Source organism: Halalkalicoccus paucihalophilus (genome assembly GCF_001593955.1).
GTDB lineage: Archaea > Halobacteriota > Halobacteria > Halobacteriales > Halalkalicoccaceae > Halalkalicoccus > Halalkalicoccus paucihalophilus.
On record NZ_LTAZ01000001.1, the window covers coordinates 163841 to 217594 of the forward strand.

62 protein-coding genes and 1 pseudogene (2 of these 63 only partly in view) are annotated in these 53754 nt (G+C 65.5%); 36 read left to right on the plus strand and 27 right to left on the minus strand.

Features of this window, described 5'->3' with window-relative positions:
* The 3 genes from smc to HAPAU_RS00865 form a co-directional block, all read left to right on the plus strand.
* Positions 1 to 3426: the 3' portion of a chromosome segregation protein SMC gene (gene smc, locus HAPAU_RS00855; RefSeq protein ID WP_066378341.1), read on the plus strand. The gene continues 156 nt to the left of window position 1, outside the view; the window shows 3426 of its 3582 coding nt (coding positions 157–3582); the start codon falls outside the window, past its left edge; the stop codon is at positions 3424 to 3426.
* Positions 3419 to 4231 (plus strand): segregation and condensation protein A, encoded by an 813-nt coding sequence (locus tag HAPAU_RS00860; RefSeq protein WP_066378343.1) that lies wholly within the window; start codon positions 3419 to 3421, stop codon positions 4229 to 4231. The genes smc and HAPAU_RS00860 overlap by 8 nt, the downstream gene beginning before the upstream one ends.
* Positions 4232 to 4489: 258 nt before the next feature.
* On the plus strand, positions 4490 to 4978 hold the full coding sequence (locus HAPAU_RS00865) for a DoxX family protein (RefSeq protein WP_066378345.1): 489 nt from the start codon (positions 4490 to 4492) through the stop codon (positions 4976 to 4978).
* Between the two features lie 45 nt (positions 4979 to 5023).
* Here the strand turns inward: HAPAU_RS00865 and mtnP are convergent, their stop codons facing one another.
* The gene (mtnP, locus tag HAPAU_RS00870; protein WP_066378353.1) at positions 5024 to 5878 is read right to left on the minus strand and encodes an S-methyl-5'-thioadenosine phosphorylase; all 855 of its coding nucleotides are present in this window, start codon (positions 5876 to 5878) and stop codon (positions 5024 to 5026) included.
* 74 nt (positions 5879 to 5952) lie between these two features.
* Positions 5953 to 6327, minus strand: coding sequence for a hypothetical protein (locus tag HAPAU_RS00875; protein ID WP_066378356.1), 375 nt, complete (start codon positions 6325 to 6327; stop codon positions 5953 to 5955).
* 174 nt (positions 6328 to 6501) lie between these two features.
* Here HAPAU_RS00875 and HAPAU_RS00880 point away from each other — a divergent pair, with 174 nt between their 5' ends.
* Both HAPAU_RS00880 and HAPAU_RS00885 read left to right on the plus strand, forming a co-directional pair.
* A complete protein-coding gene (locus HAPAU_RS00880; protein WP_066378357.1) occupies positions 6502 to 6939 on the plus strand; it encodes a nucleoside deaminase in 438 nt (145 codons plus the stop codon).
* Between the two features lie 57 nt (positions 6940 to 6996).
* On the plus strand, positions 6997 to 8421 hold the full coding sequence (locus tag HAPAU_RS00885; RefSeq protein WP_066378359.1) for an MATE family efflux transporter: 1425 nt from the start codon (positions 6997 to 6999) through the stop codon (positions 8419 to 8421).
* A 2-nt stretch (positions 8422 to 8423) separates the two neighbouring features.
* On the opposite strand, the gene HAPAU_RS00890 is transcribed toward HAPAU_RS00885, so the two are convergent.
* Complete coding sequence (locus HAPAU_RS00890; protein ID WP_066378366.1) at positions 8424 to 9122, minus strand: phosphoribosyltransferase; 699 nt, start codon at positions 9120 to 9122, stop codon at positions 8424 to 8426.
* 113 nt (positions 9123 to 9235) lie between these two features.
* On the opposite strand from HAPAU_RS00890, the gene HAPAU_RS00895 reads away from it, so the two are divergent.
* The 11 genes and pseudogenes from HAPAU_RS00895 to HAPAU_RS00945 all read left to right on the plus strand — a co-directional run bounded on the left by HAPAU_RS00895 (position 9236) and on the right by HAPAU_RS00945 (position 21325).
* Positions 9236 to 10255 (plus strand): DUF7544 domain-containing protein, encoded by a 1020-nt coding sequence (locus tag HAPAU_RS00895; protein WP_066378368.1) that lies wholly within the window; start codon positions 9236 to 9238, stop codon positions 10253 to 10255.
* Positions 10256 to 10277: 22 nt separating this feature from the next.
* The gene (locus tag HAPAU_RS00900; protein ID WP_066378371.1) at positions 10278 to 11180 is read left to right on the plus strand and encodes a PhzF family phenazine biosynthesis protein; all 903 of its coding nucleotides are present in this window, start codon (positions 10278 to 10280) and stop codon (positions 11178 to 11180) included.
* A 94-nt stretch (positions 11181 to 11274) separates the two neighbouring features.
* A complete protein-coding gene (gene ppsA, locus HAPAU_RS00905; protein ID WP_066378381.1) occupies positions 11275 to 13590 on the plus strand; it encodes a phosphoenolpyruvate synthase in 2316 nt (771 codons plus the stop codon).
* A 103-nt stretch (positions 13591 to 13693) separates the two neighbouring features.
* A pseudogene (locus HAPAU_RS00910) lies at positions 13694 to 13971 on the plus strand (tyrosine decarboxylase MfnA); the annotation flags it as partial.
* 136 nt (positions 13972 to 14107) lie between these two features.
* On the plus strand, positions 14108 to 14494 hold the full coding sequence (locus HAPAU_RS00915; protein ID WP_066378386.1) for a universal stress protein: 387 nt from the start codon (positions 14108 to 14110) through the stop codon (positions 14492 to 14494).
* A gap of 219 nt (positions 14495 to 14713) precedes the next feature.
* Entirely contained in the window at positions 14714 to 16789 is a 2076-nt protein-coding gene (gene metG / locus HAPAU_RS00920; protein WP_066378388.1) for a methionine--tRNA ligase, read from the plus strand.
* A gap of 59 nt (positions 16790 to 16848) precedes the next feature.
* On the plus strand, positions 16849 to 18633 hold the full coding sequence (gene pyk / locus HAPAU_RS00925; RefSeq protein ID WP_066378389.1) for a pyruvate kinase: 1785 nt from the start codon (positions 16849 to 16851) through the stop codon (positions 18631 to 18633).
* Between the two features lie 2 nt (positions 18634 to 18635).
* Complete coding sequence (locus HAPAU_RS00930; protein WP_066378392.1) at positions 18636 to 18815, plus strand: DUF7312 domain-containing protein; 180 nt, start codon at positions 18636 to 18638, stop codon at positions 18813 to 18815.
* Between the two features lie 38 nt (positions 18816 to 18853).
* On the plus strand, positions 18854 to 19426 hold the full coding sequence (locus HAPAU_RS00935) for an NfeD family protein (protein ID WP_066378394.1): 573 nt from the start codon (positions 18854 to 18856) through the stop codon (positions 19424 to 19426).
* Between the two features lie 58 nt (positions 19427 to 19484).
* Complete coding sequence (locus HAPAU_RS00940; protein WP_066378396.1) at positions 19485 to 20654, plus strand: SPFH domain-containing protein; 1170 nt, start codon at positions 19485 to 19487, stop codon at positions 20652 to 20654.
* 59 nt (positions 20655 to 20713) lie between these two features.
* Positions 20714 to 21325: a winged helix-turn-helix transcriptional regulator gene (locus tag HAPAU_RS00945; RefSeq protein WP_066378399.1), complete on the plus strand. Its 612-nt coding sequence runs from the start codon at positions 20714 to 20716 to the stop codon at positions 21323 to 21325.
* A 51-nt stretch (positions 21326 to 21376) separates the two neighbouring features.
* On the opposite strand, the gene HAPAU_RS00950 is transcribed toward HAPAU_RS00945, so the two are convergent.
* Positions 21377 to 21613 carry a DUF7123 family protein gene (locus tag HAPAU_RS00950; protein ID WP_066378402.1) on the minus strand — a complete coding sequence of 79 codons (237 nt, stop codon included), beginning with the start codon at positions 21611 to 21613 and terminating at the stop codon, positions 21377 to 21379.
* 127 nt (positions 21614 to 21740) lie between these two features.
* Positions 21741 to 22412, minus strand: coding sequence for a DUF84 family protein (locus tag HAPAU_RS22130; RefSeq protein WP_066378409.1), 672 nt, complete (start codon positions 22410 to 22412; stop codon positions 21741 to 21743).
* Positions 22413 to 22640: 228 nt separating this feature from the next.
* Here HAPAU_RS22130 and HAPAU_RS00960 point away from each other — a divergent pair, with 228 nt between their 5' ends.
* The 3 genes from HAPAU_RS00960 (at position 22641) to HAPAU_RS00970 (ending at position 25085) form a co-directional block, all read left to right on the plus strand.
* Positions 22641 to 23603: a transcription initiation factor IIB gene (locus HAPAU_RS00960; protein WP_066378411.1), complete on the plus strand. Its 963-nt coding sequence runs from the start codon at positions 22641 to 22643 to the stop codon at positions 23601 to 23603.
* 83 nt (positions 23604 to 23686) lie between these two features.
* Complete coding sequence (locus tag HAPAU_RS00965; protein ID WP_066378414.1) at positions 23687 to 24361, plus strand: type I 3-dehydroquinate dehydratase; 675 nt, start codon at positions 23687 to 23689, stop codon at positions 24359 to 24361.
* A gap of 31 nt (positions 24362 to 24392) precedes the next feature.
* The gene (locus HAPAU_RS00970) at positions 24393 to 25085 is read left to right on the plus strand and encodes a carbonic anhydrase (RefSeq protein ID WP_066378416.1); all 693 of its coding nucleotides are present in this window, start codon (positions 24393 to 24395) and stop codon (positions 25083 to 25085) included.
* Between the two features lie 28 nt (positions 25086 to 25113).
* On the opposite strand, the gene HAPAU_RS00975 is transcribed toward HAPAU_RS00970, so the two are convergent.
* From HAPAU_RS00975 to HAPAU_RS00985, 4 genes are all read right to left on the minus strand, one after another.
* Entirely contained in the window at positions 25114 to 25860 is a 747-nt protein-coding gene (locus tag HAPAU_RS00975; protein WP_066378419.1) for a CehA/McbA family metallohydrolase, read from the minus strand.
* Between the two features lie 172 nt (positions 25861 to 26032).
* The gene (corA, locus tag HAPAU_RS00980) at positions 26033 to 26983 is read right to left on the minus strand and encodes a magnesium/cobalt transporter CorA (protein WP_066378422.1); all 951 of its coding nucleotides are present in this window, start codon (positions 26981 to 26983) and stop codon (positions 26033 to 26035) included.
* Positions 26980 to 27135: a hypothetical protein gene (locus HAPAU_RS21470; RefSeq protein ID WP_169802600.1), complete on the minus strand. Its 156-nt coding sequence runs from the start codon at positions 27133 to 27135 to the stop codon at positions 26980 to 26982. Before HAPAU_RS21470 ends, corA begins: the two co-directional genes overlap by 4 nt.
* A 32-nt stretch (positions 27136 to 27167) precedes the next feature.
* Positions 27168 to 27725, minus strand: coding sequence for a hypothetical protein (locus HAPAU_RS00985; protein ID WP_066378424.1), 558 nt, complete (start codon positions 27723 to 27725; stop codon positions 27168 to 27170).
* 89 nt (positions 27726 to 27814) lie between these two features.
* Here HAPAU_RS00985 and HAPAU_RS00990 point away from each other — a divergent pair, with 89 nt between their 5' ends.
* Positions 27815 to 28546: a glycosyltransferase family 2 protein gene (locus HAPAU_RS00990; protein ID WP_066378426.1), complete on the plus strand. Its 732-nt coding sequence runs from the start codon at positions 27815 to 27817 to the stop codon at positions 28544 to 28546.
* Here the strand turns inward: HAPAU_RS00990 and HAPAU_RS00995 are convergent.
* Positions 28543 to 29037 carry a deoxyuridine 5'-triphosphate nucleotidohydrolase gene (locus tag HAPAU_RS00995; protein WP_066378428.1) on the minus strand — a complete coding sequence of 165 codons (495 nt, stop codon included), beginning with the start codon at positions 29035 to 29037 and terminating at the stop codon, positions 28543 to 28545. The two genes, HAPAU_RS00990 and HAPAU_RS00995, sit on opposite strands and share 4 nt — an antisense overlap.
* 145 nt (positions 29038 to 29182) lie before the next feature.
* Between HAPAU_RS00995 and HAPAU_RS01000 the strand changes: the two genes are divergently transcribed.
* The 6 genes from HAPAU_RS01000 (at position 29183) to HAPAU_RS01025 (ending at position 33542) form a co-directional block, all read left to right on the plus strand.
* A complete protein-coding gene (locus HAPAU_RS01000; RefSeq protein WP_066378429.1) occupies positions 29183 to 31162 on the plus strand; it encodes an aconitate hydratase in 1980 nt (659 codons plus the stop codon).
* A 66-nt stretch (positions 31163 to 31228) separates the two neighbouring features.
* Entirely contained in the window at positions 31229 to 31684 is a 456-nt protein-coding gene (gene rimI / locus HAPAU_RS01005) for a ribosomal protein S18-alanine N-acetyltransferase (protein WP_066378432.1), read from the plus strand.
* Positions 31685 to 31715: 31 nt separating this feature from the next.
* Complete coding sequence (locus HAPAU_RS01010) at positions 31716 to 32078, plus strand: DUF5810 domain-containing protein (RefSeq protein WP_066378434.1); 363 nt, start codon at positions 31716 to 31718, stop codon at positions 32076 to 32078.
* Between the two features lie 25 nt (positions 32079 to 32103).
* A complete protein-coding gene (locus HAPAU_RS01015) occupies positions 32104 to 32514 on the plus strand; it encodes a DUF5809 family protein (RefSeq protein ID WP_066379365.1) in 411 nt (136 codons plus the stop codon).
* An 87-nt stretch (positions 32515 to 32601) separates the two neighbouring features.
* Positions 32602 to 33147 (plus strand): NUDIX hydrolase, encoded by a 546-nt coding sequence (locus tag HAPAU_RS01020; protein ID WP_066378436.1) that lies wholly within the window; start codon positions 32602 to 32604, stop codon positions 33145 to 33147.
* A gap of 32 nt (positions 33148 to 33179) precedes the next feature.
* On the plus strand, positions 33180 to 33542 hold the full coding sequence (locus HAPAU_RS01025; RefSeq protein WP_066378438.1) for a rhodanese-like domain-containing protein: 363 nt from the start codon (positions 33180 to 33182) through the stop codon (positions 33540 to 33542).
* 43 nt (positions 33543 to 33585) lie between these two features.
* Here HAPAU_RS01025 and yciH read toward each other — a convergent pair whose 3' ends face one another.
* Positions 33586 to 33879, minus strand: a complete 294-nt coding sequence (gene yciH, locus HAPAU_RS01030; RefSeq protein WP_008415996.1) for a stress response translation initiation inhibitor YciH — start codon at positions 33877 to 33879, stop codon at positions 33586 to 33588.
* 200 nt (positions 33880 to 34079) lie between these two features.
* On the opposite strand from yciH, the gene HAPAU_RS01035 reads away from it, so the two are divergent.
* Positions 34080 to 34289 carry a hypothetical protein gene (locus tag HAPAU_RS01035; protein ID WP_066378440.1) on the plus strand — a complete coding sequence of 70 codons (210 nt, stop codon included), beginning with the start codon at positions 34080 to 34082 and terminating at the stop codon, positions 34287 to 34289.
* Here HAPAU_RS01035 and HAPAU_RS01040 read toward each other — a convergent pair.
* The 3 genes from HAPAU_RS01040 to HAPAU_RS01050 all read right to left on the minus strand — a co-directional run bounded on the left by HAPAU_RS01040 (position 34240) and on the right by HAPAU_RS01050 (position 37348).
* Positions 34240 to 35241 (minus strand): 5,10-methylenetetrahydromethanopterin reductase, encoded by a 1002-nt coding sequence (locus HAPAU_RS01040; RefSeq protein WP_066378442.1) that lies wholly within the window; start codon positions 35239 to 35241, stop codon positions 34240 to 34242. The two genes, HAPAU_RS01035 and HAPAU_RS01040, sit on opposite strands and share 50 nt — an antisense overlap.
* Positions 35234 to 35980, minus strand: a complete 747-nt coding sequence (locus HAPAU_RS01045; RefSeq protein ID WP_066378444.1) for a coenzyme F420-0:L-glutamate ligase — start codon at positions 35978 to 35980, stop codon at positions 35234 to 35236. Before HAPAU_RS01045 ends, HAPAU_RS01040 begins: the two co-directional genes overlap by 8 nt.
* Before the next feature lie 84 nt (positions 35981 to 36064).
* Positions 36065 to 37348 (minus strand): polysaccharide deacetylase family protein, encoded by a 1284-nt coding sequence (locus HAPAU_RS01050; protein ID WP_066378446.1) that lies wholly within the window; start codon positions 37346 to 37348, stop codon positions 36065 to 36067.
* Between the two features lie 110 nt (positions 37349 to 37458).
* On the opposite strand from HAPAU_RS01050, the gene HAPAU_RS01055 reads away from it, so the two are divergent.
* Together HAPAU_RS01055 and ddh are read left to right on the plus strand one after the other, a co-directional pair.
* Positions 37459 to 38670, plus strand: coding sequence for an initiation factor 2B-like protein (locus HAPAU_RS01055; RefSeq protein WP_066378452.1), 1212 nt, complete (start codon positions 37459 to 37461; stop codon positions 38668 to 38670).
* Between the two features lie 116 nt (positions 38671 to 38786).
* On the plus strand, positions 38787 to 39710 hold the full coding sequence (ddh, locus tag HAPAU_RS01060) for a D-2-hydroxyacid dehydrogenase (RefSeq protein WP_066378454.1): 924 nt from the start codon (positions 38787 to 38789) through the stop codon (positions 39708 to 39710).
* Positions 39711 to 39726: 16 nt separating this feature from the next.
* Here the strand turns inward: ddh and HAPAU_RS01065 are convergent, their stop codons facing one another.
* Both HAPAU_RS01065 and engB read right to left on the minus strand, forming a co-directional pair.
* Positions 39727 to 40032, minus strand: coding sequence for a hypothetical protein (locus HAPAU_RS01065; RefSeq protein WP_066378455.1), 306 nt, complete (start codon positions 40030 to 40032; stop codon positions 39727 to 39729).
* A gap of 55 nt (positions 40033 to 40087) precedes the next feature.
* Entirely contained in the window at positions 40088 to 40705 is a 618-nt protein-coding gene (engB, locus tag HAPAU_RS01070; RefSeq protein WP_066378456.1) for a GTP-binding protein EngB, read from the minus strand.
* A 101-nt stretch (positions 40706 to 40806) separates the two neighbouring features.
* Between engB and HAPAU_RS01075 the strand changes: the two genes are divergently transcribed.
* The 3 genes from HAPAU_RS01075 (at position 40807) to HAPAU_RS01085 (ending at position 44308) form a co-directional block, all read left to right on the plus strand.
* The gene (locus tag HAPAU_RS01075; protein WP_066378457.1) at positions 40807 to 42132 is read left to right on the plus strand and encodes a TIGR00341 family protein; all 1326 of its coding nucleotides are present in this window, start codon (positions 40807 to 40809) and stop codon (positions 42130 to 42132) included.
* Positions 42133 to 42368: 236 nt separating this feature from the next.
* Positions 42369 to 43625: a DUF389 domain-containing protein gene (locus HAPAU_RS01080; protein WP_066378458.1), complete on the plus strand. Its 1257-nt coding sequence runs from the start codon at positions 42369 to 42371 to the stop codon at positions 43623 to 43625.
* A gap of 71 nt (positions 43626 to 43696) precedes the next feature.
* On the plus strand, positions 43697 to 44308 hold the full coding sequence (locus HAPAU_RS01085) for a hypothetical protein (RefSeq protein ID WP_066378459.1): 612 nt from the start codon (positions 43697 to 43699) through the stop codon (positions 44306 to 44308).
* 1 nt (position 44309) lies between these two features.
* Here HAPAU_RS01085 and HAPAU_RS01090 read toward each other — a convergent pair whose 3' ends face one another.
* Positions 44310 to 45263 carry an NOG1 family protein gene (locus tag HAPAU_RS01090; RefSeq protein ID WP_066378461.1) on the minus strand — a complete coding sequence of 318 codons (954 nt, stop codon included), beginning with the start codon at positions 45261 to 45263 and terminating at the stop codon, positions 44310 to 44312.
* Between the two features lie 86 nt (positions 45264 to 45349).
* Between HAPAU_RS01090 and HAPAU_RS01095 the strand changes: the two genes are divergently transcribed.
* The gene (locus HAPAU_RS01095) at positions 45350 to 45721 is read left to right on the plus strand and encodes a DUF5518 domain-containing protein (RefSeq protein ID WP_066378463.1); all 372 of its coding nucleotides are present in this window, start codon (positions 45350 to 45352) and stop codon (positions 45719 to 45721) included.
* A gap of 10 nt (positions 45722 to 45731) precedes the next feature.
* Here the strand turns inward: HAPAU_RS01095 and hisE are convergent, their stop codons facing one another.
* From hisE to HAPAU_RS01115, 4 genes are read right to left on the minus strand one after another with little or no spacing between them, the layout of a single operon-like run.
* Positions 45732 to 46022 carry a phosphoribosyl-ATP diphosphatase gene (gene hisE, locus HAPAU_RS01100; RefSeq protein WP_066378472.1) on the minus strand — a complete coding sequence of 97 codons (291 nt, stop codon included), beginning with the start codon at positions 46020 to 46022 and terminating at the stop codon, positions 45732 to 45734.
* On the minus strand, positions 46019 to 46483 hold the full coding sequence (locus HAPAU_RS01105) for a bifunctional nuclease family protein (RefSeq protein ID WP_066378473.1): 465 nt from the start codon (positions 46481 to 46483) through the stop codon (positions 46019 to 46021). The genes hisE and HAPAU_RS01105 overlap by 4 nt, the downstream gene beginning before the upstream one ends.
* Positions 46484 to 46513: 30 nt before the next feature.
* Positions 46514 to 47107 (minus strand): pyridoxal 5'-phosphate synthase glutaminase subunit PdxT, encoded by a 594-nt coding sequence (gene pdxT / locus HAPAU_RS01110; protein WP_066378474.1) that lies wholly within the window; start codon positions 47105 to 47107, stop codon positions 46514 to 46516.
* 37 nt (positions 47108 to 47144) lie between these two features.
* Entirely contained in the window at positions 47145 to 47306 is a 162-nt protein-coding gene (locus HAPAU_RS01115; protein ID WP_066378477.1) for a preprotein translocase subunit Sec61beta, read from the minus strand.
* Positions 47307 to 47423: 117 nt separating this feature from the next.
* Here HAPAU_RS01115 and HAPAU_RS01120 point away from each other — a divergent pair, with 117 nt between their 5' ends.
* Entirely contained in the window at positions 47424 to 47693 is a 270-nt protein-coding gene (locus HAPAU_RS01120) for a thioredoxin family protein (protein ID WP_066378479.1), read from the plus strand.
* Between the two features lie 9 nt (positions 47694 to 47702).
* On the opposite strand, the gene npdG is transcribed toward HAPAU_RS01120, so the two are convergent.
* Complete coding sequence (gene npdG, locus HAPAU_RS01125; RefSeq protein ID WP_066378481.1) at positions 47703 to 48368, minus strand: NADPH-dependent F420 reductase; 666 nt, start codon at positions 48366 to 48368, stop codon at positions 47703 to 47705.
* A gap of 97 nt (positions 48369 to 48465) precedes the next feature.
* On the opposite strand from npdG, the gene HAPAU_RS01130 reads away from it, so the two are divergent.
* Positions 48466 to 48942 (plus strand): hypothetical protein, encoded by a 477-nt coding sequence (locus HAPAU_RS01130; protein ID WP_066378491.1) that lies wholly within the window; start codon positions 48466 to 48468, stop codon positions 48940 to 48942.
* Here HAPAU_RS01130 and HAPAU_RS01135 read toward each other — a convergent pair whose 3' ends face one another.
* From HAPAU_RS01135 to HAPAU_RS01145, 3 genes are all read right to left on the minus strand, one after another.
* Positions 48943 to 49815, minus strand: coding sequence for a TIGR01548 family HAD-type hydrolase (locus tag HAPAU_RS01135; protein ID WP_066378493.1), 873 nt, complete (start codon positions 49813 to 49815; stop codon positions 48943 to 48945). It abuts the gene before it with no gap.
* A gap of 51 nt (positions 49816 to 49866) precedes the next feature.
* A complete protein-coding gene (locus HAPAU_RS01140; RefSeq protein WP_066378496.1) occupies positions 49867 to 51510 on the minus strand; it encodes a hypothetical protein in 1644 nt (547 codons plus the stop codon).
* Positions 51511 to 51705: 195 nt separating this feature from the next.
* Positions 51706 to 52110 carry a UPF0146 family protein gene (locus HAPAU_RS01145; protein ID WP_066378501.1) on the minus strand — a complete coding sequence of 135 codons (405 nt, stop codon included), beginning with the start codon at positions 52108 to 52110 and terminating at the stop codon, positions 51706 to 51708.
* A gap of 40 nt (positions 52111 to 52150) precedes the next feature.
* On the opposite strand from HAPAU_RS01145, the gene HAPAU_RS01150 reads away from it, so the two are divergent.
* Positions 52151 to 52672, plus strand: coding sequence for an archaemetzincin family Zn-dependent metalloprotease (locus HAPAU_RS01150; protein WP_066379367.1), 522 nt, complete (start codon positions 52151 to 52153; stop codon positions 52670 to 52672).
* Here the strand turns inward: HAPAU_RS01150 and HAPAU_RS01155 are convergent.
* Both HAPAU_RS01155 and HAPAU_RS01160 read right to left on the minus strand, forming a co-directional pair.
* A complete protein-coding gene (locus HAPAU_RS01155) occupies positions 52669 to 53430 on the minus strand; it encodes an SDR family NAD(P)-dependent oxidoreductase (protein WP_066378505.1) in 762 nt (253 codons plus the stop codon). The two genes, HAPAU_RS01150 and HAPAU_RS01155, sit on opposite strands and share 4 nt — an antisense overlap.
* A gap of 42 nt (positions 53431 to 53472) precedes the next feature.
* Positions 53473 to 53754 carry the 3' portion of a universal stress protein gene (locus tag HAPAU_RS01160; protein WP_066378508.1) on the minus strand. The gene runs 138 nt beyond the window's last position, so only the last 282 of its 420 coding nucleotides appear in the window; its start codon lies off the right edge, out of view; the stop codon is at positions 53473 to 53475.

Here is a 53754-nt window from a genome sequence, read left to right on the forward strand (position 1 = left end):
GCCCGCGGGATCCGCGCCGAGAAGCTCACCGACCTGATTTACAACCCCGGCCACGACGGAGAGGGCGACGCCGAGGGGCCCCGGGAGGCCAGCGTCGAGGTCGTCCTGGACAACGCCGACGGCACGCTCGCGCGCGAACAGGTCGTGAGCGCCGCCGGCAGCGAGGACATCGGCGACGTCGAGACCATCTCGGTGCGCCGGCGGGTCAAACGCACCGAGGACAACTACTACTCCTACTACTACCTCAACGATAGATCAGTCAACCTCTCGGACATCCAGGACCTGCTCGCACAGGCCGGCGTCACCCCGGAGGGCTACAACGTCGTCATGCAGGGCGACGTGACGGGGATCATCAACATGACCGCGGGCCAGCGCCGCGAGATAATCGACGAGATCGCGGGCGTCGCGGAGTTCGACGCGAAAAAGGACTCCGCCTTCGAGGAGCTCGAAACGGTCAAAGAACGTATCGAGGAGGCCGAACTCCGTATCGAGGAGAAACAGGACCGGCTGGACCAACTGGCGGACGAACGCGAGACGGCCCTCGAGTACAAGAGCCTGCGCGAGGAGAAATCGGAGTTCGAGGGGTATCTGAAGGCCGCCGAACTCGAGGAAAAACGCGCGGAACTCGACGCCAAAGAGAGCCGGATCGAGGAGAAACGCGAGACGTTAACGGACCTCCGCCGCGACCTCGACGAGAAACAGGGAACAGTAACCCGCTTGCAGGAGGACCTCGAGGACTTGAACGCCGAGATCGAGCGGATGGGCGAAGACGAGCAACTAGCAATCAAACGCGAGATCGAAGAGGTCAAAGGCGAAATCAGCCGGTTCGAGGACAAGATCGAGAACAGCGATGAAGCGATCGACGAGGCTGAAAACGACCGCAGGGAGGCGTTCGTCGGGATCGATCGCAAGGAGGAGACGATCGCGGACCTCGATACGGAGATCCGCGAGACGAAACTGGAGAAGGCCTCGGTGAAAGCGGATATTCAGGAAAAGGAGGCCGAGCGCGAGGGGGTAGAAGAGAAAATCGAGGACGTCGACACGGAGTTCGACGAGCTGAAGGCCGACCTCCGGGAACGGAAGGCCGCCCTCGAAGAAGCTCGCGACGAGCGAAACGAACACCAGCGCGAGCAGGACCGCCTGCTCGACGAGGCCCGCCGTCGGTCGAACGCGATCAGCGAGAAGGAGGAAGAACGCGAGTCGACCCTCGAAGAGATACCGGAGATCGAAGCCGAGATCGCGGATCTCGAGGACGAGCGGGGGCGGGCAGCGAAGAACCGCGAGCAGATCGACGCGGTGGTCGAGGACCTCAAGGACGAGAAGCGGGAGCTTCAGGGAACGCTCGATGAACTCGAGGACGATCTGCAGGCGAAACAGGGGGAATACGCCGAGCTCGAGGCCAAAGCGGGCGAGAGCGGCGACAGTTCGTATGGGCGGGCGGTCTCGACGATTCTCAACGCCGGCATGGACGGCGTTCATGGCACCGTCGGCCAATTAGGAGGAGTCGACTCACGGTACGCCACCGCGTGTGAGACGGCGGCGGGCGGGCGACTCGCGAACGTCGTGGTCGACGACGACGGGGTCGGTCAGCGCTGTATCGAACACCTGAAATCGCGCAACGCGGGTCGGGCGACGTTCCTCCCGATGACGGAGATGCGAACCCGCTCGCTCTCGGCACCGCCGCGCGCGGAGGGCGTGGTCGACTTCGCGTACAACCTCGTCGACTTCGACGACGCGTATGCCGGGATCTTCTCGTACGTGCTGGGCGACACGCTCGTCGTCGAGGACATCGACACCGCACGGGACCTGATGGGTCAGTACCGACTCGTGACGCTGGAGGGCGAACTCGTCGAGAAGAGCGGCGCGATGACCGGCGGGAGTCGTTCCGGTTCCCGGTACTCCTTCTCGAAATCGGGCAAAGGGCAGCTCGAACGGGTCGCAGAAGCGATCACGGACTTACAGGACCGCCGGGAATCTGTGCGAGCCGACCTCCGCGACGCGGAGGGGCGCCTCGAAAGCGCCCGCGACCGCAAGACGGAGGCGACCGAGCAGGTCCGCGAGATCGAAAGCGCGATCGAGAAGAAGCGCGGGGCCATCGAGGAGCGAGAGGCGAAGGCCGAGCGGTTGGCCGAGGAGGTCGAGGAACTAGAGGACGCCCGCGGCGACGTCGACGAGCGGATGAGCGAGATCGAAGAGGAGATCACCGAGGCCACCGGGGAAATCGAGGGACTCGAATCCGAGATCGAGGAGCTCGAAGGCGAACTCGCCGACTCGGAGATCCCCGAACTCACCGCCCAGCTCGAGGGGATCGACGAGGAGATCGACGGGCTGGAAGACACGCTCGACGAGCATGACGGACGCCTCAACGAGCTCCAACTCGAGAAACAGTACGCCGAAAACGCCATCGCGGATCTGGACGAACAGGCGTCGAGCGCCGAGGATCGCATCGAAAAGCAGGAGGAGCGCATCGAGGAGTTCGAGGCCGGAATCGAGGAGCAGGAGGCGCTCTTGGAGGAGAAACGCGAGGCCGTCGAGGAGCTCGAATCGGAGCTCGCGGAGAAAAAGGAGGACCGCCGCGAACTTCGGGGCACACTCGGGGAGGCGACCGACGAACGGGACGCGGCAAAAGAGCGCGTCGGGGAAACGGAAAGTCGCCTCGAAGGGCTACAGGCGGGCGCCCGCGGGCTCGAAACCGACATCGCGGACCTTGAGAGCGAGGTCGACGAGTATGACCCCGAGGAGATCCCCGACCACGATACCGTCGAAGACCGGATCGAGGAATTAACCGAGGAGATGGAGGCCTTAGAGCCGGTGAACATGCTCGCGATCGACGAGTACGACCGGGTCGAAGGCGAGCTCTCGACGCTCACGGATCGAAAGCAGGTGCTCGTCGAGGAACGCGAAGGGATCACCGATCGGATCGAGTCCTACGAACGGCAGAAACGCGAGACGTTCATGGACGCCTACCGGGCGATCGACGAGCAGTTCCGGGACATCTTCTCCCGTCTGTCGGCCGGCACCGGCGAACTCCACCTCGAAGACGAGGACGACCCCTTCGAGGGCGGGCTGACGATGAAGGCCCAGCCCGCCGACAAGCCGATTCAACGGCTCGACGCCATGAGCGGCGGCGAGAAGTCCCTGACCGCGCTGGCGTTTATCTTCGCCATTCAACGCTACAACCCCGCACCGTTCTACGCGCTCGACGAGATCGACGCGTTTCTCGACGCCGCGAACGCCGAGCGGGTAGGGGAGTTGGTCGACGAACTGGCGAGCGAGGCCCAGTTCATCGTCGTTTCCCATCGCTCGGCCATGCTCGAACGCTCCGAGCGCGCCATCGGCGTCACCATGCAGGGGGACAACGTCAGCAGCGTCACCGGAATCGATCTCGCGGGGACGAACGAGGAGGCCGTGAGCGCCGATGACTGAGATAGTGCCCCCAACGGAATCCGACGAGGAGAGCGAACCCGTCGAGCTGTTGGTTCAGCTCGCAGAGGAGGGCGAGATCGAGCCGTGGGACATCGACATCGTCGAGGTGACCGACGCCTTCCTCGCGAAACTCGACGCGGCAGACCTCCGAACGTCGGGCCGAGCGCTCTTCTATGCGAGCGTCCTGTTGCGGATGAAGAGCGACGAACTGCTGACTGAGGACGAAGAGGAAGAGGAGTTCGACGACTGGGAGACCGAGATGGGGATGGGGACCGACGAGCCGTTCCCCGAAGACCCGATCGCGGACCTCGAACGCGAGATGGAGCGCCGACTGGACCGCAAGCAGGCACGCGGCTCGCCCGAGACGCTCGACGAGCTGGTTCGGGAGCTTCGGGAGGCCGAACGCGACTCGTGGTGGAAGGAGTCACGGGAGTACGACACCTCGGGCTCGCCCAAGGGTTTCCAGCGGGGCGTCCAGACCCTCGATTACCACTCCGCCGACGAGTTCCGCGCCGAGGAGGAACCGACCGCCGAGGACGTCACCGGTACCGCTCACGGCGAGGACATCGAGGAGACGATCACCGAGGTGTACGACGCACTCGACGAGCAGTACGGCGCCGGGCGCGAGGAGGTCCTCTTCGCCGAGATCAGCAGGGCGGGCGGCACGCGCGTCGAGACGTTCCTCGCGTTGCTCTTTCTGGCCCACCGCGGGCAGATCCGCCTGCAACAGGACGACCTCTTCGGCGACCTCTGGGTACAGAACCCCGCTGCGAACGCCGAAGGAACAGAAGCGATCGCCGACTGATCGTGTGTCGTGATATCAATCACCAATATATTTATCAGCGGCGGCATAGTATGACAGAGTATGTCACCCACGAAAATCCGCGAACGACTGACCGAGACCGAAGGTCGGGTCGATCCCGAAGAGTTCGTTTCGGCGCTCGACTACGTCCGCGGGAAGTGATCGAGCGCCGAGACACGGCGGTTAGCTGCCCGTATAGTCGGATTATTCTCAAAAATATTTATCATCTACGGTGACGATAGATATCTGTAGTAAAACATTATGAGTTTACAGAACAAGAACGACAGGTTGCTCGGTTGGAGTCCGCTGTTCATACGGATCGCGCTCGGGATCGTCTTCCTGGTCGCGGGGATCGGGAAGGTCTTCGCGGTCGGGCCGAAGGCCACAGGGATGGCGGGGTTTGCGGGTTTCCTCGCGAGTCTGAGCGTTCCGATGCCTACGCTGTTCGCGTGGCTCGTCGGCCTCCTCGAGTTGGTCGGGGGCCTGCTGTTGCTCGTTGGCCTGTTCACGCGGTACGCCGCGGTGTTGCTGGCGATCGACATGCTCGTCGCGACCTGGCTCGTCCACCTTCCCAGCGGCTTTGCGGTCGGCAACGGCGGCTACGAGTACACCCTGGTGTTGGCACTCGTCTCGATCGCCCTCGTCTTCAGCGGCCCCGGCCGCCTCGCACTGGAGTACGCGATCTTCGATCACGAACTCCTGCCCGGCAACCGTAGTCGGTCCGAACCCGCCGGCGAGGTCGATGCCTGAACCCGAATCCCGTTTTCTCTCGATCCGTCGCACGAGCTGAGGCTCTCAAAGGTACTCGCCGACGAGCGGTTCGACCCGGTCTCTGGTCTCCTCCGGGATCGCTTCAGTGGGTGTATTGACAGTCCCCTCGAGGGAGGAGTGTGCCTCGCAGGTGTGATCGTCGGGGAGCGTGCGGATCGCCTCCTCGACGACGGCCTTGATCGTCGCCTGGTTCTTTTCGGCGTTTTCGAGGACTTCCTGAAGGGTGACCTCGCTGTCCTCCTTCCAGACGTCGTAATCGGTGACGCCCGCGACGGTGGCGTAGGCGATCTCGGCCTCGCAGGCGAGTTTCGCCTCCGGAATCGCGGTCATACCAACCAAATCCCAGCCCTGCGAGCGGTAGAACTCGCTTTCGGCCTTCGTGGAGTACTGTGGGCCTTCGATGCAGACGTAGGTCCCGCCCTTCGAGACCTCGGCGTCGGTCGCGCTCTCGGCGGCCTCGTCGAGATGATCGACGAGTTCGGGGCTGTAAGGGTGGGTAAAAGGCTGGTGGACGACGATCCCCTCGCCGTAGAAGGTCATCTCGCGGTGGCGCGTGCGGTCGACGATCTGGTCGGGGATCACGAGCGTCCCCGGTTCGAGGTCCTCCTTCAGCGATCCGACCGCGTTCGAGGCGAAAATGTGGGTCACGCCGACGGTCTTGAGCGCGTAGATGTTCGCCCGATAGGGCAGGTTCGTCGGCGAGCGCCCGTGATCCGACCCGTGTCGGGGCAGGAAGGCGACTTCTCTACCCGTATCTCCGAACTCGCCGACGGTGACTGGGGCGCTCGGCTCGCCGTAGGGCGTTTCGATCCGTTTTTCGTGCGTGTTTTCGAGGGGCAGTGCCTCGTAGATGCCGCTGCCGCCGATGAAGCCGATCATACTCCGATTCGTTTGGCAGTGGTCCTAAACGGTTCGATCCCGGTTTAGAGCGATAGCCACAGCCGTGGTGCCGTTCACACCGGGCTGACCGTGTACGAAAGGCGATACGAATCGGTGAGACGGATCTCCAACACCTCGCCGTCTCCATCCTGTCCGCCGAGTGGAGCGAACGTGATCGACTGTTCGAGATCCCCCGCAGCGAGTTCGGCGACGAGGGTATACTGTCCATCGGTGGAAAACAGGTCCGTGTACGTCTTCGTCTCGCCCGCGCCGACGAACAGATCCGCGGTGACACCTTGTTCGACTTCGTACGCCTCCGGTGGCCCGTCCTCGATACTGAACCGAACGACGTGATCGAGGACGTGGTCGTTCCGAACCGTCAGTTGCCCCGCTTCGTTTTCGTCCCCGAGACAGCCCGCGATACTGCCCGTAGCGAGTACTCCGGCCATTCCTAAGAGATCCCTTCGTGAGAAACGACTATTCATATAGGCCACCTGTATAAGAACTAATATTATCTATATAATATTTATATTAAATTATCCTAATATTATTAATTTATGTTGAGAATATAATTCACGCGTGATCGTCGTAATCTACAGGTAGTGCTGAACCGATCCTCCCGCATGAACGAGAAGCGATTCATGCGCCGAGCAATCGAACTCGCCCGCGAGGCGGCCGAACGCGGCGACAACCCCTTCGGCTCGGTGCTCGTCCACGACGGCGAGATCGTGATGGAGGACTCGAATCGAGTGCTCACCGAGGACGACGTGCGTCGCCATCCCGAACTCGAACTCGCACGTCTGGCGGTGCGCGAGTTCGACGCCGAGACGAGAGCCGAAACGACGATGTACACGAGCACCGAGCCGTGTCCGATGTGCGCCGGCGGAATGGCCTATGCGGGATTCGACCGGGTGGTCTACGCGACCTCGGGTGCAGAAATCGCCGAGTTCACCGGCCACGAACCGAGTGTTCGCGCAAGCGAGATCCTCGACGGCGTCACCGAGGTCGAGGGCCCGTTCTGTCGTGAGGAGGCCCTCGCGCTCCACGACTCGTTCTGGTAGCCGGTCGAGGGACGGTCCACAAGACAGATATAGTCCCGACAGTTTCGGTTCGTAGTAGTGTCCACGGCCCACGAGAGTTCGCTCACGGAGGGAGGGTTGGTCCGCCCGATGGTCCGCCTCGCGTGGCCGATGGTCGTCATCCAGCTGCTGCAGGTCGCGTACAACGTCGCCGACACGGCGTTCCTGGGCGCGGTCTCGGCCGACGCCGTCGGCGCGCTGAGCCTCGCCTTTCCGCTCATCTTCTTTTTGATCTCCGTGGGCGGGGGTTTTACCGCCGCCGGCGCGATCCTCGTCGCCCAGTATACGGGTGCAGAAAGCGGCCGGAGCGCCGACGTGATCGCGGGCCAGACTCTCGCGTTCGTCACCCTACTGGCCTGCGTTCTCGCTGTTCTCGGCCACTTCTCGACGGATTGGCTGCTCTCGCTGTTTCCGGCGGGTGCAGGGACCGAAGCGCGGATCGTCCCGCTCGCGGCCGATTATATGAGAATTTACTTCCTGGGTCTGCCCTTCCTGTTCGGGTTTTTCATCTTCGTCTCGATCATGCGCGGCTACGGCAACACCCGCACTCCCATGCGCGTGATGGTCGTCAGCGTCGCGATCAACGTCGCGCTCGACCCCCTGTTGATCTTCGGACTCGGCCCGATCCCCCGACTGGGGATCGAGGGGGCGGCCATCGCCACCATCGCCGCCCGCGCGGTCGCCACGGGGCTCGGCCTGTACATCCTCTTCTATACGAACGCCGGTCCGGACATCCAACCTCCCGATCTCGTCCCCCGGTTCGACCACGTCCGCGACATCGTTACGCTGGGCACCCCGAGCGCGATCGAACAGTCGTCCTCCTCGCTCGCGTTCGTCGTCCTGACGGGGATGGTCGTGGCCTTCCCTCCGGAGATCATCGCCGCCTACGGGCTCGGCAACCGGCTGATCTCGCTGGTGTTCCTGCCCGCGATGGGCCTGTCCCAGGCGCTCGATACGGTCGTCGGTCAGAACCTCGGGGCCGACCGGCCCGACCGGGCCGCCCGCGCCTCGAAACTAGCGATGGGGCTGGTGTTGGTGGTGATGGCCGTCCTCACCCTCGTTGCCTACCTCTTTCCCGAACCGATCGTCGGGATCTTCCTCACCGCCGATACACCGGGGGCGACCGAGACCATCGCCTACGGCGTCGAGTACCTGCAGATCGCGGCGTTCATGTTCGTCTTCCTCGGTGTTCTGCAGGTCCTCTTGGGTACCTTTCGGGGCGCGGGTAACACGAAGACCGCGATGGTCTTCTCGTTGATCACGCTCTGGGCCGTCCGCGTGCCCCTGACGTACTATCTGGTGTTCGTCGCCGGCTGGGCCGAGACGGGGATCTGGGTCGCGGTCGTGATGGGCGACGTGGTCGGCTGTGTCGCGGCGCTCGCGTGGTGGGCGCGGGGAACGTGGAAAGAACGCTACGTCGAGGTCGAACGCGACCCTTCCGTGGCCACGACAAGCGAGGACTGATCTCAGTCCTCGAGGAGCCGCCACTCGTTCGCGCCGCTGCGCTCGATGGCCTCCCGGCGTTCCATCTCGACGAGCACTTCGTTGAGCCGGTTGGGTTGGGCGATCTCCATCTCGATGCGCTCGACGTCGTGGAACTCCGAGAGGTAGTGACGGACGTCTTCGGGGTTGAACGCCTCCTCGTCGGCCTTCTCCATGACCCCCGAGATCAGGTCGATCATGTCCTCGATGAAGTTCCACGGATAGACGACCCACGACCACTCCTCGAGACGCTCGCCGACGAAATCCGGCTCGAACTCGCTGGTCTGGAGCAGTTGAAGCGTCGCGGTGTGGACCTCGTTCGCCTCCCGATCGGTGACGTACTCCTGTGCGCGCTCGATCGAACCCCCTGTATCGGCGATGTCGTCGATGATCAGGACGTCCTTGTCCTTGACGCTCCCCTCGGGCATCGGATACCGGATCTGGGGCTCGCCGCTCTTTTGAGCCGTACCCACGTAATGTTCCATCTTCAGGCTCGTCAGGTCATCCAGCCCCAAGAAATCACAGATGCAGCGTCCCGCGAACCAGCCGCCGCGCGCGAGCGCGACGATCACGTCGGGTTCGAATTCGGAACGTTTGACCTCAGTGCTGACGGTGCGACAGAGTCCGTAGATGTACTCCCAGTTGGTGATGGTGCAGTTGAACTCCTCGGGGAGATCGGACATGCTATGGTGCTATTCAGAGTGGCTCCCGGTTTAAGTCGTCTGACTTCCCGCGAGACCGCGGTGCTGTGCGGGTCGGCCGGTAGGATTTTACTCGGATCGAACAAACGGCCGGTATGGCGCTGTACGCGATCAACGACCTGGACGACGCGTGGGCGGCGACCCGCGAGTTCCTGACGCCGCTGTCGGTCAGGCGGCTGGTCGTCCTCGCCGTCGTCGTCTTTTTCGTCGGTGGAACCGGGATGAACCCGCTGAGCAGCGGCGGGAGCGGAACCGGCACGGTCCCGGAAGCGGGACCCGGACCGGAGCCGAATTTCGATGCGGTCTGGGGGTTCATCGTGGAGAACGCGCTCGCGATCGGGCTGGTCGGCGGCGCATTGCTCCTGTTGGTCCTCGGGTTCACATTCGTCAGTGCGCTCATGGAGTTCGTCTTCGTCCAGTCGCTGCGTACCGACGAGGTCCGCTTCTGGGAGTACTCGCGGCGCTACCTCGGCGAGGGACTGCGGCTGTTCGGCTTTCGCATCGGGCTGGCACTTATCACCCTCCTTCCCGTCCTCGCCTTCCTCGGGGTCGGACTGACGGTGATCGGGGAGGGACCGCTCACCGAGGTCGGCGGCGTTGCGCTCGTCGTCCTCGGACTGCTCGCGCTCTGTGTGTTCGTCCTCGTCTCCGTCGTCGACTCGTTTACCGCCGCGTTCGTCGTCCCGGTCATGCTCGTTCGCAGGTCGGGCGTGCTCGATTCGTGGCGGGCGTTCTGGCCCACCCTCTCCGGTCAGTGGAAGCAGTACCTCGCGTATGCGGTCGCGGCGATCGTGCTCAACGTCGCCCTCGGGATCGTTTTCGGTTTGCTCGTCGCGATCGCGGCGCTCGTCCTGCTCGTTCCGCTCGGCGTCGTCGGTGCGGGGGTCGCGCTGCTCGCCGAACAGGTCCTCCTCCCCGTCGCGCTCGTTCTCGGCGCGGTGTTCGTCCTCGGGATCGTCCTCGCTGCGCTGTTCGTGCAGGTACCGATCCAGACGTATCTCCGATACTACGCGCTGTTGATCCTCGGGGACACGAACGAGCGACTGGACCCCGTTCCCCGGATCAGGGCGGCCGTCCGGGGGGACACAGACGGCCACGACCCCGAAGCCCTATAGCGTCGCCGGCCCGACGCCGGCCATGGAACGACGAGTTTTCCTGATCGACGCTTTCACCGACGAGGCGCTGTCGGGCAACGCCGCCGGGGTGATGCCCGACGCTGCGGGCCTGAGCGACGACCAGCGCCAGGCGATCGCGCACGAACTCGCGGTCAGCGAGACCGCCTTTCTGACCGACTCCGAGCGCGCCGACCGACGGATCCGGTATTTCACGCCGACCACGGAGGTCGACCTCTGTGGCCACGCGACGGTCGCCAGTCACGCCCACCTGTTCGAGGAGGGGGAGATCGAGGCGGGCACCCACACCCTCGAAACCAACGTCGGCGTCCTCGATATCGAGGTCCGCTCGGACGGGACGGTCTGGATGGGTCAGGACGAGCCGCGGGTCGAACGGGTCGACCCCGACTACGGGACGGTCGCCGAGGCGCTCGGAATCGACCGCGCAGATCTAACCGATGTTGGTGCTGACCTCCCGGTCGCGGTATCCTCGACCGGGTTTCCGGTTCTGGTCGTCCCGGTGAACTTCCTCGAACACCTCGGAAACGCAGACCCCGACGACCGAGAGATTGCCGAGCTCTGCGAGGACGTCGGCGCGATGGGCCTGTACGCGTTTACCTTCGACACCCTCGTCCCCGAGTCGACGCTCCACGGGCGGATGTTCGCGCCCCGCGCCGGGATCCCGGAGGACCCCGTGACCGGCACGGCAAGCGGGGCGGCGGGTGCGTACCTCCGCGAGTTCGAGGCGTTTGGGGACTCGGGAGTCCCCGAGGAGATGGTCTTCGAGCAGGGCCATTTCGTGAATCGGCCGGGCGAGGTCCGGGTCCGAGTCGGCGAGGCGATCCGCGTCGGTGGGCGGGCAGTCGAAGCGCTCTCGGGGACGCTTCGAGTACCGGAGGTCGGCGACGACGGGATCATCGAGCCCTGAGGCGAGCGTTCACTCGGGTTCGGGTAATTTTATCCACGAACATTCGTGTGGGTCGCAACCTTCTTTACTCGCCTCGGTGTCGATCCGAACGTCAATGGCAGTACGCTGGCTCGCGGAGATCGGCGCGGACGACATCGAGACCGTCGGCGGGAAAGGCGCCTCGCTCGGCGAGTTGACGGGTGCGGGCCTGCCCGTCCCGCCCGCGTTCGTCGTCACTGCGGGGACCTACCGCGAGTTCATCGAGAACGCCGGGATCGCCGAGGAGATCCACGAAGCCGTCGCCGTCGACGTCGAGGACTCGAAGGCGCTCGCGCGCGCACAGGAGCGTGCGAACGAACTCATCCTCGAGACCCCGTTTCCCGACGAGTTGCGAGAGGAGATCCTCGCGGCCTACGCCGAGTTCGAGGACGACCCCTTCGTCGCCGTCCGGTCCTCGGCGACCGCCGAGGACCTCCCCGACGCCTCGTTTGCCGGCCAACAGGAGACGTTCCTGAACGTCACCGGCGAGGACCTCTTAGAGCGTGTCAAGAAGTGTTGGGCCTCGCTGTTCACTCAGCGGGCGATCTACTACCGCAAACAGCAGGGCTTCGACAGCGAGGAGGTCAACATCGCGGTCGTCGTCCAGCGGATGGTCGACGCCGAGAAGTCGGGCGTGATGTTCACGAGCCACCCCTCGACGGGCGATCCCCGGATCATCCTCGAGGCCGCATGGGGGCTGGGCGAGGCGGTCGTTTCGGGCTCGGTCTCGCCGGACAACTACGTCGTCGACCGCGAGAGCGGCGAGATAGAAGAAGAGACGATCGCGACGAAGAAACTGCAGTGTGTCCGCGACGAGGAGAGCGGCGAAACCGTCGAGATCGAGGTCCCCGAGGGGAAACGCGAACGGCGCGTGCTCGAAGACGAGGAGATCGCCGAGCTGATCGAACTCGGCACACGCGTCGAGAACCACTACGGTACGCCACAGGACGTCGAGTGGGCGATCGTCGACGGGGAGGTGTTCATGCTCCAGTCGAGGCCGATCACGACGATCAACGACGACGCCGGTGAGGAGCCAGAATCGAGCCTGATGAAGGGGATCGCCGACGGAAACGGGGGGTCGATGGAGTACGAGGAACGAGAGGAGCGCGACGAAAACGACGGCGAGGAACTCGTCCACGGGCTGGGATCGAGCCCCGGACGAGCCAGCGGCGCCGCACGGATCGTCACCAAGCTTGACCAGCTCGACAAGGTCGAAGAGGGCGATATCATCGTCACCCAGATGACGACCCCCGACATGGTGCCGGCGATGAAGCGCGCCTCGGGGATCGTCACCGACGAGGGCGGGATGACCTCCCACGCCGCGATCGTTTCCAGAGAGCTCGGCGTCCCCGCGGTCGTGGGAACGAGCAACGGCACGAAGGTCATCGAGGACGGCCAGCAGATCACCATCGACGGCGAACGGGGGAGCGTCGAGGCCGGTCGGACGAGCGACGAGCCCGAACACGAGCCCGTCGAATCCGTCAGGCCCGAAACGCCGGTCAAGCCGATGACCGCCACCGAGGTGAAGGTCAACGTCTCGATCCCCGAGGCCGCAGAACGCGCCGCGGCGACCGGCGCGGACGGCGTGGGCCTCCTGCGGATCGAGCACATGATCCTCTCGCTGGGGAAGACCCCCCAGAAGTTCGTGGCCGAAAACGGCGAGAAGGCCTACGTCGACGAGATCGTAAGCGGCATTCGAACGGTGGCCGACGAGTTCTATCCCCGGCCTGTCAGGGTCCGGACGCTGGACGCCCCGACCGACGAGTTCCGCCAGCTCGAAGGGGGGGAAGACGAGCCCCACGAACACAACCCGATGCTGGGCTATCGGGGCATTCGCCGCAGTCTGGATCGCCCGGACGTCTTCGCGTACGAGCTTCGGGCCTTCTCGCGGCTCTACGAGATGGGCTACGACAACGTCGAGATCATGTTTCCGTTGGTGAACGACGCGAGCGACGTCCACGCCGCCCGCCGGCTGATGGAGGAGGCGGGCATCGACACCGACCGGCGCTCGTGGGGCGTGATGGTCGAGACGCCCGCGAGCGCGCTCTCGATCGAGGGCATGGCCGAGGCCGGCATCGACTTCGCCTCCTTCGGCACCAACGACCTCACCCAGTACACGCTCGCCGTTGATCGCAACAACGAGAGCGTCGCCGACCGGTTCGACGAGCTCCATCCGGCAGTGTTAGAGCTGATCGAGAGCACCATCGAGACCTGCCGGGACCACGACGTGAAAACGAGCATCTGCGGGCAAGCCGGCTCGAAACCGCGGATGGTCCAGCACCTCGTCAACACGGGCGTGAGTTCGATCAGCGCGAACATCGACGCCGTGCGGGACGTCCAACACGAGGCAAAACGCGTCGAGCAGAAGCTTCTGTTGGACTCGATCCGCTGAAACGCGAGAACGGAACGGATAAGCGCCTCGCTCGGTCAGGAACGGTATCCAGCGGGCAGACCGCGCGCCGGGACCGCAGTCGTTCGACCGGGTGCTCTCCTCGATGTATACGGAGCCCCACCCCGCGGCCTGCCGTGCCACAGAGCGGTTCCTCGCGACCAATCCCGGCGACCCCGCGAGCTACCCTGCCGTCGCGGATCTCGAAGCCGAAGCGATCGACTATCTCGGCGAAGTCGCCGGGCTCGACGATCCCGAAGGGTATATCGCGAGCGGCGGCACCGAGGCGAACATCCAGGCGGTGCGTGCAGCGCGGAACCTCGCCCGTGATGGGACCGGGACGGCGAGGTAAACGTCGTCGCGTCCGAGAGCGCCCACTTCAGTTTAGCTGGCGGATCTCGCGGACCGGCCGGGGAGAGCTGCGTGTGGTCTGTATGCCCCACGTCACCCGGACGGTCCTCGAACGCTTCCTCGTACGTAGAGGGGTACCGGTAAACCGCTGGCGTCCGAAGGACCGGCCATGTACGACATCATCGTCGGCGTGGACACGGACGTCGAGCGCGCGCGCACGCAGGCCGAAGCGATCGCAGCGCTGCCGGGGAGCGAAGAGATCAACGCGATCCTCGTTCACGTCTTCGGGGACGAGGGCGGCGACATGGAGTCGGTCGATGCAGTGGAGGAGGCCCGGTCGCTCCTCGAGGAGGCGAACGTCGAGGTCACGACCGAAGGGGTCGGCGGCGACACCGCCATGGCGCTTCTGGACACCGCGGCGCGCTACGAGGCCGACTGTCTCTGTGTCGCGGGTCGGAAACGAAGTCCGACGGGGAAGGCGCTGTTCGGAAGCGTCACACAGGACGTGATCATGGGGACCGACCGCCCCACGCTGGTCTGTAGCACCGAGGAGTGAGCGATCGGTATCACCCTCGATCCAGTCGAGAAGGTGTGAACGTTCACTGACGATCGCCGTCGGTGTACATGCGAACCACCGATAGCGCCCGGTGGACGACTCGATTTCGTCCGTTATACGGCTTCTCGCGGGGTCGAAACCCGGCGATCTGTGGAGCGGGCGAACCCATCAACGGCCGAAACCGGCGGGTTTAGGACCCGCGATGAGTCAGAGAGAACCATGAGCCACGACGAGTATCCGACGGACCATCCCGCGGTGGTCACCTGCGGGCTGCCCTATGCCAACGGCGACCTGCACATCGGCCACCTGCGCACGTACGTGAGCGGCGACACCCTCGCGCGCTCGCTGCGGCGACTGGGCCAGCGGACCGCGTTCGTCAGCGGGTCGGACATGCACGGGACCCCGGTGGCGGTCAACGCCGAAAAGGAGGGCGTCACCCCCGAGGAGTTCGCCCTCGAGTACCACGAGAAGTACGAGGCCACCTTCCCGGAGTTCGGCGTCGAGTTCGACAACTACGGCCATACCCACGACGGGACCAACACCGAACTCACCCGGGAGTTCGTCCGCGAGTGGATCGAGAACGACCACGTCTACGAAAAGGAGATCCAGGTGGCGTGGGATCCCGAGGTCGACCAGCCCTTACCTGATAGATACGTCGAGGGGACCTGTCCCTACTGCGGGGCCAAAGCACGGGGCGACGAGTGTGACGAGGGCTGTCAGCGCCACCTCGAACCCGGTGAGATCGAGAACCCCACGAGCACGCTTACCGGGAATCGCGCGGAGTACCGCGCCCGCGAACACGAGTTCCTGCGCCTCTCCGATTTCCAGGAGTACCTGAAGGGCTTTCTCGGTCGCTTGGAGGGCACGAGCAACGCGCGCAATCAGCCGAAAGAGTGGATCGAGGGCGAGCTACAGGACCTCTGTATCACCCGCGACATGGACTGGGGGATCGACTACCCCGGGGAAGGAAAGGAGGACCTCGTGCTCTACGTCTGGGTCGACGCGCCCATCGAGTACGTCGCGAGCACGAAACAGTACACGGAACGGGTCGGCGAGGGGACCTTCGACTGGGCCGAACCGTGGAAAGAGGGCGAGGGCGAGTTGATCCACGTCATCGGCCGGGACATCATCCAGCATCACACCGTCTTCTGGCCCGCGATGCTCCGAGGGGCCGGGTATAACGAGCCCCGGGCGGTGATGGCGAGCGGGTTCGTCAACCTCGACGGGAAGGCGTTCTCGACCTCGCGCAACCGCGCGATCTGGGCCGACGACTACGTAGAGGAGGGGTTCGATCCCGATCTCCTGAGATACTACCTCGTGACCACGGGCGGGTTCCAACAGGACATCGACTTCTCGTGGGAGCGTTTCCAGGAGCGGGTCAACGGCGAGTTGGTGGGTAACTTCGGGAACTTCGTCTACCGTTCGTTACTCTTTGCCCACCGGAACTTCGACGGGACGCCCGATACGGACCCGAGCGAGGAGGTCATAGCGGAGATCGACGAGGCGATCGAGGAGTTCCGCGAGGGGCTCAACGACTACTCGCTTCGCGAGGCGGTCCAGACGGGGATCCGTCTCTCCCGGTTCGGAAACGAGTACATCCAGCGCAACGAGCCCTGGAAGCTCGTCGACGAGGACGAAGAAGAGGCCGCACAGGTCATCCGCGACTGCGTCCAACTGGCGAAGGCCACAGCGGTTCTACTGGAGCCGATCCTGCCGCACGCCGCAGAGCGCCTCTGGACGCAGTTGGAGGAGGAGGGGTCGGTTCACGACCTGCGACTGGCGGCGTGTCTCGAAGCCACTCCAGAGGAGTTCGGCGAGCCCGAAGCACTCTTCGAGAAGGTCGAGGACGACCGAGTCGAGGCGCTCAACGGGAAACTGGCGGAGCGTGTCGCCGACGCGAGTGCGGCCGCCGAAGACGAGCAAAGCGAGGACGGCGGGGACGACTCCGACGCCGTGGAACTCGAACCGGTTAGTGAAGAGCGGATCGGCTTCGAGGAGTTCCAGGACCTCGATATCCGTGTCGGCGAGGTCGAACTCGCCGAGGGGATCGAGGGCGCGGACGACCTCGCGCGCTTGGAGGTCGATATCGGTGTCGAGACCCGCCAGATCGTCGCCGGGATCAAGCGGCTTCACGACCTCGAGAGCCTGCCGGGCACGCGCGTCGTGATCCTCGCCAATCTGGAGCCCGCCGAACTGTTCGGCGTCGAGTCCAATGGAATGGTGCTCGCGGCGGGCGAGGACGCCGATTTGCTGACGACGCTCGGCGACAGCGGGCCGGGGACGAAGGTCAGATAGGTTGTTTCGGCCCCGAAGTAACCGTTGGGCTTTTTGCCGGGTTGCCGTCTACCCTCTGTATGAGAAACGCGAAGATCGTCTGTACGCTGGGGCCGGCCTCCGCCGACCGGCGCACGATCCGCGAGTTGGCCGACGCGGGGATGTCGGTCGCCCGCCTGAACGCGAGTCACGGTTCGCCCGAGGACCGCGCGGAACTGATCGACATCGTCAAGGAGATCGACGGAAACTCCGAAGAGCCGTTGGCGGTCATGCTCGACACGCAGGGCCCGGAGATCCGCACCGCATCCTTGGAGGAGCCGATCGAACTCGAGACCGACTCCCGAGTACGGTTCGTCGAGGGCGACGACGCAACGCCCGAGCAGGTCGGCCTCTCGATTCCCATCACCGGGGTCGAACCCGGCGACCGGGTGTTGCTCGACGACGGCCGAATCGAGACGACCGTCGAGGAACTCGAGGGTGACGCCGTGATCGCCCGCGTCGAGAGCGGCGGCCCCCTCGCCGGTCGAAAAGGGGTCAACGTTCCGGGCGTCGAACTCGATCTAGAGGTCGTCACCGAGAAGGACCGCCGGGACCTGCAACTGGCCGCCGAGAAGGAGGTGGATTTCGTCGCCGCCTCGTTCGTCCGCGACGCGGCGGACGTCTACGAGGTCGGGGCGACCCTCGAGGAGTTCGGCGAGTCGATCCCGATCGTCTCGAAGATCGAGCGCGCGGGTGCCGTCGAGAACCTCGACGGGATCATCGACGCCTCCTACGGGATCATGGTCGCCCGCGGGGACCTCGGGGTCGAGTGCCCGATGGAGGACGTTCCGATGATCCAGAAGCGCATCATCCACAAGTGCCGCGACGCGGGCGTTCCCGTCATCACCGCCACCGAGATGCTCGACTCGATGATCCATTCGCGCCGTCCCACCCGTGCGGAGGCCTCGGACGTGGCCAACGCGGTGCTCGACGGCACCGACGCGGTGATGCTCTCGGGCGAGACGGCCATCGGCGACCATCCCGTCAGGGTGGTCGAGACGATGGGCAGCATCGTCCGCGAAGTCGAACGAAGCGGCGAGTATGACGAACTGCGCGAACAGCGCGTTCCGGCCCCCAGCGACTCGCGGACGGAGGGGCTGGCCCGTGCGGCGCGCTACCTCGCCCGTGACCTCGATGCGAGCGCCGTCGTCGCGGCAAGCGAGTCGGGCTACACCGCCCGGAAGATGGCCAAATACCGCCCCGGCGTCCCGATCGTCGCATCGACGCCGACCGAACGCGTGCGCCGTCAGCTCGCGCTGTCGTGGGGCGTCACCGCCCAGTACGCGCCCTTCACCGACGAGGGCCCCAACGCTGTCATCGACAACGCCGTGAACGCGGCGCTCGATTCGGGCGTGGCCGAAAGCGGCGAGACGGTGATCGTGCTCTCGGGGATGATGAGCGAGATCGAGGGCGCGGGCACGACGAACATGCTGAAGGTCCACGTCGCCGCGGAGACCCTCGAAACGGGGACCGGCGTCGTCTCTGGGCGGACGAGCGGGCCCGTCGTCCACGCGTCGGACGGCGATCTCTCGGGGGTCGAACCCGGATCGATCGTCGCCCTCTCCGTGGAGTTCGACGGGGAGTTCTCCGGTGACCTCTCGGGAGTCGGCGCGATCGTCGATACGCGCTCGGGGATGACGGGCTACCCCGCGATGGTCGCCCGCGAACTCGGGATCCCGATGGTCAGCGGCGCGGACCTGAGCGACGTACCCGGAGGGACGACGGTGACCGTCGACGCCGAGCGCGGCGTGATCTACGAGGGGGAACTCGCGAGCCCGAACGAGCGCCGGGAGACCGAGGTCCCACGTCGACGGGGGTCGAACTGACCGTGGCGAACGACGACGGGGAGTGGCAGTACTCGATAGAGGAGGTCGGCGAGGACGCCGAGCAGGAGGACGAACACCGCCGGATCGAACCCGAGTCGATGAACGCCGAGAACGTCGCGTTCGTCGTCCTCGGGGTGCTCATCGCGGTCGGAACGATCGCCTACGGGTTCGGAATTATCTGATCCGGAAACATTAATCGGTCTGCGTCCTAACACACGGTATGGTAGAGATTCTCGGGGAGTCCTTGCCGCTCGTTCTGCTGGTTGCCGGGGTGATCCTTACGATCGCCGAGGCGATCGCGCCGGGTGCCCACCTGATCGTCCTCGGGGTCGCGCTGTTGGTCGCCGGCTTAGTCGGACTGGCGCTCGGACCCTTCATCGGGGGCGGGGCACTGGCCGTCGCCCTCGCGGCGACGGTCCTTCTCGTGGGGGGCCTTTCGCTGTTCGCCTACCGCGAACTCGACATCTACGGCGGGAAGGGCGCGGGTAAGACGAGCGACTCGGCGTCGCTGAAGGGCCGAACCGGGAGAGTCACCCAGCGCGTCTCCCGGACGGGTGGCCAGGTCAAACTCACCGGCGGCGGCTTCAATCCCTACTATACCGCCCGGTCGATGGAAGGGGAGATCGAAGAGGGTGAGGAGGTGTTCGTAATCGATCCCGGCGGCGGCAACGTCCTCACCGTCGAATCGATGGGCGTGGTCGAAGACGAGATCGACCGCGAACTCAACCTCGGGAGAGTGACCGACGCGCCCGGGACGAGGGAGGGCGAGCCCGAGTACGATCTCGAGAAATAGTGGAAAAGAACTGGTATCTAGGGGAATCCTTTTGGTAGATACATCCTAACAGATCTATATGTTCCCCGTCGTACCGTTACAGGCAACGCTCACGCTCACGTTCGTCGCGTTACTGCTTCTCTTTCTCGCCATCGTCACCGTCTGGCAGATGGTCGAGATCGTCGACGCGACCGAGAAACGCGCGCTGACCGTCTTCGGCGAGTACAGGAAACTCCTCGAACCGGGGATCCACTTCATCCCCCCGTTCGTCTCCGCGACCCACCACTTCGATATGCGGACCCAGACGCTCGACGTGCCCCGTCAGGAAGCGATCACGCGGGACAACTCGCCCGTGACCGCCGACGCCGTCGTCTACATCAAGGTGATGGACGCGAAGAAGGCGTTCCTCGAGGTCGACGACTACAAGCGGGCGGTCTCGAATCTCGCCCAGACGACGCTTCGAGCGGTGCTCGGCGACATGGAACTCGACGACACGCTCAGCAAGCGCGAGGAGATCAACGCCAAAATTCGAAAGGAACTCGACGAACCCACCGACGAGTGGGGGATCCGGGTGGAGTCGGTCGAAGTCCGGGAGGTAAACCCGAGCCAGGACGTCCAGCGCGCGATGGAACAACAGACGAGCGCCGAGCGCAAACGCCGCGCGATGATCCTCGAAGCGCAGGGTGAACGCCGCAGCGCCGTCGAGAAGGCCGAAGGTGACAAGCAGTCGAATATCATTCGCGCACAGGGTGAAAAACAGAGCCAGATCCTCGAAGCACAGGGTGATGCGGTCTCGACCGTACTGAGAGCGAAATCCGCCGAGTCGATGGGCGAGCGGGCGGTCATCGAGCGCGGCATGGAGACTCTGGAGTCGATCGGCCACGGCGAATCGACGACGTTCGTCCTACCTCAGGAGCTGACCTCGCTGATGGGCCGGTACGGCAAACACCTCACCGGCAGCGACGTGAAACTCGACGAGGGCCAACTCGACAGCCTCGAGTTCGACGACGAGACCCGACAGTTGCTCGGGCTGGACAACATCGACGAGATCCTCGGACAGATCGACGAGGAAGCCGACCTCGACGTCGAGGAGATGGAACAGGAGGCCCAAGCGATCAAGGAGGGCGAGGACATGGACACGATTCAGGACCCCGACGAAGTGATCGGCGGGATGAGCGACGAGTTCGAGGGCGACGAGGAAGAGTGGGAAGAACGCGAGGATATAGAGACGGAGACCGAGACGAACTGATCCGGTGAACTGACGGCGGCCGAAGCTGTTTTATCTCGGCTCCACTATATGACGGTAGTATGGCCGAGCCGGGGCGAGAGCCCGTCGATCGGGACAAACGGACGACGTTGCGGCGATTCGCCGCGCTGGGAGCGGCGAGCCCGCTCGCGGCGTTCGTCGGTTCGAGTTCCGAGAGCGACGCCCGCTCTGCGATCGCAGGCTACGTCTCCTCGACGCCCGGCGCACACTTCTCGAAGATCCGCGACGACCTCTCGCTCGGAACGGGCGAAACCCAACACCACCTCCGTCGACTGGTCGACGCGGGGGCGATCGAGAGCCACATGGACGGGGAGTACCGCCGATATTTTCCCGAGGGACGGTTCTCGGCGTTCGAGCGCCGAGCGCTCGGCTACCTCCGGCGTGAGACCCCGCGGGGCATGCTGATCGCGCTGCTTTCCGAGCCGACGACGACGGGGAGTGCGATCGCCGAGCGACTCGACGTCTCGACGGCGACCGTGAGCAACACGGCTGCGGATCTCGAGGAGGCGGGACTGCTCGCTCGAAACGAGGGCTACGCGATCGAGCGCCCCGAGACGCTCATCTCGCTTCTGGTTCGGTACGCGGATTCGTTCGACGAGCGAACGGTGCGTTTCGCGAGCCGGGCCGACGAACTGATCCGGTACGACCCATAGAAGGACGTGCCATCGCCACCGGCGAAACGGGAAGACTCGCCCGCGAACGAGTTACTGGCTGATCATCCAGGTCGTACTCGAGGAGTAGCCCCATTTCTCGACGTTGAGACCGAACTCGCCGGACTGGAGCGTGCTCATGTTCGTGCCGACCTCTTTGGCCGTGAGTCCGAGGTCCTCCGCGATGAGTCGGGATTTGAAGTAGGTCTGGGTGTCCGCGTGGTCGCGGAGGTACTGGAGGATCCGCTCCTGTTTCTCGTTCAAGCTACTCACGGTCGCGGTCGTGCTCATGGAAACGGATACGCACCTCTCACCTTTAGCGGGTTTGGTACGGCTGGTTAACCCGACGCAGGCGTGCGGTTCCGTCTCGATAGTAGGGAGCCCGGGTCCCCGAGGATGGGTCGGTTGGTATGGTTCCTTAATCGTCGAGGAGGTGACTGGCCGCACAGGCGACCGCGTCCGCAAGCGCCCCCTCACGGGTGATCCGACCCCCGGTGAACACGCCGATAGCGCCCTGCCCGCGAGCGATACTGTCGGATCCAATCCGACTGTTAACCGAGTTCGACTCGGTGATACTATCAGACTGTGTCTGATTGTCAGCTGAACTCCGTTCAGCGATACTATCGGACCCCATTCGACCGCCAACCGAGGCGCTATCGTTGGTTTCGAGTCGCTCGTCGAGGAGCGGCCCGAGCTCGGCACCCGATACCACTTCGCGGGCGATCGAATCGGGCAGGCGAACGGACGGGCCGGCACCGATCTCGATGCGTTTGCCGTCGGTGACTGCCGCCCACATGATCAAAAAGAGGCCGTCGACCCGGTTGAACTCGTCGTCCTCAACGCCGTTCGTGGGTCGTTCGGCGGACGAGGTGAACTCCGCGACCCCTCCTTCAAGGCCGACGCCGAACGCCACATCGGTGCCGAACGATTCACGTGCGCGGGTTCTCGCGCCGGCGATCGTTTCCGTGTGACCGACCGGTTGTTCGCTGACGCCCGACTCCACCGCCCGTGTCTCGACTGTCGCGGATTCGAAGACCTGTTCGACCGCACGCCGTTTGACCGGGTTTTCGCTGCCGACGGCAACGTCCATGCCACCCACTCGGTGCGAGCGGGGTTCCCTCTTCCGTTCCCGCACCCGGATACGACTCATAAAATCGTTCGTTACAAACCGCCAACGGACCGTACAGCCGGGTGTCGTGGCTCTCGAGATATCGATATCAAAACACCTAAGTAAGTTTCGGACTTACCACATCTCAACGAGAACGACCGGGATTTTTCAGGTATCCCTGCCCGGCCAGCCCCCGCCCTCTCACAACACATGAGCGAGAACATCCGCGAACGAACGCGCGAAACCGAAGAGGAACAGGAGCGAGAACGCGAGGACTACAGCTGTCCGGAGTGTGGCGGCCACCTCATCAGCGACGACGAACACGGCGAGACGGTCTGTGCGGACTGCGGGCTCGTCGTCGCCGAGGACTCGGTCGACCGTGGCCCCGAGTGGCGCGCGTTCGACTCGCGCGAGAAGGACCAGAAATCGCGAGTGGGCGCCCCGACGACGAACACGATGCACGACAAGGGGCTCTCGACCAACATCGACTGGCGCAACAAGGACGCCTACGGCAACTCGCTGGGCAGCCGCCAGCGCCAGAAGATGCAGCGCCTCCGCAAGTGGAACGAGCGTTTCCGCACGCGCGATTCGAAGGAGCGCAACCTCAAACAGGCACTCGGCGAGATCGACCGCATGGCCAGCGCGCTCGGCCTGCCCGATAACGTCCGTGAGACCGCCTCGGTGATCTACCGCCGGGCACTCAACGAGGACCTGCTACCCGGACGAAGCATCGAGGGTGTCGCCACCGCGAGCGTCTACGCCGCCGCACGACAGGCCGGCGTTCCCCGGAGCCTCGACGAGATCAGCGAGGTCTCCCGCGTCGAGAAGAGCGAGGTCGCACGCACGTATCGCTACGTGGTTCGGGAACTCGGACTGGAGGTCAAGCCCGCCGACCCCGAGAGCTACGTCCCCCGCTTCGCCTCGGGGCTTGAACTCTCGGACGAGGCCGAACACCGCGCGCGCCAGTTGCTTCGCAACGCGAAGGAAAAGGGCGTCCACTCGGGTAAATCGCCCGTTGGACTCGCCGCTGCAGCGGTCTACGCCGCCGCCCTGCTGACCAACGAGAAGACCACGCAGGCGGCCGTCAGCGAGGTGGCGGACATTTCGGAGGTCACCATCCGCAACCGGTATCACGAGCTGTTGGAGGCCGAGGAGAGCGTCGGCGTCGCATAGAGCGGTTTTCGGTTTCGCGACGGCGGTCCTGTCGGACGGCTTATCACCGACAGTATAACGGCCGACCGGTTTCTCTACCGCGTATGAGCCTCGATTTCGATTCGTTCGTGCTGGCCGCCTCGACGGCGGAGCTCGGGGAGGAGCCACGTGCCCGCGAACACGCCGACTGTATCGAGTTCCGCATGGATTTCGCGGGCGATCCGCTCACCGCACTCGCCTCCTACACCGGCGAGCTACCGCTGATCGTGACCAACCGCGCCGACTGGGAGGGGGGAGAGGCCACGGACGAGAACCGACTCGACGATCTGGCTCGGGCGGCGGAGTTCAACAGCGTGGGCGCGGTCGATATCGAACTCGCCGCACTCGAATCCGACGCGGGCGAGGAGGCCGCGGCCCACGCCCGCGACCACGGAACGAGCGTGATCGCTTCGGCCCACGACTTCGAGGGGGCGCCGGATCCCGACGAGATGCGGGAAACGCTCGAACGGGCGACCGAACACGGCAATATCGGTAAGCTCGCGATCACCGCCGGGACGCCGAGCGACGTCCTCGCGCTGCTCTCGACCACCGATGAACTGGCGAGCGACGGGAACCGAGTGGCGACGATGGCGATGGGGGAGGTGGGGCGCCACTCGCGGGCGGTCGCACCGATCTACGGCTCGCGAATCGGCTACGCGCCGGTCGATCCCGCGAACGCGACCGCACCGGGCCAGTACGATCTCGCGACGCTTCGGGAGCTGGTCGAGCAGTTGCGGTAGCTCTTTGTCCGTCGTGGATGAACGGGATCCCATGCCGAGTGCTTCGCTCGAATCGCTGCTCGAACGGAACCGAACGCACGCCGACTCGCTTCCGGAGGGCCACTTCGACGACGTTCAGGACGGCCAGCGGCCCGCGGTCGTCTCGATATGCTGTTCGGACTCCAGAGTGTCTCAGGAGGGAATGTGGCACACGGAGGAACCGGGCTGGCATTTCACTCCGAGCAACATCGGCAACCGGGTGTGGGAGCGAGATGGGGAGAACCTCGTGGTCGATGGCTCGGTGCTGTATCCGATCGCCCACACCGAGACGGGAACGACGGCGGTCGTCGGTCACACCGGCTGTGGGGCCGTAACGGCGGCCTACGAGGCCGTTCGTGGGGAAGCGGGCGACGAGCCCGCGGGAATCGAAAAACAGGTCGGACTGCTCGTCCCGGTCGTCGAGGAGGCGTTCGAGGAGGGAGTCGTCGACTCGAATACGGACGAGGCGGTGGCGATCAACCGACTCGTCGAGTACAACGTCCGCCGTCAGGTCGAGTTCCTCGCTGACGCACCGGAGGTCCCGGCCGACGAGCGGGTCTACGGCTTCGTCTACGACTTTCAGGAGGTGTACGGTTCGGTCCCCGGTCGCACCTACCTCGTGAGCGTCGACGGCGAGAGTGCTCCCAAACGGCTACGAGAGGCGGTCCCCGAGGCGTACCACGACCACGTCCGGAGCCTGCTGTAAGCGGCCGGGAGGCGACCGAGACGTCCCCTCAGCGGTCCATCGACGCGGGGACCGTGGGGACGACAGGCATCCGTGAGGTGACCAGATACGAGGACTTGCGGGCCGCGCCCTTGGCGTATTGGACGGTGCTCTTGTGGATCGGCGTGCGCTTGCCCTGGATGCGGGTCGCGCCCTCTGCGAGGGCGTCGATCACGGTGTCGTGGGTGATGTCCGCCGCCGTCGACCCTCGGTCGGTTTCGATGGTGATCTCGGTGTACGCCCGCCCGACGTTCGGCAGGTAGTGGGCATCGCTCGCGCCGAGTTTCGGATACTCGTAGCGTTCGGCGAACGCCCTGGCCCGACGGTTCCGGTAGCCGGTAAAGAGCATCGAGTTGTACACCTCGACGGCGTCGCAGTCGTCGATACGGCGTTTTCGGACGCCGTGACGGGAGCGCTGGAACGGGTGGGGGATCGCGGCGACGCCACCCATATCGCGGACCGCCGCGACCGTCTCACGGAAGGGCTGGCCCGGATCGGGGAGCGCCTCGACGCCGATCGCGAGCAGGTGGCCGTGGGCGGTCGAGACCTCGACGCCGGGGATGCCGATCAGCCCGTACTGGGGCGCGAGTTCGGCCGCACGGAGCGACTCCTCGATCTCGTCGTGGTCGGTGATGACCACGCCATCGAGCCCGATGTCGGCGGCGTGTTCGAGGATGAGTTCCACCGGCTCGTGACCGTCGTACGAGCCGTCGGAGTGGACGTGTGGATCGACCGAGATAGTGATGTTCGTAGACATAGTGGTGGGCGACAGGTGGCGGACACCGACCGTGATCTCGCGGTATCTGGCGTCTATATGTCGGAAACAAAGTTAAACCCTTCTGTGAGAACGTGCGGTGTGGACACGGGACAGGGCGATCCCGTCGAGCGCGGACCGAGACGAGAAACCGGGGGACGGGGCGGCCGGGTCGCTACAGGTAGTTCTGTTGGCGGAAGTAGCCGACGAGGACGAGCGTGATGCCGGCCATTCCGAGCATGACGGCGAAGTAGCCTCCCGCCCAGCCCAGTTCGGGCATCACCTCGAAGTTCATGCCGTAGACCCCGGCGACGAACGTCAGGGGGAGAACGATCGTCGCGACGACCGTGAGTCGTTTCATCACCTCGTTGGTCGACTGTGAGATCGTGTTCAGGTAGATGTCTCGGGCCCCGCCGACCAGATCGCGGTAGGTCTCGGTGAGTTCGACCAGATGCACGAGACGGTCGTAGACGTCCCGGAAGTACTTCTCCGTCTCCGGGGCGATATGATCCGGATCGCCGCGCGCAAGCTCGCCCACGGCCTCGCGGGTCGGCCAGATGATCTTTCGAAAGCCCAGCAGTTCGCGCCGGAGGCTGTTGAGCCGCTCTAAGGTCTCGATGTCGGTCGAGGTCATGACGAGGTCTTCGACGTCCTCTATCCTCGCTTCGAGCGAGTCGAGGGTCTCGAGGTACTCGTCGGTGACGCCGTCGACGATTCGGGAGGCGACGAAGTCCGGTCCGCGCGCAAGCAACCGCTCGTCGCGCCCGACCGCGCGCCACGCCCGCTCGCAGGCGTCGGTCGTCGTAAACGAGAACGTCACGAGCCAGTCGTCGCCGATACAGATCCCCAGCGGGTCCGAGAGCAGTTCCTCCTCGAAGGAGGTCTCACCGACGGCGAGTTCGGCGATCTTCAGCAGCACGAACGTGTAGTCGGGATACTCCTCGGTTTTGGGACGGATCACGCCCGAGAGGTCCTCGACGGCGAGCGGGTGGATCCCGAAGGTATCGGCGACCCGGTCGAGTTCCCCGTCGGTGGCGTCGGTCACGCGCACCCAGACCGGTCCCTCGACTTCGCGGGCCGCGGTGACCGACTCCGGACGGGAATCGACGGCGATCGACTGGATCATGCCTCGCCGACCCCGACCGCGGCGATCGTGATCCCGACCATGACGACGGTCAGCGAGAGCGACCGACCGGGATACGGTGTCGCGACGCCGGCCAGATAGCCGACGAGCCCGCCCGCCGTCAGGAGCAAGCCGATACTCAGTGTGCGAGCCATGTGGCTCCATCACGGGCCGGGTCCAAAAGCGTTCAGAGCCCGATCGTGCCCTCGAGGAACAGCGCGACCACGAGCAGTCGGCCGACGCTACCGACGAATGCCGCGAGGGAGAACTTCAGGTAGTCGTCCTCGAGGATCGAAAACGCGTAGACGGAGGCGGTATCGGGGAAGAAGGGGACCGATAGGAGGAGCGCCATTCCCAGATAGCCGTACCGCCGGGCCATCCGGATCGAGGCCTTCCGTGACCACTCGTGGAACCCGAACCGCGAGTTCTCGATCGCTTCTTTGACAGGGTCCGTCTCGCGGATCGAGACGCTGACCCAAAGGACGAGGACGCTGCCGACGGCCTTTCCGAGCCCGCTGATGATCACGATCAGCGCGAGTCTCGCGGTCTGGGAGAAGCCGAGATCGAGCGGCGCAAACAGGACGAGTTCGCTCGGGAGCGGCACGACGGCAAAGCCGAGGACGAACGAGTAGACGAAGACGATCGCCAGACCGGGCCAGCCGGTCGCGATCGCGATGAGCGCCTCCGCAAACGCGACGACGCGATCGAGAGATGTAACGGAGGCGAAAACGAGAGGGCCGTCCATATGTGCCCTACTCGGGCGAAGGTATCTAAACATCTCGCCACAAGTGATAAATCAGGTAGCCTGCGAACACACACCCACGCCACTCCTCCATGAGTAGCACGCTCGTCACCGTCGCGCTTCCGAGCTTGAACGAACAGCAGCGGATCGGTGACTGTCTGGACTCGATCGCCGCCTCCATCGACGCCGCCCCTCCAACGTACGACTTCGAAGTCCTCGTCCTCGATTCGTACAGCGACGACGACACCGTCGAGATCGCACAGGACCACCCCGTCGTCGATTGCGTCGATTTCGTCGAGCGGGGCATCCTGAAAGCGCGCCACCGTGGGTTCGAACTCGCCGACGGCGAGGTCTGCGTCGCCGTCGACGCCGATAGCTACTACCCGCCGGCGTTCCTGACCGAACTGCTCGCCCCCTTCGAGCCGGGCGTCTCGCTGACGTACGGCCCCGTCGAGGGCGAGAAACAGGCGAACATCGACGCCTCGATACGGCTCGCCCTACAGTACGGCCTCCCTCTCGTCGGACTCGACTGGGTCAGCGGGTCGAACCGGGCGATCCGGACGGAGGACTACTTCGCGGCGGGCGGATACCGACTCGCAGCCGACGGCAACGCCTTGTTTCGCGTGATGATCGAGGAACAGCTCCTGTTTCCCCGCCGACTCGACGGGCGGATGGTCTTCGCGCGTGAAGCCGTCTCCGCCCAGAGCGCGCGCACCTTAGAACAGCTGTTCTTCCTCGAAGAAAAGGAAGGAGGGGTGAACTGGAACGTGATCAGCCCCTACGAGTCGGTCCGGCGGTATCGCGAGAGGCTCCGTCGGGACTAGTCCCGCGGCGTCTCGTAGTTCTCGCCCTGATAGGTCCCCTCGTAGGTCCCCTCATGGTCGGCCTCCGCGAACACGAGTTGGGCGATTCGCGCGCCGCGTTCGAGTTCGATGTCGTGGTGGACTTCCAAGAGCCCCTCACCGCGGCCCTCGTAGCCGGCGTCCCACACCGCGGTATCGAGCATACAGCCGTTTCGCATGAGCGAGGAGCGCGGGTAGACGAAGCCGACGTGGCCCTCGGGGATCTCCACCACCTCGTCGTAGCGCACGACGTAGCCACCGGGTTCGAGGTAGTACGTTTCGGGGACTTTGCGGTCGAGTTCGGCGCTCGCGACGCGCTGGCGTTTTCCGATCTCCGTGTCGTTTCGCGTGATTCGGCCGGGTTCGAGCGGCTCGAAGATCGCATCCAGCGTCAGATCGACACCGTTGGGTTGGATCTGTGCGTGCGTCGTCGGCCTGACGTGCTCTGAGACGTAGGCTCCGTCGCGGTACATAGCGTCCGTTTTCCACCCGTGGATAAACCCCTGACGAACCGCCGAAGTTCGTGCAATAATTGCCCTCTCGGCGGTCGATTTACAACGATTATCGGTACAGGAACACGCGGGATTTATATCCGTGGACGGCCGACCTTCGGTTGATATGGGACAGACGCTAACGGAGAAGATCCTCGAGGACCATCTCCTCGACGGGGAGCTCGAAACCGGCGAGGAGATCGGGATCGAGATCGACCAGGTGCTCACCCAGGACACGACGGGCACGATGGTCTGGCTGCAGTTCGAGGCGCTCGATCTGGACGAGGTCCAGACAGAGATCGCCGCCCAGTACTGCGACCACCAGACCTACCAGTTCGACTTTAAGAACACCGACGACCACCGCTTTCTCAGGAGCGCAGCGGGCACGTTCGGCGCGCACTTCTCGCGACCCGGCAACGGCATCTGCCACAACGTCCACAAGGAGAACTACGCCGCACCCGGCAAGACCCTTCTGGGCAGTGACTCACACACTCCGACGCCCGGCGGACTCGGCGAACTCGCGATCGGCGCCGGTGGCCTCGACATCGCCGTCGCGATGGGCGGCGGGGCGTACTACATCGAGATGCCCGAGGTCGTCAACGTCCGACTCGAGGGCGAGCTTCCCGAGTGGGCGACCGCGAAGGACGTCATCCTCGAGATGCTGCGACGCCTCTCGGTGAAGGGCGGCGTGGGCAAGGTGCTCGAGTACACCGGTCCGGGCGTCGAGACGCTCTCGGCACCCGAGCGCACGACCATCACGAACATGGGCACCGAACTCGGGGCGACCACCTCGATCTTCCCGACCGACGAGCGCACCGAGGAGTTCCTCGAAAGCCTCGGACGTGGCGAGGAGTACGTCGAGATCGGTCCCGACGAGGACGCCGAGTACGACGACGAAATCGTCGTCGACCTCTCGGATCTCGAACCGCTGATCGCCCAGCCGTCGATGCCCGACAACGTCGTCCCCGTGCGGGACGTCGCGGGTACCGAGGTCGATCAGGTCATCATCGGCTCGTGTACCAACGGCGCCTACGAGGACGTCCTGCCGACCGCGAAGATGCTCGAGGGGCGCACGATCGACAAGAAGACCGACATGATCGTCGCACCCGCCTCGAAGCAAGCCTCGGAGATGCTCGCCCGCGAGGGCTGGACGGCCGAACTGATGGCCGCCGGTGTCAACGTCTCGGAGGCGACCTGTGGGCCGTGTATCGGTATCGGCCACGTCCCCGGCAGCGATTCGGTCTCGCTCAGAACGTTCAACCGCAACTTCGAGGGCCGCTCGGGCATCGAGGACGACTCGGTCTACCTCTGTTCGCCCGAGGTCGCCACCGCGGCGGCCATCAAAGGCGAAATCGTCGACCCGCGCGATCTGGCCGACGAACTCGGCGATCTCGAGGACCCCGGCTTCGAGATGCCCGAGGAGTACACGGGTTCGAAGGCCGACCTCATCCCGCCGGAGGACGCCGTCGACGACGAGCTCATCAAGGGCCCGAACATCGCCGACGTCCCCCTCAAGGACCCGCTCGACGCCCACATCCAGGGCGAGGCGCTGCTGAAGATGGAGGACAACATCACGACCGACCACATCGTGCCCGCCTCCAGCGACATCCTGATGTACCGCTCGAACATCCCGAAGATCTCGGAGTTCACCCTTTCCCGTGTTGACGACACCTTCCCTGAGCGCGCACAGGCTGCAGACGGCGGCGTGCTCGTCGCCGGCGAGAACTACGGGCAGGGCTCCTCGCGTGAACACGCCGCGCTCTGTCCGATGTACCTCGGTATCGAGGCGGTCTTCGCCGAGAGCTTCGCGCGCATCCACAAGGCGAACCTGTTCAACTTCGGGATCGTGCCCTACACGATCGACGAGGAGACCTACGAGAAGATCGAGCAGGGCGACGACATCGAGGTCGTCGACGACGTCCAAGAGGGCATCGCCTCCGGCCAGAACGAGTTCACCATCCGCGTGAACGACGACTGGGAGGCGACCGCCCGCCTCGACGCTTCCGAGCGCGAGCGCGACATCGTGGTCGCCGGCGGTAAGCTCTCGTACACGAAACAACAGGCCGAAGAGGGCGGTCTGGGCGGCGCGAGCCCGGCCGACGACTGAGCCGAACCGTTTCAGCCGATTTTTCGGATGGTGTAGTGTTTTGACGACGGAGCCCGTACTGTCTCTGTGAACACGGACGCCGTCGAACTCAGACCGGCCACGCAGGCCGACCTCCTCTCGGTCTATCGGATCGAGAAAGCGTCGTTCCCACAGCCGTGGCCGTTCTCGGCGTTCGAGGGGTTTCTCGGCGAGCCCGGGTTTCTGGTGGCGTTTTCCGACGACGTCGTCGGCTACATCGTCGCCGACAGCGTCCCCAATCACGGTCGGGCGATCGGTCACGTCAAGGACCTGGCCGTCTCCCCAACCCGACGGGGGGAAGGAATCGCGACGCGCCTGCTTTCACAGGCGCTCTCGGCGCTTGCCCGTCAGGGCGTCGACTGGGTCAAACTCGAGGTCCGGGAGGACAACGAACCCGCACTCTCGCTCTACCGGGCATTCGGGTTCGAACGCAGACGGCGGGTCCCGCGATACTACGCCGACGGCGAACCCGCACTCGTGATGATCCGGTCACTCGAGGCGTAAGGCCGTTATCCGTCGGGTTCGTACCACGGATATGGGCTACGCCTGTCCGGTCTGTGAGATCCCACAGCAGGACGAGATGCATCTCGCGAACCACCTCGCCTTTGCCGCCATGCTCGGCAACGAGGACCACGAGGAATGGCTCGACGAACACGTCCCCGACTGGGAGGGGATGGGTCCCGGGGACCTCGGCGAGCGGGCATCGGCGTTCGCACCCGAAGAGGAGTTCGAGGCGGTCTTCGAGGACACGACGGGACACGACCACGGCGACCCGGGACGCCTCGAAAACGCGATCCCCGCCCAGCGGGGCAGACAGGCGATGGGCGGCGAGACGGGCGAGATCCTCGCCGAAGCCGAGGCGATGACCCGCGAGATGTACGAATCCGAGGAGGAATAAGGCCCGCCGGGAAACGACGGGTATGATCGAGACGGACGGCCGGTTCGCACCCGATTCGCCCGAAGAGGCCCGAGAGCTGTACGAGTCGATAGGGCCGTGTGCACAGGTCGTGACCCGCGAGATCGCAAAGGCGATGGAGTTCGACCGCGAGGAGTATCACGACCGGGTGACGAGCGAGGTGGTCGAGACCGCCCGCGACGCGCTGTTCGCCTCCTTGCTCGAAGTGTCCGACGGCTCGCGCGAGGAGTTCGAGGAGTGGCGCGAGGGGTACGAGGGAGCGGTCGACGTGATGGGAAGCGAGAACGTCGACCGGGTCGTCTGGCACGCCTTCGACGGGGAGGCGGTCGCCGCCACCTACCAGCACGAACCCGAGGCCGCCCACGGCACCCTCAGACGGCAGGCATTCGGACGGCTGTACCAGCCCGTCCTCGAGTGACCGAGACCAGCCTCCGAACCGTCTCTTGGGCGTTATCCACCTCGATCGAAACGGGACGCTTTATCGGGTGGAGCCCACACGGGAGCCATGAGCGAGTCCGAGAGGGACGCCGCATGGGAGGTCCTCGAATCCGTCACCGAGTACGAGACCGGCTGGTATACCGGCGGGTACGACCTGGTCGAACAGCCGGACGGCTCGACGAAGCGATATTACTGGGCCGACCTCGCGCCCGCCGCCGTCGTGGTCGCCTCGACGGGCGAGGAGGTGCTGTTCGTCGAGCAGTACCGCCCCGCGATCGGCCAGACCCACCTCGAACTTCCCGCCGGAATCGTCGAGGCGGGCGAGTCGTTCAGCGAGGCGGGCGCACGCGAACTCAGGGAGGAGACGGGCTTTGGGGCCGATTGCGTCTCACTGCTCCAGCGGATGTGGGTCGCGACGGGAGCGATGCGCCACGAGCGGGGGATCGTCTTCGCGGAGGGGCTCAGCCCCGTCGAGCAGGAACTCGACGACAACGAGTTCCTGTTGGTGAAACCCATCCCGGTCGAGGAGGCGCTCGCACGCGCCCGTACGGAGCCGACCAACGACGCGACCCTCGAAGGCCTGTTGCTCGCTCGCGAAGAGGGGCTTCTCTAGGGGTTTATTCGCACCGAGTCGTTACCGGGGGTATGAGCGACCGAGACGACGAGATCACGCCCGTGGAACTCAACGGACTCTTAGAGAGCGGCAAAGAGGTCCGAATCGTTGACATCCGCTCGCCCGCCGCCTTCGAACGCGGATCGATCCCCGGCAGCGAGAATGTCCCGTTTCAGGAACTCCCTCGGGAGATCGAGGAACTGGCGGGCGCAGAGCGGATCGTCACCGTCTGCCCACACGGGAAGGCCAGCCTGCAGGCCGTTCGGATCATCGATTCGTACGAGGGGACGACCGGGGATGTCCGGAGCCTCGAAGGCGGAATCGATGCCTGGAGCCGCGACTACGCGCTCGAGTCGGCGGAAAAAGCTGAAACCGGAACGGACGCACCGTTCTGATCGGTCAGACGGCGATCCGAAACGGCGGGAGTGACGAATCGGGTCAGGCGACCGAGTAGCCCTTATCGCGGAGGAAATCCTCGACGCGACCGCTGTGGTTGCCCTGAAGCTCGATGGAGCCGTCCTCGACGGTCCCCCCACAGGCGAACTTCGATTTGAGGTCCGACGAGAGACTGCTCAAGTCGACGTCGCGCGGATCGAGTCCTTCGATGATCGTTACCTCTTTCCCGTAGCGGCGCTCGTCGATGCGGATGTTGACCTGCTGGGACTCTTTTGCGACGTCCTCGCAGACGCAGAGTTCCTGGGGCAGTCCACACGTCGAGCAGACTTCCGACATTACAGTCGGACGTACGAAATCGACCTATTAAACACTGTCGGGGCATTCGACCGTGGCGCGTTCGAAGGAGGCCCGCCACCCCCCACGGCCGGTGCTCGGACCGATCGGACGAGTGAGGAGGGATCGTCCGACCCGCCCCCGAACCGGGTGGTCGCGTGGGAGAACAGCACACACAAGTACCACCCGAACGAACCGCCGATATGGTCACCCCGATTCAGGACGCGATCGATCTGGTAGGGTATTTCAGCGACGTCGCACTGGGCGATCCGATCAACGTCGTGATCATGCTGTTTGGCTTCCTGTTCGTCGTTGCTCCCTCCGTGGTGTTCGGCGTGCTCGCCATCGGCGGGATCCTCGATTCTATCGTCCCCGATGGCCTCGGTCGATCGCCGCCCCCGCAAGAGCGATAGCCGACTCGATGTCGGGCCCGAGCGGCGATCCGGCGACGAACCCGTCGGCGTAGCGGGTGATCGCCCGAACCCGCCGTTCGACCGTCTCCGGTGTGCCCGCGATACAGAACGCGTCGATCATTTCCTCGGAGACGAGCGAGAACGCCTCCGAGAACGCCCCTGTTCCGATCCGCTCGCCGATCTCCTCGGCGAGTTCCCCGTCGAGGTCGTGGCGGTCCAGCACCGGCGGGGCCGCCCCGGCGGCGATAAAGGCGACGGGGGGCCGGGCGGCCTCGCGCGCCTCGTCACCGTCCTCGGCGACGCTGACGCTCGCGAAGGCCGCGAAGTCGAACTCGCCACGGGAGTCGGATCGGTCCTCCAGTCCGATTTCGACCTGTTCTGTGGCCCACTCGAAGTCGTCGGGATGGGCGGCGTTCAGCAGGACGCCGTCGGCGTGTTTCGCGCTCATGCGGATCATGTGTGGCCCCTGTGCGCCGACGTAGACCGGGATCTCCCCGACATCGTAGTTCAATCCAGCGTCGACCGCCGTGAAGGTCCCCTCGTGGGTGACGCGCTCGCCGGCCCAGAGGTCCTGGGCGATCTTGAACGATTCGAGCACCCGCCGGAGCGGCCGGTCGCGTTCGTGGCCGAGGTTCGAGAGCGTCGAGGCGTCGCCCGCGCCGATCCCGAATACGGCTCGGCCGTCGCTTGTCTCGTCGAGCGTCGCGACCCGCGAGGCCAACGTTACGGGATGGATCTCGTAGGGGTTTACGACGCCCGGGCCCAGTTCGATGGAATCGGTCCGGCGAGCGATCTCCGAGAGGGCGGCGAACGGGTCGCGGTTGTTGTAGTGACAGCTCGCGAAGGCGGTGGTAAAGCCCGCGTCCTCGGCGAGCGCACCGAACTCGCCGACGCGCTCGACGGGGTGTTCGGGCGTGATCTCGATGCCCTTCGTCGGCGTGCGCTTACTCATAACTCCACCCCCGAAGGGCCTGACGGACGTAGTCGTCCTCGACGTCGCGAAAGTGTTCGTCGCTGCCGTCCATCTCCCCGAACTCGAAGTCCTCGACGACCACGGCGGGTACCCCACCGTCGCCCTCGCCCGCAACGAGGTTCGCCGCGGCCGCGAGTTCGTCGATCACGTTCTCCACTGTTACCCCGAGTTCCCGCCCGTCCCGGTCGCTCTCGCCGCGCCAGTCCCGGCTCGCGGGGGTTCCCGCCCAGCCGATCGCGACCCCGCGCTGGCCGTGGCGAAACGGTCGCCCGCAGGTGTCGGTGACGATCACGGGGACCGAGAGGGCCTCGCTCACCCGCGCTGCGCTCTCGGAGGGGTGTTTCGGCAACAGGAGGAGGTCCTCGCCGCCGGTGTTCGAGCGGTCGATCCCGGCGTTGACACAGATATGGCCGAAGCGGGTTTCGGTGAGCAAGAACGGGGACTCCATGAGGAGGTCGGTGCTCTCCTCAAGGACGGCCTGTGCGAAGCGGGGGTCCTTCTCCTCGTCGGTACGCTCCTCGAGACGAGCGGCGATCTCGCGGGCGCGCGGGCCGGCCGGAAACTCGTCGAGGGCGGCGATCCGGCCTTCGGCCTTCGAGACGACGGTGCTCGCGAGACAGAGGATGCCGGAATCGAGGTCGACCCGCTCGGCGACGAGCGAGGCGAGGTCGTCGCCGGGGCCGATTTCGGGGAGCCCGGGGACGGGGTGAAGCTGCATACCCGGAGTCGGAGCGGACGGCTAAAAAGGTCGCCGACACCGGCGAGGATGGGTGAGGGCCGAAGCGGGGGCAGGGGGAGCCGTTCAGACGTTCGCGAGTTCGGAGGCGGTGACGACCTCGAGGTCGCGCGACTCGATCTCGTTCAGCAGCGTCTCGAAGTCCGCCTCGGAGATGTCGTTGAGGTCGCTCGTGGTGTCGCCGATCCCGTGAACGAGGGTGACGACCGCCTGGTTGTACTCGGCCGCCAGATCGAGCAGGTCGGAGACCTCGTCGAGGGCGTAGCCGTTGACCCGCGAGACCATGTGGCCGTCGGTCGGCGGGGCGATGTTGGGCTGGCCGCCGTGGATGTACGAGTGATCGAACACCTCGCGGACGGCCTCGAGCGAGTCGGCGTCCATCCGGTTGTACGGCGCGAAGTAGTGGTTCGCGCCGTCCTCGTCGATCCGGTTGGCGATGTAGTCGCGTGCGTCCTCGAGATACCCCACACGCTCGTCGTGGGACTCCATCTCCGGCAGTGCCGTATGCGGGTGGGCGGCGATGTCCCAGCCGGCGCTTCGCATCTCGCGACACTGGTCGACGGTCAGGCGGTCGGGCTGGTTGATCGAGTCGGGGATGACCGCCGCGACGCCGGGCCAGCCGCGCTCCTCGAGCATCGGCATGGCGGTCGTATACTGGCTCTGAACCGCGTCGTCGAACGTGAGGACGACGTAGCCCTGATCGCCACGTTCGGTCGCACGCAGGTCGTCGACCAGGAAGCGGGTGGTAGGGTTGGTGTCGCTGTGGGGCTGGACGTAGAGGCGAAGCTCCCGGACGTTTCCGAGGTTCGGCTCGCCGCGCTTGCCCGTCCAGCCGGCCTCCATGCGGAACCAGCCAGTGAACTCGCTGGGGATCGACCGGGCGCTCGTCAGCTGATCGCTCCGGCCGGGCGCGCGCGCCTCGAGGACGACGCGGGCGGGCGGGGGCGATTCGATCTTGACGGCGACCGAGAGGTCCTTGCCCTCGACGTCGAGGCCGTCGGGGAAGACGCGGTAGGCACCGATCGACTCGGTCGTGTCGGCCTCGACGGCCATCGCTCCGTCCCCGACGAGCGACTCGTCGCTCGCCTCGACGGTCGTGTGATCGTAGAGCGGATGCCACTCGATCTCCTCGAAGTCGTCGATCGACTCGCCCTCGGCGATCGCGGGTGCCGTAACCTCTCGGGGCGTGCCGTTCGACCCGTCGGTTCCGTTCGGGTCGGTCGTATCGTCGTTGTCGTTGCCGTCACCGTTCCCATCGCCGTCGGTATCGAGCGATCCGATACAGCCCGCCAGCGCGGCGGAGCCCAGTCCAACGGTCGTGAGGAACGTTCGGCGGTGTTGCTTGGTCATGTTGTCACCCTATCTATACGTTCAAGATACATATAATTAACTATGTTTTAAACAACCGAATTAGGATACGAGTAGCGAGAACTGAAGGCCACTCACGCCCGAGTCGGGGTATGGTCGGAGACGTGGTGGTCGGTTTCTTGCGGGCGGGTGGAGAGGTCCTCCTGTGTCGCCGGGAGGCGAACACGAACGCGAACAGCGGACGCTGGGAAGTGCCCTCGGGGACCGTAGAGGGTGAGTCCTCGGCCGACGGCGTCGCATACGGGATCCAACGAGAGTGGGCGACCGGCGACGCGACGCTCGTTCGGGTCGGGGATCCGGTGACAGCCGGGGAATCGCGGCTCCATCCGTACCTCTTCGAGTGCGAATCGAACGAAACCAGCGAAGGGACCGAATCCGAGTGGGTCCACGCGACGGAGATCCGCCGCCGCGAGACGAGAGACGGGCTCTGGCGCGCCTACAGGGCGGTCTCTCCCACCGTCGGAAGCGTCCGCGAGGACCGCACGCACGGCTCGGCGTACGTCTCGGTTCGCGCCTTGGAGGTGTTGCGCGACCAGGCGGGCGAGGGGGCCGACTGGTCGGATCTCGTCGAGCGTGCGAGTGCGCTCCTGGAGGCACGCCCAAGTATGGCCGCGCTGGAAAACCGGGTCAACCGGGCGATGGCCGGGGCGAGCGGGGCCGAAAACGCCGCGGCGCTCGAACGGGCGGCCCGAGAGGGTATCGACCGGGCGCTGGCCGCAGACGGGCGAACGGCCGCGCGCGCCGCAAAGCGGCTCGACGGGGCGGTACTGACCCTCTCGCGGTCGGGGACGGTCGAGGAGGCGCTTTCGGTCGCCGACCTCGATCAACTGATCGTCCTCGAATCGCGACCGGATCGGGAGGGCCTCCATGTCGCGGAGGGGCTTGCCGACGCGCTCGACGTGACGGTGACGCTTGACGCCGCCGTCTCGCACATCATGGATCGGGTCGATATCGTCCTCGTGGGTGCGGACACCGTCCTCGCCGACGGGAGCGTGATCAACAAGGTCGGCACCCGGACGGCGGCGGTCGCGGCCGCCCACGAGGGGGTTCCCGCCTACGCGGTCGCGGCAGTGGACAAGATCAGTCCCTCGTCGGATCCGATCCTGGAATCGATCGACCGCGGGGTCCTCACCGACGACGAGCGCGTAGCCGTCGACTGCCCGCTGTTCGACCGCACACCGCCCGAACTCATCACGGGTGTGATCACCGAGGAGGGCGTGTTGGACACCACGGGGATCGCACAGCGGGCAACAGAGCACGCCCGCCGGTGGCGGTGGAAAGAGCCAAACGGCTCGACGGGATAGGGAGGGTGACGGCAGTGACGAGGGTTACCCCCACCGAGCCCCGTGTGACGAGGGACTTCCCCGAGCCGTCGCGTTCTCGGAAGGTTCAATCCCCCCGAGTGAGCGATAGCACCCGTATGCAGATAGACCAGTTGGGGATCCACGATTCGGTGAGTGCCGTCTTCCCGCCCGAACAGCTTCGCGACGCACTGGCCGACACCGCTCCGGCGGTGTCGGTCGTCGACGATGAGGGAGCCCGCGATTGCGATGCGGTCGTCACGTTCGCCTACGAAGAGGGATTTCTCGAGTGCGAGTGGATCCACTCGATCCAGGCGGGCTACGACCGCTTTCCGTTGGAGGAACTCGAGGATCGGGGGATCGTCCTCACCAACAGCACGGGAATCCACGGCGAGAGCGTCGGCGAGACGGTGCTGGGATACATGCTTTCGGTGGCCCGTCGACTCGGCCAGTACGCCCGTCAGCAGGAGCGAACGGAGTGGAATCGCCCCGACTGGGACGTCCCGTTTACCCTCGCGGGCGAGTCGGTCTGTGTCGTCGGCCTCGGGACGCTCGGACGGGGGATCGCGACGCGGGCGAACGCGCTGGGAATGGAGGTAACGGGGGTACGCCGGAGCGGCGAGCCCGTCGAGGGCGTCGAGCGGGTCTACACGAGCGACGAGCTCCACGAGGCGATCTCGGAGGCGCGCTTCGTCGCGCTTGCGGTCCCGCTGACCGAGGAAACCGAAGAATTGATCGGCAGGACCGAACTCGCCACGATGGACGAGGGAAGCCACCTGATCAACGTTTCCCGTGGATCGGTCGTCGATCAGGACGCCCTCGTTTCGGCCCTCGAAGACGGCGAGATCCGTGGGGCGGCGCTGGACGTCTTCGCCGAGGAACCGCTCCCCAAGGACTCGCCGCTCTGGGAGATGGAGGAAGTGCTCGTCACGCCCCACGCCGCGGCCTACACGCGCGGGTACTACGAGGCCATCGCGGGGCTCGTCCGGGGGAATCTGGATCGGAACGCGGCGGGCGAGGAGTTCGAAAACCGGGTCGTCTGAGGGCGTCGGCCGTGGGTCACTCCGCGGAGAGTCCCCACTCCTCGTCTGCGATCCGCTCGCTCGCGAGGGTCTCTGCGTCCCCGAGCACCCGGACGAGAAAGCCGCCGTCGTCGCGCTCGACCTGCAGGTCGAGGGTCATCACGTCGGCGCTGAACGTCGTCTCGCTGGTTTCCGTGTCTCCGTCGCCGGCGGTCACGCGGTAGTCCTCGTAGCCGATCCAGGTCGAGGCCTCGATCGTGCCGTCCTCGTCGTAGACGTCGACGTCGAGTCCGTCCCCGGTCTCGCTTTCCTCGACGTGGAAGGTGTACGTGTGCATGACCATGGGACGGCGTCACGTCGGGGCTCGGAAGTGGGTTGAGCCGGCGTTCGCAAGCCGCTCAGATGAACTGCAGGAGGTCGTCGCGGTGCTGTTCGCGCAGTTGGGTTTCGAGCGCCTCCCGCAGGGGCGCTGTCTGCCCGCGTTTCGCCGAGATCGGTGCGATGGTGTCGCGCCACTGCTGCCACGGCCCCGGCAGGCCCAGCCGATCACAGAGGGCGTCCAGCCGGTCGTCCCGTTCCTCGACCTTGTCCATCTTGTTGACCGCGACCACGGTGGGGATCCCGACCTCCCGCAGGAAGTGAAACATCTCCACGTCGTGGGGGATCTCGCCGCGCGACTCGTGGCGGTCGATGATGTCGATGACTGCCTTGCCGTCGACGACGAGCACGCCGACGAGGATCTCCTCGCTATGGTCCTCGATATACCGGACGATATCGTCTTTGATCGCTTCGCGGGCCTCCTCGTCGACGCCTTCCATGAAGCCGAAGCCCGGCAGGTCGGTGAACGTGAAGTCCGCACCCGCCCAGTCGTAGTGATTGGGCGAGCGGGTCACGCCGGGTTTCTTTCCCGTCGTGAAGGTGTGGCCGGTGAATTCGCGCATCAGCGTCGACTTGCCGACGTTCGACCGGCCGACGAAGACGATCTCTGCACCCCTATCGGGTCGCCCCTCGAACATGGCTTGGCTACCCGTCGGGGCGGGTTTACACTGTCGGATGGAGCGTCGAACACTCGCGATCCATGCGAGGGGTATTTGCATACCCCGCCATAATCGGAGGTGTGCGATTGGTACAGGTCACGATCCCGGCGGGCAAGCGAGAGACGGTGTTGGGGACGCTCGACGACGAAGGGATCGACTACGTGGTGACCGACGAGACGAGCGGTCGGGAGTACACCGGCGTGGTCTACTTCCCGCTGCCCGACAACGCCGTCGAACCGATCCTCGACGAACTCCAGGAACTCGGCCTCGAGGAGCAGTCCTATACGGTCGTCGTCGACGCCCAGACGGTCGTCTCGCGGCAGTTCGAGGATCTGAAGGAGCAATACTCGACCGACGACACTGACGAGGAGCGCATCTCCAGACAGGAACTCCACACCGAGGCCGACGAGATGACGCCGACGTTCCCGGTCTACGTGACGATGACGCTCATCAGCGCGATCGTCGCGACCGCCGGCCTGTTGCTCGACTCGCCGGCCGTCGTGGTCGGGTCGATGGTAATCGCGCCGCTGATCGGCCCCGCGCTGGCCGCCAGCGTCGGCACCGTCACCGACGACGACGAGATGTTCTGGAACGGAATCAAGTACCAGGCGTTCGGGCTCGGGCTCGCGATCGTCGGGGCTGCGGTCTTCGCGTGGCTGCTCAAGACCGTGAACATCGTCCCGCCGGGGATCGAACTCGCCTCGATCGGCGAGATCAGCGAGCGCTTCACCCCCGATCTGCTCCTGTTGGCCGTCGCGCTCGGGGCGGGCGTCGCTGGCGTGCTCGCGCTCTCGACGGGCATCTCGGTCGCGCTCGTGGGCGTGATGATCGCCGCGGCGTTGATCCCGCCCGCCGCCGCGGCCGGCATCGCCATCGCGTGGGGGCTGGTCATGGAGACCATCGGGGCGACCGTGCTCGTGCTCGTCAACGCCGTCTCAGTCAACCTCGCGGGCGTGGCAACGCTGTGGTACACCGGCTACCGGCCCCGCAACTGGTTCGAAACCGACGACGCCCACCGCAAGATGCTTCGCAACGTCGCGGTCTTCGCGGCGGTCGTCATCGTCCTCTCGGTCTTTCTCGGGAGCGTCACCCTCTCGACGTACCAGACCTCCGTTGCCCAACAGGAGATCAGAAACGACGTTCAGGCCACGCTCGAGGAGACCCAGTACGAGCAGTTCACCCTGCTCGAGATCGAGTCCTCGACCGGCCAAGGAGTCACCTACGAACAGGGGACCATCGTGGGTATCAACCAGCAGATCACGCAGGTGACGGTCACCGTCGGTTACGAGGGCAATCCCGATCGGGCGGCGCTGGCTGACGCCCTTGCAGAACGGATCAACGAGGGCCTCCAGCACGAGGTGACCGTCGAGGTCCGCTTCGTCGAGGTCGAGCGGCGAAGCGGCTAGTCGGCTCGACGGGCGCCACTCACTCGTCGCCCCGTTCGGCTTGCACGTCCTCGAGCGAGTCCGCCTCGACGCGATCGATCTGTTGCTGCTTGACGTAAATGCCGTTCCGTGAGCCTGACCGACCCGGAACCGACGAAAGAGCGTCGGTGAGGGCGCCCGAACGACAAGCGACGTGGCCGGGACACAGCGGCGGCTGCCGGGGATAGCCTTTTTCGCCCGTCCGGAGTAGGGTCGGTGTGCGACTGGTTCGGATCCTCGTCGACGAGGGGGACAGGGGTGAGATCGTCGACGTGCTCGAAGGCGAAAACGTCGATTACGTCATCAGCGGCGAGAACGCCACGGGGGATGCCGTTTTGATCGAGTTTCCCCTTCCGACCGACGCGGTCGGCGAGATCCTCGGCCGTCTCGACGAGGCGGGCTACGAGGACACGTATACGGTGATCAGTCAGGTCGAAAGCGCCCGGACACCCAACGCCGAGACGCTGATGGAGCGGTACGCCGGCGACTTCGACCCGCTCACGACGCGAGAGCTCAAGTCGAAGGCCCGCGACATGAGCAACGACTGGCGGTCGTTTCTCGTCTTGATGGTGCTCGCGGCCTGGATCGCCACCGCCGGTCTGTTGAGTGACTCGCCGGCCGTCGTGGTCGGCTCGATGGTGATCGCGCCGATCGTGGGGCCCGCGCTGACCGCGGGCGTCGGTGCCGTCACCGGTGATCGCGAGATGCTCGCGGCGAGCATCAGGCTGCAGGCCGGCGGCCTCGTGGTCGCGATCGTTGGCGCGGCCGCCATCGCGGCGGTCATCCGCTGGGGGATGTTCGCCCAACCGGATCTCGCGCTGGGGTCGATCGAACTCATCGGGGTGCGGGTAGCCCCGACGCTGTTTGCGGTGGTCGTCGGGCTCTGTGCGGGCGCGGCCGCCGCCTTCGGGCTCACGACCAAGGGGCCGATGTCGCTGATCGGCGTGATGATCGCCGCGGCGCTGATCCCGACCGCCGCCGCGACCGGCATCGCCATCGCGTGGCGCGATCCCGTGATCGCGTCGGGCACGCTCGTGTTGCTCGTGATCACGCTCGTGGCGATCAACCTCGCGGGGGTGGCGGTCCTGTTCGTGCTGGGATACCGCCCCGAGCGCTCCCTACTGAAGGGACGACCTGCCGTCGGAACCGTCCTCGTCGCCGCGTTGCTCGTCTCGGCCGTCGCGCTCACGGGCGTGGCGACCGCGAGCCAACTGAGCCACGAGCGGACAGTCAATCAAGTAGTCGACGCCGAACTCGCCGAGCGCGAGAACGTGACGGCCGTCGCCGTCCGCAGCGAGTACGGTGACCTCTCGGCGTTTACCGGTCCCGAGACCGTGACCGTCGTCGCGAGCTACACCGGCAATGGTGACCCACCGAGTCACCTCGCGGCCGATCTTGAGGACCGACTCGACGACCGGACCGACCGCGAGGTCACGGTGCGGGTGCGCTTTCAGGAGTACCAGACCGCCTCCTGACGGTCGTATCACACGATCCCACAAAACGATTTTTGTCCTTGCAGAGAAAACTGAATACTCGTGAGACAACTATGACCGAATCAGACCCCTCGAAACGGAGAGAGCGGGTCGCAGGCGTGATCAGCGAGTCGGCGCGCGAGCCGCTCAAAGGGATCGTAAAGGACGCAATCAGGGAGGTCGAAGCCGAGTCGGCAGAATCGGAGCCGGCCGAGACCGAAGGGAACGCGGAGCCCGAGGGCGGGCGTGGGCTGCTCTCGACGCTGTTCGTGCTCGCGGTGCTCGCGACGGTCGCTTACGCGCTTGCCCGTCAGTTTTCCCCGGCCGAGGAGGTGGCGGGCGAGGCCGCAGACCGGACCCGAGAGACGACGGCCGCGGCCACGGATCGAGCCGAGGACCCGGGTGTGACGAAGCGGGCGGAGGCGATCGCAGAGACGGTGACCGCGACCACGAGTGCGGTGACTAACCGGGTCAAGTCGGTCGCCGACCGCACCGAACACGCCGTCGAGGAACGCGCCGACGGGGCGGTCGAGACCGCCGAAGAGGTCGACGAGCGCGTCGAGGAGGCGGGCGAACAGGCCGAGGAGTACGGCGAGAAGGCGGCCGAGGGGATGGAATCCGCTGGCGAAGAGGACGACGACCTCACCGACGAACTCGAAGACGACGAAACCGACGAAGAGGAGTGAGCTACTCGAAGGGGAGTTCCGGTTCGTAGCCGATCGCCTCGATCGCCCCATCGAGGAGTTCTTCGATCCCCTCCCCGTTCTCGACGCTCAGGTAGAACTCGGCCTCGATGTCGCGCGATCGATCGGCCTTGCTACAGACCGTAAAGACGGGCACGTCGAACGTCGCGGCGATCTCGTCGCGAAGCGCGAGTTGAGCCTCTACGGGATAGCCACACGCCGCGCTCGCGTCGACGAACACCAGCACGCAGTCGGCGAGATGCGTGAGTGCCGAAACGGCCTGTGATTCGATCTCGTTTCGTTCCTCCGGGGGCCGGTCGAGCACGCCGGGGGTGTCGACGAGCTGATAGCGGATGTGATCGCGCGTGAGATGCCCGACGCCGATCCCCTTGGTCGTAAAGGGATACGTGGCGGTCTCGTGGCGGGCGTTGGTGACGTGATTGACGAACGTGGATTTGCCGACGTTCGGGTAGCCCGCGACGACGATCGCCGGGTCGTCGGGATCGATCTCGGGGAGGTCCCGAAGCTGGTTGCGTGCCTCACCGATCATGAGGAGGTCCTCTTCGACCTCCTCGACCACGCTCGCGAGCCGGGCGAACGCCTGCTTTCTGTGTTTTCGCGCGAGGTCCGCGTCGACCCGGAGCCTCCCCTGATACTCGCGGCCGATCTCCTTGGTCTTGCGGCTCGCCCACCCTACCTCCGAGAGGCTCTTTCTGAGTTCGTCGACGTCGACGATCGCGTCGGCGAGTTCGTAGTAGAACGGGTCGACCGTATCGAAGTCGGGCCACGAGGTGACGACGTTTTCTAGGTTATCGGAGAGGATATTGGATGCCGTCTGGAGCATGGACTGCTGGGCCTCCGCGCCGCTTTTCGCCCGCCCCGACCGGGCCGCCCGCGAGAACGCCTTGTCGATGAGTTCCTCCGATCTGGGCGTCGTCGGAAGGTCCTCGAAAATCATACACGCGCTACGGTAGCGCGGTATAAAAGGCCGTGCTTTGGCGCGGCGACAGCGCATTTTTATCGTCCGAAAACCAACAGAAGGACATGACGGACTGGCAAGCGGTCGGCTACGGCTTCGTCGTGATGTTTCTCGTCGGCGCGATCGGGCTGGCGATCCCCGGTCTGGGACAGCTCACGGCGGGACTCGTCGGCGGCTTCGTCGCGGGCTACGTCGCCGGTGGCGGCCTCGTCCGGGGCTTTTGGCACGGACTGCTGGCAGGAAGCCTCGGTGGACTGATCGTTGGAGTGCTCTTATGGGGTGCGATCGCGCTCGTCGGACTGGCGGGCGGGCCGGTCGGCGGTGCGGCCGGCGGGCTGGCCGGCTTCGGCGTCTTCGCGGTCGTGGCACTACTCGCGCTGGTGATGGCCGCAGAAAGCGCGGTCGCAGGCGCGGTCGGTGCGGTGTTGAAGAGCTAAGGACGGGTCGCTAACGCCGCTCGCGAAGTTCGCTGCGCAGATCGTCGAGGTCCATGTCCTTCATCGAGAGCAGGACGAGCAGGTGGTAGATCAGATCGGCGGATTCGGCGGCGATCTCCCCGCGGTCGTCGTCCTTCGCCGCCAGAATCACCTCGGTCGTCTCCTCGCCGAGCTTCTCGAGGACTGCGTTCTCGCCCTTCTCGTGGGAAAAGAGCGAGGCGGTGTAGGAGTCCTCCGGCAGGGCCTCCTTTCGGTCCTCGATGACCGCGAACAGTTCGTCGATGATATCCGAATCGCTCACAACTCCTCCCCCATGAGTTCGCCCATCTCGCGGATGTCGGTCAGGTCGTCGAACTGCGCCCTGTCCTGTCGGCTCTGCTCGAAGACCTCCGGGGCGACCTCGACGGGCGCGTTGGTCCGGGCGGCGAGGGCCAACGAGTCGCTCGGGCGGGCGTCGACGACCACCGATGTCCGGGGTCCTTGCACGTGGAGGTCGGCGATGTAGGTCCCTTCGTCGCTGATCGAACTGATCTCGACGCGCTCGACGCGCCCGCCGAGTTCCTCCATCACGTCGAGGAGCAGGTCGTGGGTCAACGGCCGGCCGATGTCGTAGGCGTCCATCCCGTGGGCGATGCTGTTTGCCTCCTCGAAGCCGATGAAGATCGGCAGGACCTCCGGTTCGTCCTCGACGACGAGAACGACGACGGGGACCGGTCCGTCGGGCGTGCCAGCGACACGCACGGCGTCGATACTGGCGTTCATACCCCTTCGAGGGGGCCGACGCCTAAAGTCCTACTGTGTGGCGGCGACCGAATCGAAGAGGGCGAGGCGATGGATCCGAGGATCGTCGGTGAGTTCGGGGTGGAAAGCGGTCCCGACGATCGGGCCTCCACGGACGGCGACCGGCCGCCCCTCGACACTCGCGAGCACCTCACAGCTCCTCGAATCGGCGATCACGGGCGCGCGGATGAACACCGCCGGAAACGGCTCGTCGAGCCCCGTAACGTCGAGTGTAGTCTCGAAGCTGTCGCGCTGGCGGCCGAAGGCGTTTCGTTCGACTTCGACGTCGAGCAGGCCGAGGCTCTCAACGCGGTCGTCCTCACAGCGACCGAGCACGATCAGCCCCGCACAGGTCGCGAGCACCGGCTTGCCGGCCTCGACGTGGTCGCGGATCTCCGGGGCGATTCCCTCCTTGTGAATCAATCGGGAGATCGTGGTGGATTCGCCGCCGGGGGCGAGGAGGAGATCACAGTCGGGAAGACGGCTCGAAGAACGGATCTCCCGGACCTCGACGCGCTCGTCGACGGCCTCGCCCGCCCGCGAGATGGCGCGGACGTGTTCGGAGACGTTACCCTGAACGGCGAGCACGCCAGCGAGGAGCGTCATACCGACCCGTACGAACGGCGAAGAGAAAAGTCCCGCGTCACACCACGACGTTGAGGATCTGGATGAAGACCCCGAAGAGCACGCAGAAGACCATGACCGTCTTCGGATCGACCGTGATCGCGTTCCTGTCCTCGGAGTCGAAATACCGGACGAGCCCGGCGCTGCTCATTAACCCGCCGCTGTTCTGTCCGCTGCTCATAGTTGCGTTCGGGTCGCTTCGGAACATAACTGTTTCGGCTGGGCGGTGCGGGAGGGCGGACGGATCACACGACTGGGAAACGCTTATTCGCATCGCGTGGGTAGCCTGTGGTGAACGATGGCTGTAACCCTGAAAGACTTCTATGCCGATTGGTGTGGACCGTGCAAGACCCAGGACCCGATCCTCGAGGAGCTCGAGGACGACTGGGAGGGCCGTTTCGACGTCGAGAAGGTCAACGTCGACGAGAACCAGGAGACCGCAAACGAGTATCAGGTCCGCTCGCTGCCGACCCTGATCATCGAGAACGACGACGGCGTCGTCGAGCGCTTCGTCGGCGTCACACAGCGAAACGACATCGAGACCGCCCTCGAAGAGGCGGGCGCGTAGAGAACTCCGTTATTCGAACCGAACGCCCACGTCGTGGAGGTCGTTGTGTATCGCGAGGTTGATGAGCAGCGGCGTCAGCGACTCGACCTCCGCGGCATTGGCGAGGGGACCGGCGTACAACGTCCGTAGCCCCTCGATACCCTCCGCGAGCAGTTGAACGATGTCGAGGGCGTCCTCGTCGTCGCCGACGAGCAGTGTGTCCTCGTCCAGCGCGATATCGAGGTTCGCGAGCTTGTCCGCAGAGAGGCTGTGAAACGCGCCGACGATGGGAACGTCCTCGGGGGCGGTTTCGGCGACCATCGCGGTGACGCTGCCCGCCGAGGGGCGGTTGTAGTGAAGGCCCGACTTCTCCCGCTGCATCCCGACGGCGGGGCTGACGAGGATCGTCTCCGAATCGAGCCTATCGGAAATCGACTCGACCGTATCGCGGACGTGATATGGCGGGACCGCGAGGACGACCACGTCGGCGCGGTCGGCGGCCATCGCGTTCTCGAAGCCCTTGATCGTCGTCTCGATCCCTCGACTATCGAGTTCGGTCTCGTACTCCGCGGCCTTCGTGCGTGCCTTCTCGGGGTCCCGCGAGCCGATCAGGATCTCGTGGTCCGTATCGTAGGCGAAGCGCAGCGCGAGCCCCTCGCCGATGTCGCCGGTGCCACCACAGAGTGTGATTCGCATACGGGAACTGACGAGGGACACGGCCTAAAGGTTCCGAGAGAGGCACCTGAACGGAGGCGGCCACAAGCTATACCAGCGTTTGTAGGGACGAACGGACATGAGGAGTACCGAGACAGTCGACGTGCTGATCGACCCGCCCGACAGCCGGAAGAAGCCGGGACGGGTTTTTTTGGGTACCGGCGTCCTCCTGATCGCGCCGACGCGCCACAGTCCGCTGGCCCGGACGATCGGGGCATGGGCGAACGGGCTGTTCGCTCACATCCCCGAGGAAATCGGCCTGTACGATCCCTTCGCGGTAACGCGCGAGCAGGCGGCGAACGATCCCGAAGCCGTGCGAATTCGCTACGGCGACGTCGAGGCGATGGCGCCCGTGGTGCGCCCGACCGGGTTCTCGCTTTACCTCCAGGTGGCGAGGCGAAGCGACGAAATCCGGCTCGGATTTCGCTCGAACAACGAGCGGGGCCAGCTCGTGGCGCTCGCGCGGGCGATCCGCGACCGGGCGCGTGAGGCCGGCCGGGAGGTCGAGCTGTACGAACCCGACGGACGGGTCCGGCTGGTGTCGCTGGCCGAGTGATTACTCCAGCAGCTCAGGCAGGTCGTTGACCGAGTCGAGCACCGCCGCCGCGCCCTCGGCCTCGTACTTCCCTTTCCCGCGTTCACCGGTCAGCCCGCCTGTGAGGACGCCGACGCCGTAATAGTCCCTGTCGGGATCGGCCTCGGCGGCGTTTCGCGCCGTGCGCACGTCGTCCAAGGTGTCGCCGACGAAAACGACCGAGTCGGCGTCGAACCGCTCGGCGAGCGCCACGAGCGCCCGCGGATGGGGCTTTCCCTCCTTCCAGTCGTCCATCGTAAAGCGGTGTGTCTCGGGGATCGCGAGCCCGACTCTCGACAGGGCGATCTCGGCCTCCGAGGCGGGCCGCCCAGTCAGGACGCCGACCGCACGGTCGGCGAGCCACTCCCTCGTACTCGCATCGAGCAACACCGGCTCGTCGTGGATGAACCCCGAGTGGTCCACCAGAACCCCCGGCGGCGTCTCGCCTTCGAGGTCGCCGTAGAGATCGGCTCCGAGATACAGCCACTGGAACACCTCGTGCAGGCGCTCGCGGTCCCAGCGCCCGAAGACCCGCTCTGTGGCCGCCGGCGAGAGGGCGATCTCGACGACGTCCTCCGCCGCTTCGAGACCGCCCCCGCGTTCGGCGATGCGGTCGGTGAACGCCTCGACGGACTGGGCATACCCCTCCTGACGGGCGAGGACGTACAGCGCCGCCGCATACGTGAGTTCCCAGTCGTTGTTGAACCCGCCCGCGTCCTTGAACGCCTGAATCCCCTCCCTGGGGATGGTGTCGTCGTAGACCCGCTCGATGGACTCGACGATCGCCCGGCGGTACGAGTCGGCAACGTCGACGAGCACCCCGTCGATATCGAGCACGACGCAGTCTGCGCGCATACCCGACCGTACGAGCGAGGGGGTATGTGGCTATTGTTTTCCGTCGAGGGATTACGCCAGCGTATACGTATCGAACCGGCGGACGACGTACTGATAGGCGACCGGCGGCACGACGGCCCCGAGCGAGACGGCGACGACACCGCCGACGAGACGGAGCGTCGCGGGGGCTATCTCGACGGGCGAGACGAGAAGCGTCGACCAGAACGCGACGGCGTTCGAGACGAGGGTCGCACCGCCCGGAATCAGGGCGACGCCAGCGCCGAAAAAGCCCATCGCCAACACGAACGAGTAGGAGACGAACGCCCGCTTGCTCGGAACCACGACGCGCCGATTACGGGTGATCCGGACCGCACCGAACCGCGGGAAGGCGGTTCCGATCGCCAGTGCGACGACCGGCCCGGTGACGCTGAGAAGGGCGCTCACGGCGGTCAGCAGTACCCAGACGGTCGGTTCGAGCGGGCTCAACGCGCCCGCGATCGCGATCACCGCCACGAGCACGGGGAGGCCGACGGCGGTCACAGAGAGGACTTGCCCCCGAACGAACTGGGAGCCACGAACCGTCGAGGTCAGCGTCACGGGGAGCATCGGGCCCTCGTCGCCCAGCGGGTTGAGCGCGGCCGCACCGATCGCCCACGCACCGTAGAGCGCCAACAGAACGGGAAGCGACTCCGGGACCCGCCCCGACGTGGCCGCGTCCCGAAGCGGAACGAACAGGAACAACAGGGGATACGCCACGTAGACGAGCCGAAACGGGGCACGGGCGGTCCGCGCCCAAACGGTCGCGGCCACGGTCCGCGTTGGACCGGTCGCGACCCGCGAGAGGACGGGATTGGACCCCGACGACCCGTGCCGTGTTCGGGCCGCGGGTCGGGCCCCGTCGCTATACCAGAGGCGGATCGCCGTCCGGACGTCGAGCGCGAGCAGCGACGGACCGCCGATCACGAGCAGACAGATCGCACCCGCGACCCGCATCGGATCGGGATCGACGCCGGGAACGCCGAGCACGAGCAGGTCGCCGAACCACGCGATCGGGACGTCCTGCAGGAGGACGAACAGTCGCGAAAGAACCCGGCCGAACGCCTGCGAGGAGACGGCGGCGAGGTAGACGAGGAATCCGACGACCGCGAGGACGGAGCGGTATCGCGTGAGCAGTTCCGAGCGGGCGAAGACGGTCTTGAGCAGCGTTCCGACGAGATGGCCCGCGAGCAGCGCCGTCACGAACAGCGCGAACAGCGCGAGGACGAGGCTCGGAAACGCCGTCGGCGCTCGGAGGCCGATCGCCAACGCCGCGCTCACCGCGAGGATCGGAACCGCGACGACCGACATCAGACGAGCGAACTCGGCCAGCACGAGTCCGCCGACCACGTCGGCCGCCGGAACCGTCGTCAACAGCCCCGCGTCGTTGTCGATCCGACCCGTTTTGCCGACGGCCCGCTGGGCGAGCAGTATCGCCGAAACGAGCCAGAGGAGCGCAAGCGCCCCGCGGGCGACCGCGAGGACCGGAACGGCGGCGACGATGGAGTCGGCGAAGTGATAGGCCACGTACGAGCCGCCGACCGTCGGCCCCCCGACGAACAGCAGCGTAAAGACCGCGAACCCGAGCAACTGGATCGGTTCCGTACTGATGGCCCTGCGGCCCCGGAGACACTCGATACGCGCGATTCTGGCGCTCGTTCGCGGCGTCGGCCAGTTCATCGACCCACCGACGCGAGTCGTTCGTGACGACGATCGAAGGGACAGGAACCGACACGATCGGCCACCACCGAAATCATGCTTATTACATCATCCATGAATGTGAAAACAGTATCGTTCGGCTGTTCGACCCGTCGGTCGCCCGCCGGTGTCGATCCGGCTCCGTGGAAACGGGTCGTCGGGCCCGTCTGCAACGGATCAGTCCTCGAACCGCGAGCGCTTTGCGACGAACAGCGTCTCCGCCGGGAGGGTGCGCCGCGAGACGGGGATTGCGGGGCCGTCGCCGCCGAGCGTGGTAAAGAGGAAGTCGGCGTCGACCCGACGGGCGAGCGCTCGAATCGGCCGATGGAGTTCCGGCGGACAGTTGAGCGCGTAGATCGCGTCGGCGTCGGCGTAGATCCCGAGGTCGGGGTCGGTGACGTCGTCGAGGACGAAGGCGACGTTGTCAGGCACCTCGCGGGGATAGACGTCCGTCACGGTGACCCGTCTCCCCGCGTCGGCGAGCGCGCGGGAGACGTCGGTCCGACGACCGATCCCGACCTCGACCAGAACGTCGTGGGGGGCGAGTTCCGCGACGAGTCCCTCGAAGCGACCCGATTTCATGGCCGTGATACTTATGATTCGGTACGTCATACCCCTTTTCATGCATGTCGACATCGTGCCGGTCGGGGAGCTCTCGGCGGCGGTGAAACGGGAGGCCTCGTCGGGGCTGCGGTCGGTGTATGACTGTGACGTGACACTCCACGACGAGCAGTCGATCCCCGCCGGCGCGTACGACGCGAACCGAAACCAGCATCGGGCCGAGGAGTTCATCGAACTGGCCTCCCGGGTGGGAAGCGGCGAGAAGAACATCGCCATCACCGCCAAGGACCTCTTCTACCGCCGGCGCAACTACGTCTTCGGGTTGGCGTATCTCGACGGCAACGGCAGCGTGATCTCGACGTATCGCCTCCAGACCTCCAGTGACGGCGGCTTTTCCGAAAAGAGCGCGGGCGAGATCTTCGGCGATCGGGTTCGCAAGGAGGTCGTCCACGAGATCGGCCACACGATGGGGTTAGAGCACTGCGACAACAACCGCTGTGTGATGAATTTCTCGCCGACCGTTCGGGAGGTCGACATCAAGGAGCAGAACCTCTGTGGGACCTGCCAGCGGACGGTCCTCTAACGCGCCGTCCAGCCCCCGTCGACGCCCAGACACGCGCCCGTAACGTATGAAGCGGCGTCGCTCGCGAGGAATACCACCGGCGCGGCGATCTCCTCCGGTTCGGCAAAGCGCTCTAGAGGGGTGCGCGAGAGCAACGACTCCTTGAGCCCCTCGTTTTCCATCGCCTCCCTCGTTAGCTCGGTCGCGACGTAGCCCGGCGCGACCGCGTTTACTCGTACGTCCGGCGCCCAGTCGAGTGCCATGCTCTTGGAGAGTCCTACGAGCCCGTGCTTCGAGGCGACGTAAGGGTGCTGGCGCGGCAATCCCACGAGACCGCCGACGCTCGCGACGTTGACGACCGATCTCACCGATTCCTCGCCGGCGACTTTCGCACACAGGAACGCTCCGCGAAGGTTGACGTCCAGCGTCCGGTCGTAGCCCTCCATCGCGACGGCCTCGGGCGTGCCGAGCGCGTCCTCGGGGTTGATCCCGGCGTTGTTCACGAGGACATCGGGCGAACCCATCTCCTCATCGACCCGCTCGAACAGCTCCCGAACCTCGTTTTCCTCGGTCACGTCGGTAGGTTGGAGCAGGGAGTCGCCGCCCCGGCTCTCGATCTCGCCGACGACGGTTTCGAGGGCGTCCTCCGATCGGGCCGCGGGCACGACGTCAGCGCCGGCATCGGCCAGTGCGAGCGCGATCGCCCGGCCGATCCCGCGGCTCGCCCCGGTGACGACGGCGACGTGTTCCGAGCAGTCGAACGCATCGAGAACTGACATACCGGGCGTGCGTCGGGCGGCGGCTTAAGGGCTCGTATGGACTCACCGTACGACCGTTACGGGCACCGGCGAGCGCCGGACGACGAGTTCGGCGGTGTTCCCGATCAGGAGCCGAGAGGAGAGATCCCGGCCGTGACTCCCGATCACGACGGCATCGAAGTCCCCGGCGCGCTCGACGATCGCTCTCGAAGGAGGCCCGAGCGCGACGGCGGTATCGATCCCGCGGTCGTGCTCGGCCGTGATCTCGCGTGCCCGGTCGAGTATCGGTTTCGCGTGTTCTGCCGCCGCCTCAGGGACGCTCTCGGAAAGCGAGAGTCCCACCGC

Bases quoted from the DNA above. Each gene is read 5' to 3' on its own strand.
- HAPAU_RS00860 (WP_066378343.1), top strand. From the start codon at position 3,419: ATGACTGAGATAGTGCCCCCAACGGAATCCGACGAGGAGAGCGAACCC.
- HAPAU_RS00865 (WP_066378345.1), top strand. From the start codon at position 4,490: ATGAGTTTACAGAACAAGAACGACAGGTTGCTCGGTTGGAGTCCGCTG.
- mtnP (WP_066378353.1), bottom strand. From the start codon at position 5,878: ATGATCGGCTTCATCGGCGGCAGCGGCATCTACGAGGCACTGCCCCTC.
- HAPAU_RS00875 (WP_066378356.1), bottom strand. From the start codon at position 6,327: ATGGCCGGAGTACTCGCTACGGGCAGTATCGCGGGCTGTCTCGGGGAC.
- HAPAU_RS00880 (WP_066378357.1), top strand. From the start codon at position 6,502: ATGAACGAGAAGCGATTCATGCGCCGAGCAATCGAACTCGCCCGCGAG.
- HAPAU_RS00890 (WP_066378366.1), bottom strand. From the start codon at position 9,122: ATGTCCGATCTCCCCGAGGAGTTCAACTGCACCATCACCAACTGGGAG.
- HAPAU_RS00895 (WP_066378368.1), top strand. From the start codon at position 9,236: ATGGCGCTGTACGCGATCAACGACCTGGACGACGCGTGGGCGGCGACC.
- HAPAU_RS00900 (WP_066378371.1), top strand. From the start codon at position 10,278: ATGGAACGACGAGTTTTCCTGATCGACGCTTTCACCGACGAGGCGCTG.
- ppsA (WP_066378381.1), top strand. From the start codon at position 11,275: ATGGCAGTACGCTGGCTCGCGGAGATCGGCGCGGACGACATCGAGACC.
- HAPAU_RS00915 (WP_066378386.1), top strand. From the start codon at position 14,108: ATGTACGACATCATCGTCGGCGTGGACACGGACGTCGAGCGCGCGCGC.
- metG (WP_066378388.1), top strand. From the start codon at position 14,714: ATGAGCCACGACGAGTATCCGACGGACCATCCCGCGGTGGTCACCTGC.
- pyk (WP_066378389.1), top strand. From the start codon at position 16,849: ATGAGAAACGCGAAGATCGTCTGTACGCTGGGGCCGGCCTCCGCCGAC.
- HAPAU_RS00935 (WP_066378394.1), top strand. From the start codon at position 18,854: ATGGTAGAGATTCTCGGGGAGTCCTTGCCGCTCGTTCTGCTGGTTGCC.
- HAPAU_RS00940 (WP_066378396.1), top strand. From the start codon at position 19,485: ATGTTCCCCGTCGTACCGTTACAGGCAACGCTCACGCTCACGTTCGTC.
- HAPAU_RS00945 (WP_066378399.1), top strand. From the start codon at position 20,714: ATGGCCGAGCCGGGGCGAGAGCCCGTCGATCGGGACAAACGGACGACG.
- HAPAU_RS00950 (WP_066378402.1), bottom strand. From the start codon at position 21,613: ATGAGCACGACCGCGACCGTGAGTAGCTTGAACGAGAAACAGGAGCGG.
- HAPAU_RS22130 (WP_066378409.1), bottom strand. From the start codon at position 22,412: ATGGACGTTGCCGTCGGCAGCGAAAACCCGGTCAAACGGCGTGCGGTC.
- HAPAU_RS00960 (WP_066378411.1), top strand. From the start codon at position 22,641: ATGAGCGAGAACATCCGCGAACGAACGCGCGAAACCGAAGAGGAACAG.
- HAPAU_RS00965 (WP_066378414.1), top strand. From the start codon at position 23,687: ATGAGCCTCGATTTCGATTCGTTCGTGCTGGCCGCCTCGACGGCGGAG.
- HAPAU_RS00970 (WP_066378416.1), top strand. From the start codon at position 24,393: ATGCCGAGTGCTTCGCTCGAATCGCTGCTCGAACGGAACCGAACGCAC.
- HAPAU_RS00975 (WP_066378419.1), bottom strand. From the start codon at position 25,860: ATGTCTACGAACATCACTATCTCGGTCGATCCACACGTCCACTCCGAC.
- corA (WP_066378422.1), bottom strand. From the start codon at position 26,983: ATGATCCAGTCGATCGCCGTCGATTCCCGTCCGGAGTCGGTCACCGCG.
- HAPAU_RS21470 (WP_169802600.1), bottom strand. From the start codon at position 27,135: ATGGCTCGCACACTGAGTATCGGCTTGCTCCTGACGGCGGGCGGGCTC.
- HAPAU_RS00985 (WP_066378424.1), bottom strand. From the start codon at position 27,725: ATGGACGGCCCTCTCGTTTTCGCCTCCGTTACATCTCTCGATCGCGTC.
- HAPAU_RS00990 (WP_066378426.1), top strand. From the start codon at position 27,815: ATGAGTAGCACGCTCGTCACCGTCGCGCTTCCGAGCTTGAACGAACAG.
- HAPAU_RS00995 (WP_066378428.1), bottom strand. From the start codon at position 29,037: ATGTACCGCGACGGAGCCTACGTCTCAGAGCACGTCAGGCCGACGACG.
- HAPAU_RS01000 (WP_066378429.1), top strand. From the start codon at position 29,183: ATGGGACAGACGCTAACGGAGAAGATCCTCGAGGACCATCTCCTCGAC.
- HAPAU_RS01010 (WP_066378434.1), top strand. From the start codon at position 31,716: ATGGGCTACGCCTGTCCGGTCTGTGAGATCCCACAGCAGGACGAGATG.
- HAPAU_RS01020 (WP_066378436.1), top strand. From the start codon at position 32,602: ATGAGCGAGTCCGAGAGGGACGCCGCATGGGAGGTCCTCGAATCCGTC.
- HAPAU_RS01025 (WP_066378438.1), top strand. From the start codon at position 33,180: ATGAGCGACCGAGACGACGAGATCACGCCCGTGGAACTCAACGGACTC.
- yciH (WP_008415996.1), bottom strand. From the start codon at position 33,879: ATGTCGGAAGTCTGCTCGACGTGTGGACTGCCCCAGGAACTCTGCGTC.
- HAPAU_RS01035 (WP_066378440.1), top strand. From the start codon at position 34,080: ATGGTCACCCCGATTCAGGACGCGATCGATCTGGTAGGGTATTTCAGC.
- HAPAU_RS01040 (WP_066378442.1), bottom strand. From the start codon at position 35,241: ATGAGTAAGCGCACGCCGACGAAGGGCATCGAGATCACGCCCGAACAC.
- HAPAU_RS01045 (WP_066378444.1), bottom strand. From the start codon at position 35,980: ATGCAGCTTCACCCCGTCCCCGGGCTCCCCGAAATCGGCCCCGGCGAC.
- HAPAU_RS01050 (WP_066378446.1), bottom strand. From the start codon at position 37,348: ATGACCAAGCAACACCGCCGAACGTTCCTCACGACCGTTGGACTGGGC.
- HAPAU_RS01055 (WP_066378452.1), top strand. From the start codon at position 37,459: ATGGTCGGAGACGTGGTGGTCGGTTTCTTGCGGGCGGGTGGAGAGGTC.
- ddh (WP_066378454.1), top strand. From the start codon at position 38,787: ATGCAGATAGACCAGTTGGGGATCCACGATTCGGTGAGTGCCGTCTTC.
- HAPAU_RS01065 (WP_066378455.1), bottom strand. From the start codon at position 40,032: ATGGTCATGCACACGTACACCTTCCACGTCGAGGAAAGCGAGACCGGG.
- engB (WP_066378456.1), bottom strand. From the start codon at position 40,705: ATGTTCGAGGGGCGACCCGATAGGGGTGCAGAGATCGTCTTCGTCGGC.
- HAPAU_RS01085 (WP_066378459.1), top strand. From the start codon at position 43,697: ATGACCGAATCAGACCCCTCGAAACGGAGAGAGCGGGTCGCAGGCGTG.
- HAPAU_RS01090 (WP_066378461.1), bottom strand. From the start codon at position 45,263: ATGATTTTCGAGGACCTTCCGACGACGCCCAGATCGGAGGAACTCATC.
- HAPAU_RS01095 (WP_066378463.1), top strand. From the start codon at position 45,350: ATGACGGACTGGCAAGCGGTCGGCTACGGCTTCGTCGTGATGTTTCTC.
- HAPAU_RS01105 (WP_066378473.1), bottom strand. From the start codon at position 46,483: ATGAACGCCAGTATCGACGCCGTGCGTGTCGCTGGCACGCCCGACGGA.
- pdxT (WP_066378474.1), bottom strand. From the start codon at position 47,107: ATGACGCTCCTCGCTGGCGTGCTCGCCGTTCAGGGTAACGTCTCCGAA.
- HAPAU_RS01115 (WP_066378477.1), bottom strand. From the start codon at position 47,306: ATGAGCAGCGGACAGAACAGCGGCGGGTTAATGAGCAGCGCCGGGCTC.
- HAPAU_RS01120 (WP_066378479.1), top strand. From the start codon at position 47,424: ATGGCTGTAACCCTGAAAGACTTCTATGCCGATTGGTGTGGACCGTGC.
- npdG (WP_066378481.1), bottom strand. From the start codon at position 48,368: ATGCGAATCACACTCTGTGGTGGCACCGGCGACATCGGCGAGGGGCTC.
- HAPAU_RS01130 (WP_066378491.1), top strand. From the start codon at position 48,466: ATGAGGAGTACCGAGACAGTCGACGTGCTGATCGACCCGCCCGACAGC.
- HAPAU_RS01135 (WP_066378493.1), bottom strand. From the start codon at position 49,815: ATGCGCGCAGACTGCGTCGTGCTCGATATCGACGGGGTGCTCGTCGAC.
- HAPAU_RS01140 (WP_066378496.1), bottom strand. From the start codon at position 51,510: ATGAACTGGCCGACGCCGCGAACGAGCGCCAGAATCGCGCGTATCGAG.
- HAPAU_RS01145 (WP_066378501.1), bottom strand. From the start codon at position 52,110: ATGAAATCGGGTCGCTTCGAGGGACTCGTCGCGGAACTCGCCCCCCAC.
- HAPAU_RS01150 (WP_066379367.1), top strand. From the start codon at position 52,151: ATGCATGTCGACATCGTGCCGGTCGGGGAGCTCTCGGCGGCGGTGAAA.
- HAPAU_RS01155 (WP_066378505.1), bottom strand. From the start codon at position 53,430: ATGTCAGTTCTCGATGCGTTCGACTGCTCGGAACACGTCGCCGTCGTC.